Annotated in this window: 42 protein-coding genes, 6 tRNA genes and 1 riboswitch (1 of these 49 running past the window's edge); of the genes, 23 read left to right on the plus strand and 25 right to left on the minus strand. The window is 71.6% G+C overall.

Features of this window, described 5'->3' with window-relative positions; all coding sequences use genetic code 11:
• Window positions 1–357 precede the first annotated feature (357 nt).
• A complete protein-coding gene (locus AOQ37_RS13080; protein WP_062644538.1) occupies window positions 358–924 on the minus strand; it encodes a MarR family winged helix-turn-helix transcriptional regulator in 567 nt (188 codons plus the stop codon).
• A gap of 189 nt (window positions 925–1,113) precedes the next feature.
• On the opposite strand from AOQ37_RS13080, the gene AOQ37_RS13085 reads away from it, so the two are divergent.
• On the plus strand, window positions 1,114–2,373 hold the full coding sequence (locus AOQ37_RS13085; RefSeq protein ID WP_199824999.1) for an MFS transporter: 1,260 nt from the start codon (window positions 1,114–1,116) through the stop codon (window positions 2,371–2,373).
• A gap of 106 nt (window positions 2,374–2,479) precedes the next feature.
• Here AOQ37_RS13085 and AOQ37_RS13090 read toward each other — a convergent pair whose 3' ends face one another.
• A complete protein-coding gene (locus tag AOQ37_RS13090; RefSeq protein WP_062644542.1) occupies window positions 2,480–4,132 on the minus strand; it encodes an ATP-binding SpoIIE family protein phosphatase in 1,653 nt (550 codons plus the stop codon).
• A gap of 260 nt (window positions 4,133–4,392) precedes the next feature.
• Window positions 4,393–5,769 carry an NAD(P)/FAD-dependent oxidoreductase gene (locus AOQ37_RS13095; protein WP_078890155.1) on the minus strand — a complete coding sequence of 459 codons (1,377 nt, stop codon included), beginning with the start codon at window positions 5,767–5,769 and terminating at the stop codon, window positions 4,393–4,395.
• A 383-nt stretch (window positions 5,770–6,152) separates the two neighbouring features.
• Between AOQ37_RS13095 and AOQ37_RS13100 the strand changes: the two genes are divergently transcribed.
• A complete protein-coding gene (locus AOQ37_RS13100) occupies window positions 6,153–6,917 on the plus strand; it encodes a TetR/AcrR family transcriptional regulator (protein WP_062644543.1) in 765 nt (254 codons plus the stop codon).
• Between the two features lie 417 nt (window positions 6,918–7,334).
• The gene (locus AOQ37_RS13105) at window positions 7,335–9,338 is read left to right on the plus strand and encodes a sigma-70 family RNA polymerase sigma factor (RefSeq protein ID WP_062644545.1); all 2,004 of its coding nucleotides are present in this window, start codon (window positions 7,335–7,337) and stop codon (window positions 9,336–9,338) included.
• Here the strand turns inward: AOQ37_RS13105 and AOQ37_RS13110 are convergent.
• Window positions 9,325–12,789 carry an AfsR/SARP family transcriptional regulator gene (locus tag AOQ37_RS13110; protein WP_062645106.1) on the minus strand — a complete coding sequence of 1,155 codons (3,465 nt, stop codon included), beginning with the start codon at window positions 12,787–12,789 and terminating at the stop codon, window positions 9,325–9,327. The two genes, AOQ37_RS13105 and AOQ37_RS13110, sit on opposite strands and share 14 nt — an antisense overlap.
• 251 nt (window positions 12,790–13,040) lie before the next feature.
• Window positions 13,041–15,158: an asparagine synthase-related protein gene (locus AOQ37_RS13115; RefSeq protein WP_062644547.1), complete on the minus strand. Its 2,118-nt coding sequence runs from the start codon at window positions 15,156–15,158 to the stop codon at window positions 13,041–13,043.
• A gap of 706 nt (window positions 15,159–15,864) precedes the next feature.
• Here AOQ37_RS13115 and AOQ37_RS13120 point away from each other — a divergent pair.
• The 4 genes from AOQ37_RS13120 to AOQ37_RS13135 all read left to right on the plus strand — a co-directional run bounded on the left by AOQ37_RS13120 (window position 15,865) and on the right by AOQ37_RS13135 (window position 21,251).
• A complete protein-coding gene (locus tag AOQ37_RS13120; RefSeq protein WP_062644549.1) occupies window positions 15,865–17,289 on the plus strand; it encodes an NsdA family TPR-like regulatory protein in 1,425 nt (474 codons plus the stop codon).
• Between the two features lie 161 nt (window positions 17,290–17,450).
• Window positions 17,451–18,668, plus strand: coding sequence for an L-2-hydroxyglutarate dehydrogenase (gene lhgD / locus AOQ37_RS13125; RefSeq protein ID WP_062644550.1), 1,218 nt, complete (start codon window positions 17,451–17,453; stop codon window positions 18,666–18,668).
• Between the two features lie 95 nt (window positions 18,669–18,763).
• Window positions 18,764–19,606, plus strand: a complete 843-nt coding sequence (gene trmB / locus AOQ37_RS13130; protein WP_199825000.1) for a tRNA (guanosine(46)-N7)-methyltransferase TrmB — start codon at window positions 18,764–18,766, stop codon at window positions 19,604–19,606.
• Between the two features lie 64 nt (window positions 19,607–19,670).
• Window positions 19,671–21,251 (plus strand): PrsW family intramembrane metalloprotease, encoded by a 1,581-nt coding sequence (locus tag AOQ37_RS13135; protein WP_234436893.1) that lies wholly within the window; start codon window positions 19,671–19,673, stop codon window positions 21,249–21,251.
• A 149-nt stretch (window positions 21,252–21,400) separates the two neighbouring features.
• Here the strand turns inward: AOQ37_RS13135 and AOQ37_RS13140 are convergent, their stop codons facing one another.
• The 4 genes from AOQ37_RS13140 to AOQ37_RS13155 all read right to left on the minus strand — a co-directional run bounded on the left by AOQ37_RS13140 (window position 21,401) and on the right by AOQ37_RS13155 (window position 25,366).
• Window positions 21,401–22,345 (minus strand): aldo/keto reductase, encoded by a 945-nt coding sequence (locus AOQ37_RS13140; RefSeq protein ID WP_062644556.1) that lies wholly within the window; start codon window positions 22,343–22,345, stop codon window positions 21,401–21,403.
• Between the two features lie 227 nt (window positions 22,346–22,572).
• The gene (locus tag AOQ37_RS13145; protein ID WP_062644558.1) at window positions 22,573–23,595 is read right to left on the minus strand and encodes a M23 family metallopeptidase; all 1,023 of its coding nucleotides are present in this window, start codon (window positions 23,593–23,595) and stop codon (window positions 22,573–22,575) included.
• Window positions 23,596–23,604: 9 nt separating this feature from the next.
• A riboswitch (cyclic di-AMP (ydaO/yuaA leader) is annotated at window positions 23,605–23,770 on the minus strand.
• 323 nt (window positions 23,771–24,093) lie between these two features.
• A tRNA-Met gene (locus tag AOQ37_RS13150) sits at window positions 24,094–24,167 on the minus strand.
• 71 nt (window positions 24,168–24,238) lie between these two features.
• Window positions 24,239–25,366 carry a dihydrofolate reductase family protein gene (locus tag AOQ37_RS13155; protein WP_062644560.1) on the minus strand — a complete coding sequence of 376 codons (1,128 nt, stop codon included), beginning with the start codon at window positions 25,364–25,366 and terminating at the stop codon, window positions 24,239–24,241.
• A 68-nt stretch (window positions 25,367–25,434) separates the two neighbouring features.
• On the opposite strand from AOQ37_RS13155, the gene AOQ37_RS13160 reads away from it, so the two are divergent.
• Window positions 25,435–25,959 (plus strand): MarR family winged helix-turn-helix transcriptional regulator, encoded by a 525-nt coding sequence (locus AOQ37_RS13160; RefSeq protein ID WP_062644562.1) that lies wholly within the window; start codon window positions 25,435–25,437, stop codon window positions 25,957–25,959.
• 189 nt (window positions 25,960–26,148) lie between these two features.
• On the plus strand, window positions 26,149–26,790 hold the full coding sequence (locus tag AOQ37_RS13165; RefSeq protein WP_062644564.1) for a GTP cyclohydrolase II: 642 nt from the start codon (window positions 26,149–26,151) through the stop codon (window positions 26,788–26,790).
• On the opposite strand, the gene AOQ37_RS13170 is transcribed toward AOQ37_RS13165, so the two are convergent.
• The 3 genes from AOQ37_RS13170 to AOQ37_RS13180 are packed head-to-tail and all read right to left on the minus strand — an operon-like array spanning window position 26,768 to window position 28,879.
• The gene (locus AOQ37_RS13170) at window positions 26,768–27,523 is read right to left on the minus strand and encodes an NUDIX domain-containing protein (protein WP_078890156.1); all 756 of its coding nucleotides are present in this window, start codon (window positions 27,521–27,523) and stop codon (window positions 26,768–26,770) included. The genes AOQ37_RS13165 and AOQ37_RS13170 overlap by 23 nt on opposite strands.
• A complete protein-coding gene (locus AOQ37_RS13175) occupies window positions 27,520–28,002 on the minus strand; it encodes a DUF4406 domain-containing protein (protein WP_306305213.1) in 483 nt (160 codons plus the stop codon). The genes AOQ37_RS13170 and AOQ37_RS13175 overlap by 4 nt, the downstream gene beginning before the upstream one ends.
• 43 nt (window positions 28,003–28,045) lie before the next feature.
• Window positions 28,046–28,879, minus strand: coding sequence for a DeoR/GlpR family DNA-binding transcription regulator (locus AOQ37_RS13180; RefSeq protein WP_078890157.1), 834 nt, complete (start codon window positions 28,877–28,879; stop codon window positions 28,046–28,048).
• A gap of 165 nt (window positions 28,880–29,044) precedes the next feature.
• On the opposite strand from AOQ37_RS13180, the gene AOQ37_RS13185 reads away from it, so the two are divergent.
• Window positions 29,045–29,404, plus strand: a complete 360-nt coding sequence (locus AOQ37_RS13185) for a hypothetical protein (protein WP_062644565.1) — start codon at window positions 29,045–29,047, stop codon at window positions 29,402–29,404.
• Here the strand turns inward: AOQ37_RS13185 and AOQ37_RS41255 are convergent.
• Window positions 29,385–29,768, minus strand: a complete 384-nt coding sequence (locus AOQ37_RS41255; RefSeq protein WP_062644567.1) for a Rossmann-fold NAD(P)-binding domain-containing protein — start codon at window positions 29,766–29,768, stop codon at window positions 29,385–29,387. The two genes, AOQ37_RS13185 and AOQ37_RS41255, sit on opposite strands and share 20 nt — an antisense overlap.
• Window positions 29,769–29,855: 87 nt before the next feature.
• Here AOQ37_RS41255 and AOQ37_RS13195 point away from each other — a divergent pair, with 87 nt between their 5' ends.
• The 4 genes from AOQ37_RS13195 (at window position 29,856) to AOQ37_RS13210 (ending at window position 35,806) form a co-directional block, all read left to right on the plus strand.
• Complete coding sequence (locus tag AOQ37_RS13195) at window positions 29,856–30,374, plus strand: Pycsar system effector family protein (protein ID WP_062644569.1); 519 nt, start codon at window positions 29,856–29,858, stop codon at window positions 30,372–30,374.
• 40 nt (window positions 30,375–30,414) lie between these two features.
• Entirely contained in the window at window positions 30,415–31,074 is a 660-nt protein-coding gene (locus AOQ37_RS13200; RefSeq protein WP_062644571.1) for a Crp/Fnr family transcriptional regulator, read from the plus strand.
• A gap of 115 nt (window positions 31,075–31,189) precedes the next feature.
• Complete coding sequence (locus AOQ37_RS13205; RefSeq protein ID WP_062644573.1) at window positions 31,190–32,029, plus strand: nucleotidyl cyclase domain-containing protein; 840 nt, start codon at window positions 31,190–31,192, stop codon at window positions 32,027–32,029.
• 207 nt (window positions 32,030–32,236) lie between these two features.
• Window positions 32,237–35,806, plus strand: a complete 3,570-nt coding sequence (locus AOQ37_RS13210; protein ID WP_062644575.1) for a hypothetical protein — start codon at window positions 32,237–32,239, stop codon at window positions 35,804–35,806.
• Between the two features lie 474 nt (window positions 35,807–36,280).
• Here the strand turns inward: AOQ37_RS13210 and AOQ37_RS13215 are convergent.
• The 5 genes from AOQ37_RS13215 to AOQ37_RS13235 form a co-directional block, all read right to left on the minus strand.
• Window positions 36,281–36,353, minus strand: a tRNA-Lys gene (locus AOQ37_RS13215).
• A 112-nt stretch (window positions 36,354–36,465) separates the two neighbouring features.
• Complete coding sequence (locus tag AOQ37_RS13220; RefSeq protein WP_062644577.1) at window positions 36,466–38,019, minus strand: amino acid permease; 1,554 nt, start codon at window positions 38,017–38,019, stop codon at window positions 36,466–36,468.
• Window positions 38,020–38,179: 160 nt separating this feature from the next.
• Window positions 38,180–40,465: a DEAD/DEAH box helicase gene (locus tag AOQ37_RS13225; protein ID WP_062644579.1), complete on the minus strand. Its 2,286-nt coding sequence runs from the start codon at window positions 40,463–40,465 to the stop codon at window positions 38,180–38,182.
• Window positions 40,466–40,717: 252 nt separating this feature from the next.
• The gene (locus AOQ37_RS13230) at window positions 40,718–41,257 is read right to left on the minus strand and encodes a hypothetical protein (RefSeq protein WP_062644581.1); all 540 of its coding nucleotides are present in this window, start codon (window positions 41,255–41,257) and stop codon (window positions 40,718–40,720) included.
• Window positions 41,258–41,386: 129 nt separating this feature from the next.
• On the minus strand, window positions 41,387–41,737 hold the full coding sequence (locus AOQ37_RS13235) for a metallopeptidase family protein (RefSeq protein WP_062644583.1): 351 nt from the start codon (window positions 41,735–41,737) through the stop codon (window positions 41,387–41,389).
• Window positions 41,738–41,821: 84 nt separating this feature from the next.
• On the opposite strand from AOQ37_RS13235, the gene AOQ37_RS13240 reads away from it, so the two are divergent.
• From AOQ37_RS13240 to AOQ37_RS41260, 7 genes are all read left to right on the plus strand, one after another.
• Window positions 41,822–43,432: a metallophosphoesterase family protein gene (locus AOQ37_RS13240; protein WP_062644585.1), complete on the plus strand. Its 1,611-nt coding sequence runs from the start codon at window positions 41,822–41,824 to the stop codon at window positions 43,430–43,432.
• Between the two features lie 80 nt (window positions 43,433–43,512).
• Window positions 43,513–43,585: transfer RNA gene (locus AOQ37_RS13245), tRNA-Glu, on the plus strand.
• A 38-nt stretch (window positions 43,586–43,623) separates the two neighbouring features.
• Window positions 43,624–43,698: transfer RNA gene (locus AOQ37_RS13250), tRNA-Asp, on the plus strand.
• A 24-nt stretch (window positions 43,699–43,722) separates the two neighbouring features.
• A tRNA-Phe gene (locus AOQ37_RS13255) sits at window positions 43,723–43,796 on the plus strand.
• A gap of 116 nt (window positions 43,797–43,912) precedes the next feature.
• Window positions 43,913–47,881, plus strand: a complete 3,969-nt coding sequence (gene hrpA, locus AOQ37_RS13260; RefSeq protein WP_062644587.1) for an ATP-dependent RNA helicase HrpA — start codon at window positions 43,913–43,915, stop codon at window positions 47,879–47,881.
• 94 nt (window positions 47,882–47,975) lie between these two features.
• Window positions 47,976–48,050: transfer RNA gene (locus AOQ37_RS13265), tRNA-Asp, on the plus strand.
• Window positions 48,051–48,189: 139 nt separating this feature from the next.
• The gene (locus tag AOQ37_RS41260; protein ID WP_062644589.1) at window positions 48,190–48,381 is read left to right on the plus strand and encodes a DUF6274 family protein; all 192 of its coding nucleotides are present in this window, start codon (window positions 48,190–48,192) and stop codon (window positions 48,379–48,381) included.
• A gap of 478 nt (window positions 48,382–48,859) precedes the next feature.
• Here the strand turns inward: AOQ37_RS41260 and bldC are convergent, their stop codons facing one another.
• The gene (gene bldC, locus AOQ37_RS13275; RefSeq protein ID WP_003949541.1) at window positions 48,860–49,066 is read right to left on the minus strand and encodes a developmental transcriptional regulator BldC; all 207 of its coding nucleotides are present in this window, start codon (window positions 49,064–49,066) and stop codon (window positions 48,860–48,862) included.
• A 624-nt stretch (window positions 49,067–49,690) separates the two neighbouring features.
• Window positions 49,691–50,533 (minus strand): DUF8083 family protein, encoded by an 843-nt coding sequence (locus tag AOQ37_RS13280; protein WP_062644591.1) that lies wholly within the window; start codon window positions 50,531–50,533, stop codon window positions 49,691–49,693.
• Window positions 50,534–50,721: 188 nt separating this feature from the next.
• Between AOQ37_RS13280 and AOQ37_RS13285 the strand changes: the two genes are divergently transcribed.
• Entirely contained in the window at window positions 50,722–51,822 is a 1,101-nt protein-coding gene (locus tag AOQ37_RS13285; protein WP_062644593.1) for a Leu/Phe/Val dehydrogenase, read from the plus strand.
• 310 nt (window positions 51,823–52,132) lie between these two features.
• Complete coding sequence (locus AOQ37_RS13290) at window positions 52,133–52,393, plus strand: DUF3073 domain-containing protein (protein WP_020131270.1); 261 nt, start codon at window positions 52,133–52,135, stop codon at window positions 52,391–52,393.
• A 99-nt stretch (window positions 52,394–52,492) separates the two neighbouring features.
• Here the strand turns inward: AOQ37_RS13290 and purM are convergent, their stop codons facing one another.
• From purM to purL, 5 genes are all read right to left on the minus strand, one after another.
• Window positions 52,493–53,596, minus strand: a complete 1,104-nt coding sequence (gene purM, locus AOQ37_RS13295; protein WP_062644595.1) for a phosphoribosylformylglycinamidine cyclo-ligase — start codon at window positions 53,594–53,596, stop codon at window positions 52,493–52,495.
• Between the two features lie 42 nt (window positions 53,597–53,638).
• Complete coding sequence (gene purF, locus AOQ37_RS13300) at window positions 53,639–55,165, minus strand: amidophosphoribosyltransferase (protein WP_062644596.1); 1,527 nt, start codon at window positions 55,163–55,165, stop codon at window positions 53,639–53,641.
• Between the two features lie 254 nt (window positions 55,166–55,419).
• Window positions 55,420–55,902, minus strand: a complete 483-nt coding sequence (locus AOQ37_RS13305; RefSeq protein ID WP_062644598.1) for an META domain-containing protein — start codon at window positions 55,900–55,902, stop codon at window positions 55,420–55,422.
• Between the two features lie 73 nt (window positions 55,903–55,975).
• Window positions 55,976–56,773, minus strand: a complete 798-nt coding sequence (locus tag AOQ37_RS13310; RefSeq protein ID WP_062644600.1) for a maleylpyruvate isomerase family mycothiol-dependent enzyme — start codon at window positions 56,771–56,773, stop codon at window positions 55,976–55,978.
• Window positions 56,774–57,003: 230 nt separating this feature from the next.
• Window positions 57,004–57,671: the end of a phosphoribosylformylglycinamidine synthase subunit PurL gene (gene purL, locus AOQ37_RS13315; RefSeq protein ID WP_062644602.1), read on the minus strand. The gene runs 1,591 nt beyond the window's last position; the window shows 668 of its 2,259 coding nt (coding positions 1,592–2,259); its start codon lies off the right edge, out of view — the gene reads right to left on this strand; the stop codon is at window positions 57,004–57,006.

Below are 57,671 nucleotides of genomic sequence, written 5' to 3' on the forward strand. Positions count from 1 at the left end.
TCGCTTTCGCGTTTCCCTTTCCGGCGTTTCCGACTCTATCAGATCCTTTCGGGCCTGATTCCCAGTCAGCGGGGGTTTGTCTTCCCGGCCGTTGGGCCGTTCCGACGTCCCAAACCTTAGCGGATCCGCTCGGCAGTTCCTAATCGGGCTGCCGACCCCAAATCGAATTGAATTCGGGCACGCCGAATTCGATCCCGTTGGGAGATCGTGCTGGTGGTTTGTGGTGCCGCTACTGCGGCGGAGGTGCTGTCGAAGAACCGTTACGGCTCCCCGGCAACCCGAAGAACTTTACGGACCCTGGAGGGGTGTGTCAACCACCCCTGTCAAGATCTTTTAGACCGTCCAGAGGTGGACGGCTCAGTCGAGGTCGGTGAGCCGGCCGCCGGCGTCCGGCTGAGCGTGCTCCACCCGGCGCAGGAGCCTGGTCAGCACCTCGCCCAGGACCGTGCGCTCGTCCGGGGAGAGGTCCTGGAGGAGGTCCTCCTCGAAGACCGTCGCCATGCGCATCGCCTCCAGCCACTTCTCGCGACCCTCGGGCGTCAGCTCGACGATCACGCGTACGCGATTGGACTCGTCCCGCTCCCGGGTCACCAGTCCCTCGGCGAACATGCGGTCGATGCGGTGGGTCATGGCGGCCGGCGTGAGGCCGAGGCGCTTGGCCAGGTCGCTGGGTCCCAGGCGATAGGGAGCCCCGGAGAGGACCAGGGCCTTGAGGACCTCCCACTCGGCGCTGCTGATGCCGAGGTCCGCGGTCTGACGGCCGTAGGCGACGTTCATCCGGCGGTTGAGGCGGGAGAGCGCCGAGACGATCTTCTCGACCTGGGGGTCGAGGTCCTGGAACTCGCGCTGATAGGCCGCGATCTGCTCTTCGAGGGTCGGCTCGCCGCCGCTGCCGGTGCCGACCGTGCCGGGGGTGTCGCCCATGAGCGCCAGTATCGCACGAGGTCGTTCGCGTTGAAGTTCTTGGAGGTGTACAGTTTAGCTTCTAACTTTAGCTTCGAAGTCTTCGGCACTAAGTACTGAGGCAGCGGAAGTACCGATGCTGCTCCGGCTCCACCTGCCGACGACGACCATCTGAGAGAGGTGAACGTGACCAGGGCGAGGGGCGCAGCGATGCGCCGGATCCACGTGGGCAACGCACTCAGCGCGTTCGGGCTCGGCTTCACCGTCCCCTACCTGTACGTCTATGTGGCGCAGGTGCGGGGACTGGGGGCCATGACGGCGGGGCTGGTCCTCGCCGTCTTCGCCGTGGCCGCGCTGATCGTGCTGCCGTTCGCCGGCCGGGCGATCGTGCGGCGCGGTCCACTGCCGGTCCTGCTCGCCGCCCTGGTCACCGCCGCACTGGGCGCGCTGAGCCTGGGACTCGCGGGCAACGCCACCGCCGTGCTGGCCGCCGCGGCCGGGCTCGGTGCCGGGCAGGCCGTGATGCAGCCGGCGCTGGCGACGATGATCGTGGACTGCTCGAGCACGGAGACCCGGTCGCGGGCGTTCGCGACACAGTTCTTCCTCCAGAACCTCGGGCTCGGCGTGGGTGGGCTGATCGGCGGGCATCTCGTCGACACCTCGCGCGTGTCCTCGTTCACGCTGCTGTTCGCCATCGAGGCGGCGATGTTCCTGCTGCTGGCCGTGGTGATGGCGACCGTGCGACTGCCGCACGCGCCGCGGGTCGGGGACGCCCCGCAGTCCGCCGGGGGCAGCTGGAAGTCGTTGCTCGGCAACCGGGCCATGGTGCAGCTGTGCGTGCTGGGCTTCGTGCTGTTCTTCGCCTGCTACGGACAGTTCGAGTCGGGCCTGAGCGCGTACGGGGTCGAGGCCGCCGGGATCTCGACGTCCGCGCTCGGGACCGCGCTCGCCGCCAACACGGCGATGATCGTGGTCGCGCAGTTCGCCGTGCTGAAGTTCGTCGAGCGGCAGAAGCGGTCCCGGGTGATCGCGGCCGTGGGGCTGCTCTGGGCCGTCGCGTGGGTCGTCGCCGGGTACGCCGGGCTCGGCCACGGCAGCCGGGAGATGGCGACGGCCGCGTTCGTGTCGACGTACGCGCTGTTCGGATTGGGTGAGGCGATGTTGTCGCCGACGATCGCGCCGCTGGTGGCCGATCTGGCGCCGGCCGGCCTGGCGGGGCAGTACAACTCGGCGTTCGCCCTGGTGAAGCAGCTCGCGCTGGCCGTCGGGCCGGCGGTGGGCGGGCCGATGGGGGCGTCGTTGCACGCGCCGTACATCGTGACGTTCCTGCTGTTCTCGCTGGGGATCACCTACCTGGCGCTGCGGCTGGGGCGGCAGCTGACCGCCGTCCAGGATCAGCCGTGGCTGGCCCGGAAGCGGGTGGTCGCCCGGGGTGGCGCGGTGCCGGAGCCGGTGGCCGCCGAGGCGTGAGGCGGGTGGAGGCGGTCGTCGTCCGAAAGGGCGGCGGCCGCCTTCGCCGTTCCCGAGGGCGGGCGGCCATGGCCCGGCCGAGGCGCGCTTCCCGGTCCTGGGGCTGTCAGTGCGCGGGCTTGGGCAGGACGAACTCGCACCACACCGCTTTGCCGCCGCCCGGCGTGCGGCGGCTGCCCCAGTGGGAGGCGATCGTGGCGACGATGGCGATGCCTCGGCCCGACTCGTCGCCCGGTTCGGCGCGGCGGCGGCGCGGGAGGTGGTCGTCGCCGTCGGTGACCTCGATGATCAGACGGCGGTCGGTGCGGCGCAGGCGCAGGCGCATGGGCGGGGTGCCGTGCTGGAGGGAGTTGGCGACGAGTTCGCTGGCGGCGAGGACGCCGAGGTCGTGCAGGTCGGGCGGGAAGCGCCAGCTGGTCAGGACGCCGGAGGCGAAGGCACGCGCGCGTGGGGCGGCCTCGACGCCGCCGAGGAGCTCCAGGGCGGCGTTGCGGAACAGTTCGCCGTCGGGGCCGGTGCGGGCCGGGTGCTGGAGGACCAGGACGGCGACGTCGTCGTCGTGGTCGGCGGTGACGCCGGCCGAGCGGACGAGGCGGTCGCAGACGACCTGGGGGGTGCCGGTGGCGCCGGACAGGGCGCGTTCCAGGGAGGCGATGCCTTCGTCGAGGTCTTCGTCCCGGCGCTCGACGAGGCCGTCCGTGTAGAGGACGGCGGTCGAGCCGGGGCCGAGGGGGATCGAGCCGGAGGCGTGCATCCAGCCGCCGGTGCCCAGGGGCGGGCCGGTGGGTTCGTCGGCGCGCAGGACGGTGCCTTGGTCGTCGCGGACCAGGATGGGCAGGTGGCCGGCGGAGGCGTACACCAGCCGGCCCTCGTTCGGGTCGTGGATGGCGTACACGCAGGTGGCGATCTGGTTGGCGTCGATCTCCGTGGCGAGGCCGTCGAGGAGCTGGAGGATCTCGTGCGGGGGCAGGTCGAGGCGGGCGTACGCGCGGACGGCGGTGCGGAGCTGGCCCATGACGGCCGCCGCGCGGACGCCTCGGCCCATGACGTCGCCGATGACGAGGGCGGTGCGGCCGCCGCCGAGGGTGATGACGTCGTACCAGTCGCCGCCGACGGCGGCCTCGGTGCCGCCGGGCTGGTAGGTGGCGGCGATGCGCAGGTCGTCGGGTTCTTCGAGCTCCTGGGGCAGCAGGGAGCGCTGGAGGGTGACGGCGGTCTCGCGCTGGCGGCGTTCACTGGTTCTGAGGCGTTCGGCGGCCTCGGCGTGGTCGGTGACGTCGGTGGCGAAGATCAGGACGGTGCCCTTGCCGTTGTCCTCGGCGGCCGGGGTGCAGGTGAAGGTGTAGGAGCGGCCGTCGGGTGCCTTGCGGGACTTCAGGGTGCGGGGCTTGCCGCTGCGCAGGGCCTGGTCGAGCAGGGGCAGGAGGCCGAGGTCGCGGAGTTCGGGGAGGGCCTTGGCGGCGGGTTCCCCGCAGGCGCGGGCGCCGAAGGCCGCCGCGTAGGCGTCGTTGACGTAGGCGAGGCGGTGGTCGGGGCCGTGGACGAGGGCGACGAGGGCCGGTACTCGGTCGAGGACCTCACGGACCGGGAGTTCGTCGACGGCGGGCACCGGGGACGGCTCGTCGGTGAGCCGTTCGGCGCGGGCCGCGGGTACGGAGCCTTCACTCCGCCGGTCCGGGGTGGGGACCGGGTGCTCGGCTCGCGCGGCGGCGCGGCGCTGCGTTCCGGGGAGCCGGGCGCTCCAGCGCGTGAAGTTCACGAATCCTTGCCTCGTGTAGTCGTCGGCGGCCCGGCTCCGGGCCCGGCCTGGGCTGCGGGGACCGCGCGGCGGTGGCCGCACATTGTTACAGCACCCGGGGTGTGGAGCACGTGGAACGGCCTCGTGGGTCGGGGGGCGGGTGGTGACCCGCCGGGAAGGGTTCGGGAGGGACTGGAGCAGGGAGCAGTCTGGCAGTGCGGCCGCCGTCCGGGCCGACATTCGTCAGACGTGGGGGCGGTCGGTGGAGTTCCTGGAACCGGTCACGACGACCCCTTCGGGTCGCCGGAAGACTCGTCAGAAGGCTTTCCACCGGCAGCGAGTTCGAACTCCGCGCGGGGATGTTCGAGGGATCCCAGGGAAACGATCTCGCGTTTGAAGAGCCCGGAGAGGGTCCATTCGGCGAGCACGCGTGCCTTGCGGTTGAAGGTGGGCACGCGGCTGAGGTGGTACGCCCGGTGCATGAACCAGGCCGGGTAGCCCTGGAGCTTGCGCCCGTAGACGTACGCGACGCCCTGGTGGAGGCCCAGCGAGGCGACCGAGCCGACGTAGGTGTGGGAGTACGGCCGGAGGGGTTCGCCGCGCAGTGAGCGCACGATGTTGTCGCCGAGGACCTTGGCCTGGCGTACGGCGTGCTGGGCGTTCGGGGCGGTCTCCTTGCCGGGCTCGCCGGCCGTCACGTCGGGGACGGCCGCGGCGTCTCCGGCCGCCCACGCGTGCGTGACGCCGTCGATCGTCAGCTCGGGGGTGCATTTCAGCCGACCTCGCGCGTTCAGCGGGAGATCGGTGGCGGCGAGGAGCGGGTGGGGTTTCACCCCGGCGGTCCACACGACCGTACGGGTCGGGAAGCGGGCGCCGTCGCTGAGGACGGCGATGCGGTCGGCGCAGGACTCCAGGCGGGTCTCCAGCCGTACGTCGATGTTGCGGCGGCGCAGTTCGCTGACCGTGTAGCGGCCCATGTCGGCGCCGACCTCCGGCAGGATCCGGTCGGAGGCCTCGACCAGGATCCACCTCATGTCCTGGGGCTTGACGTTGTGGTAGTAGCGCGTGGTGTAGCGGGCCATGTCCTCCAGCTCGCCGAGTGCCTCCACGCCCGCGTAGCCGCCGCCGACGAAGACGAAGGTGAGGGCCGCGTCGCGGATCGCGGGGTCGCGGGTGGAGGAGGCGATGTCCATCTGTTCGATGACGTGGTTGCGCAGCCCGATGGCCTCCTCGACGGTCTTGAAGCCGATGGCGTGGTCGGCCAGGCCGGGGATGGGCAGCGTGCGGGAGACGGAACCGGGCGCGAGGACGAGTTCGTCGTACGTCAGCTGCCGGGGGCCGGTGCCCTCCTCGTCGGTGGCGAGGGTGGTGAGGGTGGCGCTGCGCTCGGCGTGGTCGACGGCGGTGACCTCGCCGACCACGACCCGGCAGTGCGGCAGGACGCGGCGCAGGGGCACGACGACGTGCCGGGGGGAGATGGAGCCCGCGGCGGCCTCGGGGAGGAAGGGCTGGTAGGTCATGTACGGGTCGGGGGTGACGACCGTGATCTCGGCCTCGCCCCTGCCGAGTTCCTGTTTGAGCTTCTGCTGGAGCCGCAGGGCCGTGTACATCCCGACGTAGCCGCCGCCGACAACGAGAATGCGCGCACGTTCCTTCACCGTCCCATGACGCACCGGCCGCCGGAGTTTGTCCACAGCCCCGACAATTTGTGTGACCGCGAGTCGCGTGTGCGCAGGGTTGGCCGAAACATCGGAGTGCGGGGCAGGAGTGCAGGTCAGCGGCTGTGCGCCGGGGTGCGGGAAGGGGTGCAATCGGGACGTATACGGCCCGTACTCCGATCGGGGGGCGCTCCGTGCGGAACCTGCCCCTTCTGAATTGACTCCCTCTCAACTATGTTCGTGTGTCGACGGGGTGTCAGGGGGAAGTGCTCTGCGGGTCTGCGACGGGCGGACCCGGGAAGCCGTCCCCTGTGTTCCACGCCCCCGACTTTCTATGGCGGGGAGAGTCTCCGGGGGGAGACGTCATTACCGGGGGAACATTCATGCACACTCACAACTCGCATTGGTCGTCCACGTCGGCTCTTTCACCAGGCGGCGCGGTCGGGGCGGCGGTGAGCGACGGACGCGGCGAGAGCCCGCGGACGGCACCGCTGCGTGTGGACGCACAGCGCAATCTCGAGCACGTACTGCGGGCGGCACGCGAGGTCTTCGGCGAGCTGGGTTACGGCGCGCCGATGGAGGACGTGGCGCGGCGCGCGCGGGTCGGGGTCGGCACGGTCTACCGGCGCTTCCCGAGCAAGGACGTCCTGGTGCGGCGGATCGCCGAGGAGGAGACGTCCCGGCTGACCGAGCAGGCGCGGGCGGCGCTCGGCCAGGAGGACGAGCCGTGGTCGGCGCTGTCGCGCTTCCTGCGGACGTCGGTGGCGTCGGGCGCGGGGCGGCTGCTGCCGCCGCAGGTGCTGCGGGTCGGCGTCGCGGAGGACGGCGGCGAGGGTGTGCCGGCCGACGAGGCGCGGGTGCCGCAGCAGCGGACCCAGTCCGGCGGCGAACTGCGGCTCGTCGCGGGAGACGGCACGACGGCGGCTGTCGACGACTCCGGGGCCGCGGCGCTGCTCGAGGTGGTGGGGCTGCTGGTGGATCGGGCGCGGGAGGCGGGCGAACTGCGCACCGACGTGTCGGTGTCGGACGTGCTGCTGGTCATCGCGACGGCGGCGCCCTCGCTGCCGGATCCGGCTCAGCAGGCGGCGGCTTCGGCGCGGCTGCTGGACATCCTGCTGGAGGGTCTGCGGTCGCGTCCCTCTGCGTGAGGACCGGACCGGCGGGTCGGCGGACCGGCCGTGCCGGTCGTCGGCCCGGCGGGTCAGCGGCCCGGCGGTGTCGGTCGGCCGTCGCGGGCGGATGGCCGTCGCGGGCGGGTGGCCGTCGCGGGCGGGTGGCGGCTTGCGGATGGGTGGCTCGAAAGGGTGACGGTGGGGCGGGGGTCCGCGTGGCCCTCCCCCTCGTCCGACATGCCGGATATGCACGACATTCCGGCCGCGCGGCCCAACTGCTGCCCTCGGCACGACAGTTGAACCTTCCCCGTACGGGTGAAAGCTAGTACTGGATTGCGTCAGGTCCCCACGGACGAGTGGACGGTGCGTCCGGCGGGGTTCTGAACAAAAGCCAATATGGCACCCTGACCCGGTGGTCAGGACTGGTTCGGCCGGCGGTGGGGGCTTTCCGCGATGAGTGTTGACGGTGGGGACGAGTCGTTCGGTCCGTCCGGTGGCGGTGACACGGAGGCCGACTACCCGGCCTCTCCTCAGGTGCCGAGTCAGGGTGGACGTACGGGCGGACCCCTCGGCGGTCCGGCAGTCGGCCGCCCCGGCGACCCCGCGGCCCGCACACCGGACCGTCCACCGGCCCGCCCGCTTCCCGGCGACCCGTCCGAGGGCGGCGTTCCGGCCCAGCGCGAGCGACGCGCCGAGGGCGTCCTGCCGCCGCGCAACCCGCCGGCCGCCGACTCCGACCTGATCGGCCGGATGCGTGCGGGCGACGACACGGCGTACGAGGAGCTGTACCGGCGTCACGCCGACGCCGTACGCCGTTACGCCCGCACCTGCTGCCGCGACACGCACACCGCGGACGACCTCACCGCCGAGGTCTTCGCCCGCATGCTCCAGGCGGTGCGCGGCGGTTCGGGACCCGAGTACGCCGTCCGCGCCTACCTCCTCACCTGCGTCCGGCGGGTGGCGGCCGGCTGGACGCAGTCGGCGAAGCGGGAACAACTCGTCGACGACTTCGCGGTGTTCGCCGCGCAGTCCGCCCGCTCCTCGGAGGTGGCCGACGACGCCACCTCGGAACTGGGCGCCGACGTACGCGCGATGCACGTGGCCGAGCAGTCCATGGCCATGCAGGCCTTCCGGTCGCTGCCGGAGCGCTGGCAGGCGGTGCTGTGGCACACCGAGGTCGAGGACGAGTCCCCGAGCGAGGTCGCCATGCTGTTCGGCCTCGACGCCAACGGCACCCGTGTGCTCGCCAGCCGCGCCCGTGAGGGCCTCAAGCAGGCCTACCTCCAGGCCCATGTCAGCGCCACCCTCACCAGTGACGAGGAGTGCGCCGGCTACGCCGACCAGCTCGGCACCTACGCCCGCCGCAGGCTGCGCACCCGCGCCGAACGGGGGCTGCGCAAGCACCTGGAGGAGTGCGCCAGGTGCCGGCTGGCCGCCCTCCAGATCGAGGAGGTCGCCGGCAGCATCCCCGCAGTCGTGCCGGTCGCGGTCATCGGCTGGTTCGGCGCCGCCGGGTACGCCAAGGCGGTGGCGCTCATCGCCGGCGGCGCGGGGGCGGGGGCGGCAGGCGCCGCGGGGGCGGCCGCCGCGGCGAGCGGTTCCTCGAGCGGTGCGGGCGCCGGTGGCGGAGCGCTGGCCTCGGAGGGGCTGGGCGCCCCGGTGAAGGCCGGGATCGCGGCCGGTGTGGTCGCGGTGGCGGCCACCGCGGTGGCCCTCGCGCTCGTCGGCCACGGCGGTCCCGCGAAGGAGCCCGAGGCCCGGCCCCCGGCGTCGGTGCCGGCACCGGTCGCGCGGCCCGAGGAGCCGACCGCCGCGCCGACCCCGACGCGGGAGCAGGAGCCGGAGCCCCCGGCGATCGTCCCGGCGGCCGCCCCGACACCGGCCGGCACCCCCGAGGCGACGCCCGCTGCGTCGCCGACCCCCACACCCAGCCCGACGCCTCCTCCCGAGTCCGCTCCGACGCCCGCTCCGGCCCCGACGCCCACGCCCACACCCACTCCGGCGCCCACGCCGCCGCCCGCGCCCGCCGTCTATCCGCTCAACGGGCTGCCCTTCGACGTCAGCGGTGACGGAACCGGACCCGAGATCCGGCTCGGCGGCAGCAGCTGGGTCTGGCAGCGGTACGGGCTGTCCATCGCGGACCAGCGCTACGAGCGCGGGGTGACCGTGCACGGCGACTCCTCCGTCACCGTCGACCTCAACCGGTCGTGCACCGCCTACGACGCGCTCGTCGGAGTGGACGACCTGACACTGAAACTCGGCAAGGTCTCCTTCGCGGTCTACGCCGACGGGCGCCGGGTCTGGGCCTCCGGGGTGATCAAGGGGGGCGATCCGGCCGTGCCCGTCCATGTGGATCTCGCCGGCCGCACCACCGTGCGTCTGGTGGCCGAGCCGCACAACGGCCTCGACTCGGTGGCGCTCGCCGACTGGGTGGACTCCGGGTTCACCTGCTCGTAGCCGCCCGCACGGGTGCGGCGGGCGGCCCGGCCGGGTGGGCGCGCACACCTTCCACGAGCTCGTGCAGGGCGTCGGACACCGTCAGGGGGGTGCCCAGGGCACGCTCGGCCGCGTACCGCTCGGCGCCCAGGGCGTCGCGGGCCGCGGCCGAGGTCAGCTCGGCCCGGGTGCCCTGCGGCGCGGGACGCGGGAGGGGGCCACGCAGGACGTCGGCCGCCGCGAGGAGCCGGGTCGCGCGCGGGTGGTCGCCGAGCCGGCCGAGCAGATCCGCCGCGTCGTCCAGGATCGACGAGGTGACCGCCTCGGCGCACTGGTCGGCCACCGCCTGGCGCAGCGTGTCGGCGAGCATCGGCAGACCGTGCTCCGGGCCGGACTCGGCGGCGGTGAGTTCCGCGTCGAGCATGTTCAGCCCCGCCGTGAACTGCGGTGGCGGGGTGCCCGCCGCGGCCGCCGCCTTGACCTCCTCGCAGAGCACACGCGCGCGGACCACGTCGTCCTCGTTCAGCGCGATGTGGGCGCGCAGCAGGAGGACGAACGCCCGGACGTCCGGCACCCCGTACCGGTCGGCGGCGTCGTCGGCCTCGTCCAGCGTGGCCAGCGCGCCCTCGACGTCACCCGAGCGGTAGGCGATCTCCGCGAGCCGGGCGACGAGGAACGGCGACTCGGCGTACGCGCCGACCTCGTAGGCCAGGCGCAGCGCCTCGCGGTACTCCCGCTCCGCCTCCGCGAAACGGCCGCGTGCCATCTCCGCCTCGCCGGCCGCGCCGCACACCTGGGCCCGCATCCAGCGGTCGCCGACGCGCAGACTGAGCACCCGCAGCTCCGCCAGGTCGTCGTCCACTCCGCGCAGTCCGCCGGGCGAGTCGACGACCATGTGGGTGCGGAACATCAGGGCGCAGCCCAGCTCCCAGTCGCCGCCGTGGACACGGCAGTTGGCGACGGCCCGGTCCAGGACCTCCCGGACGTCCACCATGTCCCGCACCTGGAAGGCCGTCAGCGGCCAGAGCAGGCCGGGCATCCGGGCCGCCCGCGGGCCGCCCGGCTCGTAGTCGGCGCGCATCCGGGCCAGGTACTCCTGGTGGCGCGGGTCCGCCGCCCGTTCCTTCGGCTCGGCCTCCGACAGCAGGAACATGTTCAGCATCCGCAGGTTCATCCGCTGGGCGTGCCGGGGGTGGGCGGCCTCCGTGGCGGCGGGCGTGGCGAGCAGGGCGTCGACGGGATCGAGGGCGGCCATCCGGGCGGTGAGGTCGTCGGGGAGGTCGTCGGAGCGATCCTCGGAGAGGGTGAACGGCGCTCCGGGCGCGGGTTCCCCGAGGGTGTCCAGCACGGCGCCGAGGCGCAGCGTGCGGTCGCTCCATTCGGCGCCCTCGTGGCGGTAGTTGCGCAGCCACCAGAACCAGCCCATGGTGAGGCAGAGGGCGGTGGCCTCCTCCTCGTCGCCCGCGGTGAGCGCGCGCTGGAGGGCCACGCGGATATTGTCCAGTTCGCTCTCCAGCCGGTCGATCCAGGGGAGTTGACCGGCGGAGCGCAGCAGCGGGTCGGCCCGCTCGACGAGTGCGCGCACCCACGCGCGGTGGCGCCTTCGGGCCGCCGCCCGGGACCGGGGGAGTTCGGCGGCGCGTTCGGAGGCGTACTCGTGGATCGTCTCCAGCATGCGGTAGCGCATGCCGCCCCCGTCGCCCCGCTCGTACGGCGCGGCCACGACCAGGGACTTGTCGACGAGCGCGCCGACGAGGTCCGCGACCGGGCCGGTGCACACGGCTTCCGCCGCCTCCAGGTCCCAGCCGCCCGCGAACACGGACAGCTCGCGCAGCAGGGTGCGCTCCGCCTCGTCGAGCAGATCCCACGACCAGTCGACGACGGCACGCAGGGTCTGCTGGCGGGGCAGGACGGTGCGGCTGCCCGAGGTGAGGAGGCGGAAACGGTCGTCGAGGCGGTCGGCGATCTGGCGCGGGGTCAGCAACCGGAGCCGGGCGGCGGCCAGTTCGATGGCGAGCGGCAGTCCGTCCAGCCGCCGGCAGATCTCCGCGATCGCCTCCTCGTCCCGCAGGGCGGCCGCCGCGTCGGGGCGGACGGCGGTCGCGCGCTCGGTGAAGAGGCGGCGCGCCTGGTCGGGGAGGAGGGGCTCGACCGGGCGGACCGACTCACCGGGGACGCCCAGGGGTTCACGGCTGGTGGCGAGGATCGTGAGCCCGGGGCAGCGGGTGAGGAGGGTCTCGGCGAGGGCGGCGGCCGCGCCGATGACGTGTTCGCAGTTGTCAAGGATCAGGAGCTGGCTGCGCGGGGCGCAGTACTCGACGAGCAGGGCGACCGGGTCGTCCTGCGGGGCCGCCAGTTCGGTGGCCATCAGCACGGTCTCGCGCAGACCGAGGGCACTGACCACCGCGCCCGGCACCGCCTCCGGCCGGTCGAGCGGCGCCAGCTCGGCCAGCCACGCCTGGGGCAGCCCGGCGGCGGCTTCCTCGGCGAGACGGGTCTTCCCGGAGCCGCCCGGTCCGGTGAGCGTGACGAGGCGGGCCCTGTGCAATTCGGAACGGATGGCGGCGAGCTCGGGTTCCCGGCCCACGAAAGAGGTAAGTCGCGGACGGAGGTTGCCGGTGCGTTCGGGGAGGGGGAGTCGGAGCGGGGCGCGGGGCGTCGTCGTCGGCGCGTCCCGTGCGGGGCCGCCGTGGGTGGAAGGGGCGCCGGGGCCGGAAGGGACGCCGGGGTCCGAAGGGGCTTCAGGGGCCGGTCCCGGGTGGTCGAGGAGTTCGGCGTACAGGGCGCGCAGGTGCGGCCCCGGGTCCGTGCCGAGGCCGTCGGCGAGGGTGCGGCGGGCAGTCTCGTACGCGGCGAGGGCTTCGGCCGCGCGGCCGGTGTCGCGCAGGGCGCGGATGAGCAGGGCGTGCAGCGGCTCGTCGTACGGGTGCGCCGCGGTCAGTTCCGTCAGACGCGGTACGGCTTCGCGGGCGCGGCCGAGCAGGAGGTCCGCCTCGGCGCGGGCGCGGGCGGCCTCCAGCCGGAGGGCCTCGGGGCGGGTGGCCGCCGTGCGGTCGGGGAGGTCGGCGAGGGCGGGACCGCGCCACAGGGCGAGGGCGTCGTCCAGGGTGCGGGCGGCGGTGGGCGCGTCACCGCGCCGCAGCGCTGCGTCGCCCTGGCGGACGAGTCGTTCGAAGACGAAGAGGTCGACGTCGTCCTCGGTCGCGGCGAGGCGGTACCCGCCCGGGGCGGAGATGACGCTGTCCCTGCCGACGGCGCGGCGCAGGCGGCCGATCAGGGCCTGGAGGGCTGCGGGGGCGTCCTGCGGCGGGGCCTCGGCCCACACCTCCTCGATGAGGGTCTCCGGGTCGGTGAGCCGGCCGGGGCGGAGGGCAAGGGCCGCGAGGAGGGCGCGCAGCCGCGGGCCGGGGACGGATACGAGGGTGCCCTGGTCGTCCGCTGTCTGGGTGACGCCCAGAATTCTGTACCGCACCCGCTCATTGTCACCGGGGGTGAGGCGCGGGGCACGGGGTTTGTGGGCGGTGGGCGTCTCGGCGGTGAACGTCTCGACCGTGCGCCTCTCGACCGTGCGCCTCTCGACCGTGGGCGTCCCGGCCGTGAGCGTCCCGGCCGTGAGCGTCCCGGCCGTGAGCGTCCCGCCTGCCGCGCCCTCCCTGGCGCGCCCTCCCGAGGAGATCGCCCCCGCTCCCCCGGGAGAACGGCTCACCCTCCCGGGAGAACCGCTCACCCTCCGGAGGAGACCGCCCGTCTCTGGGGCGCGATGCCCGCCGGTACCGCACGCGCGCGTGCCGGTGTGCCGGTCCAGCAGGTGCCCCTGCGGGAGAGCAGGCGGCGGAGCCAGAGCTCCAGGGAGACCAGGTCGGCCAGACCGTCCAGGGGCAGGGGTTCACCCGCCGCCGCGGCGCGCAGTGCCTTGCGGACCACGCGCGCCTCGATCAGGCCCGCCTCCGCGAGCAGGGGCGCCTCGAAGAGGGTGAGCAGGGGGTCCATGGCCATGCGCAGGCCCGCCCTGGCCGCCGCGGTGGCGGACGCCTGGGAGGGGGCGCCCCAGCCGGGCGGGAGGTCGGTGACACCGGCGCCCTTCAGGACGGTGCGCAGGATCGCGGCACGCGCCCCCGGTTGCACGCGCAGGGTCTCGGGGAGCGCGCGGCACGCGCGCACGACCTGGTTGTCCAGGAACGGCGCGTGCAGTCGCTGGGAGCGGATCTCGGCGGCCTGTTCCAGGACGCGCAGGTCCATCGCGTGCCGGGCGAGGGCCGCGCGGGCCCGGTAGTCGCCCGGACGCTGGCCGGGGCCCACGCCGGTGCGGTGCGCCGCCCCTTGGAGGCGAACCGATACTTCAGCCAGTGCCTCCCCGGTCAGCCAGCGCGCGGCGGGCCCCGCGCCACCCCAGGTGAGGGCCGCGAGGGACGCGCCGACGGCGCCTGCGGAGTCGTCGACGCCGAAGCTGCGGTGCAGCAGGCGTTCGGCCAGTCCCTCCACGCCCGCGCGGTAGGGCGTACGGGCCAGCCGACGGGCCGCGCCGTACACGCGCGCGGGGACGAGCACCGAGCCGTCGGCCTTCGTCAGCGCCGCCACGGGCCGCACCAGGTGGCGGCGTTTGCGGTCCATCAGCAGGTCCGCGAGGCGGGCCGGGTGGGCGTCCAGCACCTGCCGGGCGCCGTAGCCCGTGAAGTGGTCCGCGCTGCCCGCGGCGAGGCGCGCCCGGTGCCGGGCGGCCGTGACCAGGCTCGGGCCGGGTTCGTCGGTCAGCGGGCCGTCCAGGTCGGCGTAGGGCAGCGCCTCCTCGCCGCCGGCCACCACGATGTGATGCAGGCGGGGGTTGGCCGCGAGGGTGCCGGCCCGTTCCAGCTCGGCCTCGCGCCCGCCGACGGCCAGGTCGTTGAAGGTGACGGCCAGCAGCCGCTCCCCCGCCCCCGTGCCGTGCCCCAGCAGTGTGCCCGGCATGCCGGGCAGGCCCGCCGCGAGGAGCGCCAGCGTGCCGGAGGCCGGGCCGCCGGAAAGGTCGGCGCCGATGCCCGGGACGGGCATCCCGCGCGCGGCACGCCGTTCCGCGGGTCCCATGCCGGGCACGGGTCCGGGATCGATGTCGGGGACGTGCCGGGGCGCGGCCAGTCGTGCGCGTACCGCCTCGATGAGCGCGTCGCGCACCGCGCCGACCGCGCTGTCCGGGTCGGCGGGGGCCGCCGCCACGGCGAGCGAGGCGACCGGCTCGTAGCCGGCGACCTCACGGGCCCCGGCGCGAAGGATCAGCGCGTGCCCCGGCGGAATGCGGTGCACGCCGTCGTACGGGGTGGAGTCGTGCAGGGCGGCCGGTACGTCGGGGGCGGCCAGGAGCGCCGCCAGGTGCCCGAAGTCGAGGTTGGCCTCGATGAGGTCGGCCAGCGGCAGCGCGGCCGTCGCGTACGCCGTGCCGCCGGCCCAGGGCGTGTGGAACACCGGGCGCGCGCCCGCCAGATCGCCGCAGACGGTGATGCGCCGGCCGACCTGGACGATCGCCGTGTAGCTGCCCGGCCAGGCCGTCAGATGCCGAAGTGCCCCTCCGCGCGCGGCGAACAGTCCGACGCGCAGCTGTTCGTCGGTCGCGCCGCAGGTGCCGAGGACCGCGACCCTGGTCTGGGCGTCGGCCTTGACCACGCGCACCTCGTCGGGGCGCCAGTCGCCGACGGCCCACAGCGGATCGGGGTCGCCCCACAGGAGTTGGGAGCCGACCGGGTGCAGGGTCTCGCCGTCGTGGCCGACCCGCCCTCCGTACGCCGCGTCGTCCTGACGGCTGTCGTACGTGACGGCTCCGCCCAGCGCGCCCGCGGCGGTGCTGCTCCATCCCACCAACCACCGCATGGACGCCTCCACAGGCTGTGGACAACCGAGTGCACCGGACGAACGGTTCACATGCTGCCACGAAGAACGCGCCGTAGAAGGAGGCGGCGCCGCTCGCGATCCGGGGACTGTGCCCGTGTCAACGCGTCGGCGGTGCCCGGGGAGTCGATGCGTACCCCCGGGTCTGCGACGTGAATGCGCCCCCGGTACGCTCCCCCAAGACGCCCTGCGCGCCCTCGATTTGCGTGGTGGGAGGCGTTGTCCCCCGCAGAACAGAGGGTCGATTTTCGGCCAAATCCCCGTTGCGCGCCGCGCGTCGAGATCGTCCCGCGCAGGCTTCGCACACGCTCCGTACACACGCGCGTGCCCCATCGAGGCCCGCGCCGGCCCGGGAGACGGACGCCGTCTCCCGGACCGTTCCGCCGCCCGCGGGGATGAAGGCGGCGGTGTCCCCCAGCCCACTGGATCCAGTACAGCGGGCCGACCCACGCACGGCCCATGGAACCGCTCCCGTGGTGGCCGGAGAAGAGCGCACGGCCGGGCGCACGGCCACACAGCGGGAGCACGACGCGACGGTCCGTACCTGCGGACCGACTTTCGTACGGACCACAATCCCGCCAACCGGAAGAATGCCCCTTAACGCTTGGGATGCGGCGAACTACGCTGGGTTTACGAATGCCGCATGGTTATGCCAGCGCGGCAGCCGTCTGTGTCGAGGGGTGGCGCAATGTCCAGGGAGCAACGCGGGCCGAACGAAAAACTCGGCGCCGTTCTCGCCCTCGCGGGAATCAGCAACGCAGGACTCGCGCGACGCGTCAACGATCTTGGCGCTCAACGCGGGTTGACTCTTCGCTACGACAAGACGTCCGTGGCGCGCTGGGTGTCGAAGGGCATGGTGCCGCAGGGCGCCGCGCCCCACCTCATCGCGGCCGCCATCGGCCAGAAGCTCGGCCGTCCGGTGCCGCTCCACGAGATCGGCCTGGCGGACGCCGATCCGGCGCCGGAGGTGGGCCTCGCCTTCCCCAGGGACGTCAACCAGGCCGTGCGCTCGGCCACGGAGCTCTACCGACTCGACCTCGCCGGCCGCCGGGCCGGTACCGGGGGCATCTGGCAGTCGCTGGCCGGCTCGTTCGCGGTAAGCGCGTACGCGACACCCGCCTCACGGTGGCTGATAACCCCGGCCGACAGTTCGGTGGCACGTGACGTACACCTCGTGGAGGAGTCCGGCGCGCCGCTCAAAGTCGGCCACAGCGATGTGCAGAAGCTGCGGGAGGCCGCCGAGGACGCCAGGCGCTGGGACTCCAAGTACGGCGGCGGCGACTGGCGTTCGTCCATGGTGCCGGAGTGCCTGCGGGTGGAGGCGGCTCCGCTGCTGCTCGGCTCGTACTCCGACGAGGTCGGCCGGGCCCTGTTCGGGGCGAGCGCCGAACTGACCCGGCTGGCGGGGTGGATGGCCTTCGACACCGGTCAGCAGGAGGCCGCCCAGCGCTACTACATCCAGGCGCTGCGGCTGGCCCGCGCGGCGGCCGACGTCCCGCTCGGGGGCTACGTCCTGGCCTCCATGTCCCTCCAGGCCACGTACCGCGGTTTCGGCGACGAGGGCGTCGATCTCGCGCAGGCGGCCCTGGAGCGCAACCGGGGGCTGGCCACGGCCCGCACGATGAGCTTCTTCCGGCTCGTCGAGGCACGCGCACACGCCCGCGCGGGGGACGCGCAGGCCGCAGGGGCGGCGCTGAAGGCCGCCGAGGGCTGGCTGGAGCGGTCCCGTGAGGGCGACCACGACCCGTCGTGGCTCGGCTTCTACTCCTACGACCGTTTCGCCGCCGACGCCGCCGAGTGCTACCGCGACCTGAAGGCGCCGCGTCAGGTGCGCAGGTTCACCGAGCAGGCGCTGTCGAAGCCGACGGAGGAGTTCGTCCGGTCGCACGGGCTGCGGCTCGTCGTCTCGGCGGTCGCCGAACTGGAGTCGGGCAACCTCGACGCGGCCTGCGCGCAGGGAGTGCGGGCCGTGGAGGTGGCCGGGCGGATCTCCTCGGCCCGCACCACGGAGTACGTCAAGGATCTCCTGCACCGGCTGGAGCCCTACGGCGACGAACCCCGGGTGGTGGAACTGCGCGAGCGGGCCCGGCCCCTGCTGATGACCCCGGCGTAGGGCGGGGCGGCACGGCGGAGGGGCGCTGGGCGGTCCCAGCGGCCGGTTCCAGCAGTCGGTACCAGCGGCCGGTCCAACGGTCGGTCCCAGCGGGGCAGGCCTGCCGCCTGCCCGGGTTTGAAGGCACTGTCAGTGGCGCAGTGCACTATCGAAGCCGGGAGGTGGTGCACGTGTCGAAGATCGCTTACGACTGTGATGTGCTCGTGGTCGGCGGCGGCATCGTCGGGCTGTCCACGGCGTACGCGATCACGCGCGCCGCGCCGGGTACGCGGGTGACGGTGCTGGAGAAGGAGCCCGGGGTGGCCCGGCACCAGACGGGGCGCAACAGCGGGGTCGTCCACAGCGGGATCTACTACCGGCCGGGGTCGCTGAAGGCGCGGTACGCGGTACGGGGCGCCGCGGAGATGACGAAGTTCTGCGCCGAGTACGGCATCGCGCACTCCGTCACCGGCAAGCTGATCGTCGCCACGGACCGGGCGGAGCTGCCCCGGCTGCACGCGCTGGTGCAGCGCGGCCGGGAGAACGGGATCCCGGTCCGGGAACTGGGTGCCGCCCAGATCGCGGAGTACGAGCCCGAGGTCCGAGGACTCGCCGCGATACGCGTACGCACGACGGGGATCTGCGACTACACGGCCGTCGCCCGGCAGCTGGGCCAGGCCTCCGGGGCCGAGATCCGGTACGGCGCGCGGGCCGTGCGGATCGACCGGCGGCCGGAGCGCGGGGTGGCCGTGCTCACCGCGCGCGGAGACGTCGTACGGGGGCGGGTGCTGGTGAACTGCGCCGGGCTGTACTCCGACGAGGTCGCCCGGCTGACGGGGGACGAGCCCGAGGTGCGGATCGTGCCGTTCCGGGGCGAGTACTACGAACTGGCACGGCCGGAGCTGGTGCGCGGGCTGGTGTATCCGGTGCCCGACCCGGCGTTCCCGTTCCTCGGCGTCCATCTGACCAGGGGGATCGACGGGGGCGTGCACGTCGGCCCCAACGCGGTGCCGGCGCTGGCCCGGGAGGGGTACGGCTGGGGTGTCGTACGGCCGCGCGAGGCGATGGCGACGGCGGCCTGGCCCGGGGTGTGGCGGATGGGCCGGCGGCACTGGCGGTACGGGATCGGGGAGCTGCGGCGGTCGGTGTCCAAGGGCGCCTTCGTGGACGCGGTGCGCCGGCTGCTCCCGGCGGTGGAGGAGGACGACCTGGTGCGGGCGACGGCCGGGGTGCGGGCGCAGGCGGTGCTGCGGGACGGCTCCCTCGTGGACGACTTCCTGATCCGGGAGGGGTCACGGGCGGTCCATGTGCTGAACGCGCCCTCACCGGCGGCCACCGCCTCCCTGCCGATCGGGCGGGAGGTGGCCCGCCGGGCCCTGGGAGCGCTGACCGAGACATGAGCGGTCCGCTGCCGCGCTCCGGTCCGCCGGCGGCCGGGCGCCGGGCTCCCGGACGCGGCCGGCACCTGGAACCGACCCGTAAAATCGACCTCACTGTGTCTGATTCCGTGAGCACCCCCGAAGTCCCCCAGCCCTTTCCCGGTGGCGAGCACCACCCGGGCGAGTCCGTTCGGCACACCCGGGCCAAGGGGGAGCCCCGGTTCCCCGACGGGCCCAAGGCCGATCCCGCCGGGTCGCACTTCGAGCGGCGGATCCGGAGCTTCCAGCCCCGGCGCAGCCGGGTGACGGCCGGGCAGGCGGACGCGTTGCAGCGGCTGTGGGCCAAGTGGGGGCTCGACATCGACGGGCACCCTGTCGACCTCGCCGAGCTGTTCGGCGACGACCGTCCCGTCGTGCTGGAGATCGGCTTCGGCATGGGCGAGGCGACCGCGCAGATGGCGGCCGCCGACCCGGACACCGGCATCCTCGCGGTGGACGTGCACACCCCCGGCCAGGGGAACCTGCTCAACCTCGCGGACCGCACCGGGCTGACCAACGTCCGGGTGGCCAACGGCGACGCGATCATCCTGCTGCGCGAGATGCTGCCGGCGGACTCGCTCGACGGGCTGCGCGTCTACTTCCCCGACCCCTGGCCGAAGAAGCGGCACCACAAGCGGCGTCTCATCCAGCCCGAGTTCCTCGACCTGGCCGCGACGCGGCTGAGACCGGGCGCGACCGTGCACTGCGCCACGGACTGGGAGCCGTACGCCGAGCAGATGCTCAAGGTGCTGACCGCGCACCCCGACTTCGAGAACACCGTGGCGGACGGCGGGTTCGCGCCCCGGCCCGAGTTCCGGCCGCTGACCCGTTTCGAGGGACAGGGGCTGGACAAGGGTCACGTCGTGAACGATCTGCTCTTCCGTCGCGTACAGCATCGCGTCCGGCCCGGGGACCGCTGACCGTCCTCGGCTCACCGCCCTCCCCACCACAGTCCTCTCCCTCGTTAGGGTCGATGCCGTGGCCATGAGTCCTCCGTTTCCGCCCTGTCCGCCGCATCCCGGCGGCGCACCCGAGGACGGTGTGCTCCGGCACGCTCACTGGTGGCAGGGCAAGAGGGTGCGGTACGGGGCGCTGATCACCCTGCTCGCCCTGTCCGGCCTGGTCATCCTGGCGCTGGTGCGCGAACAGACCGGTACGGAGGGGTTCCTGGTCGGGCTGGGGCTGGCGGTGCTGCCCGTGCCGCTGCTGGTGGCCGCCTTCCGATGGCTGGACCGGGTCGAGCCGGGGCCCTGGCGGAACCTGGTCTTCGCCTTCGCCTGGGGGGCCTGCGCTGCGGCGCTGATAGCCATCATCGCCAACAGCTTCGCGACCAGATGGATAGCCACCGCGACCGCCGACCCGTCCGGCGCGGACACCCTCGGGGCGACCGTCATAGCGCCGGTCGTCGAGGAGTCCGCGAAGGCCGCCGCCGTCCTGCTGGTGTTCCTCTTCCGCAGGCGGGACTTCACCGGGATCGTCGACGGCGTGGTCATAGCCGGGGTCACCGCCACCGGCTTCGCCTTCACCGAGAACATCCTCTACCTCGGCACCGCCTTCGGCACCGACCAGCTCACGGGGGACACCGGCATCGCCTCCGTCACCGCCGCGACCTTCTTCGTGCGCGTGATCATGTCGCCGTTCGCGCACCCCCTGTTCACCGTCCTGACCGGCATCGGCTTCGGCGTCGCCGCGCTCTCCGGGGAGCGCCGGCACCTGCGGCGCGTGCTGCTCCCGCTGGGCGGACTGCTCCTCGCGATGGGCATGCACGCCCTGTGGAACGGCTCCTCCTCGTTCGGCGAGTTCGGCTTCTTCGCGGTGTACGCGGCGTTCATGGTGCCCGCGTTCGGGCTGCTGACCTGGCTGGTGGTGTGGACACGGCAACGCGAGCTGCGCACCGTCCGTGAGGAGCTGCCCGCCTACGCGGCCGCCGGCTGGCTCACCCCCGCCGAGCCGTTCGCGCTCGGCTCCATGCGGGCCCGGCGGCTGGCCCGGGAGTACGCCGGGCGCCACCTGGGCAAACCGGCGGCGCGGGAGGTGGCGCGGTACGAGGCCTACGCGACGTCTCTCGCGTTCCTGCGGCACCGCGGCGGACGGGGGCGGGCCGGTGCCGACTTCCTCCCGCGCGAGCGGGAGTTGCTCAACGAACTGTGGAGGCGGAAGGACATCGCCCGGCCCGCGCTGGACCACGCGGCGCGGCTGGCGGCCCCGCCGGTACGGGTGATCGGGCCGCCCTGGCCGGTGTACGGGGTGTACGGGTACGGGGCCGGTCCCGGCCCGTATGCGGCCCCGGCCCACGGGCAGATCCCAGGGCCTGGGCCCGGGCAGATGCCGGGGCCGGGTCAGGGGCAGCCCCATGCCCCCGGGTTTCCGCACCCGGCGGGCCCGGCGTACGGGAACCCGGCGTACGGCTCCCCCGCAGGTCCGGCGTACGGCTCCCCCGCAGGTCCGGCGTACGGCTCCCCCACGGGTCCGGCGTACGGGTACGGCTACGGGTACCCCGCACCGCACGCCGCCGACCCCGGCCCGTACCCCACCCAGTACCCCGCGCAACACCCGCACCAGTAGCCCGGACGGACCGGCCCGGACGTACCGCAGGACGGGAACCGACCCCAAGCAGGTCGGAGCAGGCCGGGCCGCACCGGACGGGGACCGACCCCAAGCAGGTCAGATCAGAGCAGGCCGGAGCAGGTCAGATCAGAACGGGCCGGGCCGGATCAGGCCGAGGCCCGGGTCAGCCGGGAGATCTCCTCCGCCGTCAGCTCCAGCCGCGCCACCTCCAGCAGCGCCGGCAACTGCTCGACCGTCCGCGCGGAGGCGATCGGCGCGGCCACCGTCGGCTGCGCGGCGAGCCACGCCAGGGCGACCGTCGGGATCTGCGCGTCATGGGCCTGGGCGATCTCGTCCAGGGCGGCGAGGACGTTCCGGCCCCGCTCGGTGTCGAGGTGCTTGGCGGCACCGGCGGCCCGCGCGCTCGCGACGGTCGTACCGGGCCGGTACTTGCCGGTGAGGAAGCCGGCGGCCAGCGCGTAGTACGGGACCGCGGCGAGGCCGAAGCGGGCGGCGACGTCCTGGAGGGCGCCCTCGTAGGTGCCGCGGGAGACCAGGTTGTAGTGGGGCTGGAGGGCGACGTACCGGGCCAGGCCCTCGCGGTCGGAGAACTCCAGGGACTCCTGGAGGCGCTCGGGCGAGATGTTGGAGGCGGCGATGTTGCGCACCTTGCCCGCCCTCACCAGTTCGTCGAGCGCGCCGACGATCTCCTCGACGGGCACCTCGGGCTTGTCGAAGTGCGTGTAGTAGAGGTCGATGTGGTCGGTGCCCAGACGGCGGAGCGAGGCGTCGGCGGCGGCCTTGATGTTGTCGGCGGACAGACCGCGGAACCCGGGGTGCTGGCTCACCTTGGTGGCGATCACGAGGTCGTCGCGGTTGCCCCGGGCCTTCACCCACCTGCCGATGATCGTCTCGGACTCACCGCCGCTGTTGCCCTCGGCCCACGCCGAGTAGGAGTCGGCGGTGTCGACGAAGTTGCCGCCCGCGGCCGTGTAGGCGTCGAGTACGGCGAAGGAGGCCGTCTCGTCGGCGGTCCAGCCGAACACGTTGCCGCCGAGGGCGAGCGGGAAGACCTCGAGGTCGGAGGAGCCGAGGTTGCGAAGAGGAGTCATGTTCCGTCTCAACGGGCACGGACGGCCGGCCCATTCCGGGCGGGCACGAAGAACATGTGAACAGCACCGATCACCAGCACAGCCCCGACGCGGAGGGCGTCAGGGCTGCGGGGTGGACCGACGTGCCAGAACGAACCCGCCGGGACGGACGGACGTGCCAGGACGGCACGTGCAAGGACGAGCCTGTCAGGACGGACGTGCCGGGACGGACGTGCCGGGAGGACGACTCAGGGGTTGAGGCCCTTGTCGCGGAGCCAGGCGCCCGGGTCGATGCCGTCGGCGCTGCCGCCCGGGTGGACCTCGAGGTGGAGGTGGGCACCGGTGACGTTCCCGGTCGCGCCCACCCGGCCGATCACATCGCCGGTGGCGACCTTCTGGCCGACACTGACGCTGATCGACGACTGGTGGCAGAACCACACCTCGGTGCCGTCGTCCAGGGTCAGGATGGTGCGGTAGCCGTAGGAGCCGGCCCAGCCCGCCTCGGTGATGGTGCCGCTGTGGACGGCCTTGATGAGCGTGCCCGTCGGCGCGGCGAAGTCGAGACCCGTGTGGTAGCCGGAGGACCAGAGCGAACCGGCCTGACCGAAGGTCGAGGTGATGGTGTACGAGGAGGTCGGCAGCGTGTACTGCTTCGCCAGCTCGGCCAGGCGCGCTGCCTCGGCCTTCGCGGCGGCCTCCTCCGCGGCCTTCTTCTTCGCGGCGGCGGCCTTGGCCTCCGCCTCCTTCTCGGCCTGGGCGGCGGCGTCGGCCTCGGCCTTGGCCGCGGCGGCGAGGGCCTTGACCTCGACCTGGGACTGCTGCGACTCGGCCTGCGCCATGATCCGGCTGCGCAGTGCCTCGCCGGCGTCGGCGGCGCTCTCCTCGGTGTCCAGGGCGGCCTCGGAGCCGAAGCTGGCGAGGGCGGGCGCGGCTTCCGGGGCGGGCTCGTCGTCGGAGATGAGCGAACCCACGTTGGGCAGGTCCGGCATCGAGATGGAGACCGGGGCCTTGCCGGTGTTGGCGCTGGCCATGCCGCCCGCGCTGACGGCGGCTATGACACCGACCCCGAGAACGGTGGAGCTGCGGGCGAATCCGCCGCCGCGCTGCTTGGCGACGCGGTGCTTGCCGCGTACCGGGCGAGTGGACTCCGCGGTGGGGTTCCACTCCTCCCAAGGACCCTCGTCGGTGCGGTAGCCGCCGTAGCCGAAGGTCTCGGTGGACCGCTGGCTGGGCGCGTACGGGGCCTCGGGGGCAGGCGGGTTGGACGCCACGCGGGCGCACTCCTTTCCTTCCGTCGCCTACCGGGTTAGCTGACGGGTTCGGAGCGGGAAGGTCTCCTACGCGCGTATACCGGTCGTGACTCTGCGAGTTCACGACGGCTTCCTTGCGATTCACCCCATGGTGGTGGTTCCCCGGTTCCCTTGCGGGATTCGGCACGTGCCGCACGGAGCCGACTCTGGTGCCGGCTGGGACGACCGCGCTGCGTTATCGAACGTTAATAGACCCGGGGGTGGGTTTCCAAGCTGTTCCCCTTGATCAACAACATTTCCGGCCTGGACTTTTGGGCTACCGGCGGTGAAAAACGGGCGAGTTGACCGCGGCTCGCCATGCCCAGGAAACACTTCATCAGTCACAGGACTTTTGATGGTGACTCAGTCGTTATGCGCAGGGCTGCCGTCCGGTCACCAGGAGTGACACGGGAAAAAGGAATGACCGACGGAAACACCGAAGGCCGGAACCCTTTCGGATTCCGGCCTTCGGACCATCAGTAGCGGGGACAGGATTTGAACCTGCGACCTCTGGGTTATGAGCCCAGCGAGCTACCGAGCTGCTCCACCCCGCGGCGATGAACACAACTGTACGCCATCAGCGGGGCGGAAAGCACATCGGCTGATCCGCGGGACCCCTGCGACCTCAGAGGAGGTGGTGGTTCGGCTCCTTCGCGCGCTCCTCGTACTCCGGGAGGAGGAGGACGTCCACCCCCCGGGCCGCGAGCAGACCCGTTCCGTCCGCCTCGGTGACGAAGGTGTCCGGCTCGCGCCAGGCCGTGACCACCCGGCCCACCCCCGCGTCGAGGATGAGGCGGGCGCAGGGCGCCGGGCGGGAGGAGCGGCGGGCGCACGGCTCGAGGCTGCTGTAGACGGTGGCCGTGGGCAGCCGGGGATCGGCGGGGTCGAGCTTCGCGAGGGCGGCCTCCTCGGCGTGCACGACCGGGTCGCCCGCCTCACGGGAGTGACCGCGGGCCAGCTCCGTGCCGTCGGCGGCGACGATCACGGCACCGACGCTGAAGGCGGTGTCCGAGGGCGGACAGTCGGCCGCGAGGGCGCAGGCGAGGGCCAGCCAGTGCCGGTCGGCGGCGGTGGGCAGCGGTCCGGCGCCGGGGGCGGTGGGCTCGTAGCGGTTCAGGACGACGTCCTCGATGCGCCGGGACTCCACCAGGCGCAGGCGTCCGCCCTGGTAGCCGCCGGGCCCGAAGAGGCGGGGCGCGGCCGGGTCGCCCACGAAGAGCGGTGCGAGGACGAGCTGGAGCTCGTCGGCGAGGCCCTGCCGGAGCAGCTGGGTGTGGACGGTGCCGCCGCCCTCGACCATGAGCCGTCGCACACCCCGCACGTCGTGGAGGTGTTCGAGGAGGCGGCGCCAGTCCAGTTCGGGGCCGAGCGCGACGGCGTCCGCGGCGATGCCCAGCGCGCGGACACGGTCGGCGCCCTTGTCCGTCGTGTACACGACCTTCTCGCCGCCCGTGTGCCAGAAGTTCGCCGCCGGGTCCAGGTCGCCGGAGCCGCTCACGGTGACCTTGAGCGGGTACGCCGGCTGCCCGGCGGCCTCGCGGGCGGCGCGGCGCTCGGGCGAGTTCACCAGGAGCCGGGGGTTGTCGGCGCGGATCGTGCCCGCGCCGATGAGGATGGCGTCGACGGAGGCCCGGACCTCGTCGACCCGGTCGAAGTCGGCGCGGCTGGAGAGGAGCAGGCGCTCGGGCGTGGTGTCGTCCAGGTAGCCGTCGAGGGAGACGGCGGCGGACAGCAGGACGTACGGGTACGGCATCGGCGCGGCTCTCCCTGGGATGACGGGCAGGGCTTGGTTCAAGTTTGAAACAAACTTACACTGGGGGTATGACGACTCGCTGGCTCACCCCCGAGGAGCAACGCGCCTGGCGCGCGTACGTTGCCGGCTACCTCCTCCTCGAGGACGCGATCGACCGGCAGCTCCAGCAGGAGGCCGGCATGCCCCACCTGTACTACTCCATCCTCGCCAACCTCTCCGACATCCCGGAGCGGCGGCTGCGGATGACCGACCTCGCGGAACGGCTGAAGATCACCCGCAGCCGGCTGACCTACGCGGTGTCCCGGCTGGAGAAGGACGGGCTGGTGCGGCGCGAGGACTGCCGCTGGGACAAGCGCGGCAGCGTGGCGGTCCTCACGGACGAGGGCATGACGGTGCTGGAGAACGTGGCGCCCGGGCATGTCGAGACGGTCCGCGCGGGCCTGTTCGACCGGCTCACCCCTGAACAGGTGGGACAGCTGGAGGAGATCTTCACGCAGATCGCACGCGGATTCCAGGAGAAGGACGGCGGCGAGACGGCCCCCGAGGACCTCCCGTGGCGCCGACGCTCCTCACCCTGCTCCGGAACCCCCTGACCGCGGAGTCGGCGGTCCCGTGAGCGCGACCTCCCGCACGTGAGCCCGGCCTCGTGGGGGGCACCACAAACCAGTTGCTTCAAATTTAAAGCATGGGGTAGGGTCTCGCTTCGCTGGATCTGCTTCAAATCTGAAGCACAGGGCGGCCCGGTGCCGCCCTGTCACCGTCCTCCGGACCCGGGAGACCGCATGCCCGACACCCCCGCCGCCACCCCGCGCGCCCGCGTCCGGGTACCGCTGCGCTTCCCCGACGGCTACTCCGTCGACGCCGAACTGGTCACCTTCCACGGACTCACCGACGGCCAGGAGCACATCGCCGTCGTCCTCGGCGAGCCCGCGCCCGGTGCCACCCCCCTGGTCCGGCTGCACTCCGAGTGCCTGACCGGTGACGTCTTCGGCTCCGCCCGCTGCGACTGCGGGCCGCAGCTGCGCGAGGCGGTCGAGCGCATAGCCGTCACGGGCGGTGTCCTGCTCTACCTCCGCCAGGAGGGCCGCGGCATCGGCCTCTACAACAAGCTCGACGCGTACGCCCTCCAGGACCAGGGCCTGGACACCTACGAGGCGAACGCCGCGCTCGGGCTGCCCGAGGACGACCGGGACTACACGGCCGCCGCCCAGATGCTGCGCGCGCTGGGGATCACGAGCCTGGACCTGCTGTCCAACAACCCCGACAAGGCCGGCCAGTTGCGCGACCTGGGCATCGATGTCCGGGACCGTGTCCCGACGGGCGTCTTCACGACCCCGCACAATGTGCGCTACCTGCGCGCCAAGGTCCTCCAGACCCAGCACACGCTGCCGCTGGCCGACCTCACCGGGCTCCACGCGGGCTGACCGCCGACGGTCCGAACGGGCCGTCCAGCGCCGCCCATTGGAGCAGCATGATGGTCTTGGCGTCCGCGATCGCGCCGGTGCGGACGAGATCGAGGGCCTCGGTGAAGGGGAGTTCGACGACGGCGATGTCCTCGCCCTCGGCCGCCACGCCCGCCGTGTCGGTTCCGGGGGCGGAGGCGTCGTAGGGGGCGGCGAAGAAACCGAGCCGCTCGGTGACCGACCCGGGGCTCATGAAGGCGTCGAAGACATGCTCGACGTCGTGCACCGCCCGGCCGGTCTCCTCGGCCGCCTCGCGGCGGATCGCCTCGCGCGGGTCGTCGCCGTCCAGGAGTCCGGCGGCGGCCTCCAGCAGCATGCCGTCCGGATGCCCGTTGACGTACGCGGGCAGCCGGAACTGCCGGGTGAGCAGGACCGTACGGCGGTCGGGGTCGTAGAGGAGGATCGTGGCCCCGTCGCCCCGGTCGTACGTCTCGCGCTGCTCGCGGCTCCAGTGGCCGTCGCTGTGCCGGTAGTCGAAGGTGGTGCGGCGCAGCACGGACCAGTCGCAGGCGAGGACCTCGACGTCGAGGACACGGACCCGGTCGTTGCCGGTGAGGTCGCGACCGTGGCGGTCGAGTCCGGTACGGCCGCGGGGGTCCGGGACGTCGATCCCGGGGGTGCCGGGTGCGGGCCGGGCCGGCCCGCCACGGGAGCCGTTCGCGGGGGTGGGCGAGGTGTCTACGTGCTCGGTCATCGGTGCCCTTCGAGGTGGGTGACAGCGGGGCCGGCGGCGCGGGCGTCGGGGGTGCGAGGGTCGGCGGCGTCGGCGGCGTCGGCGGCGCGGACGTCGGGGGTGCGGGGGGCGGCGGCGCGGGCGCCGGGGACGTCGGCGAGGGCGGCGTAGACCGGCTTGCCCTGGGCGCGGGCCTGCTCGGTCATCCGGTCCGCGCCCTGCGAAGGACCGCCGATGCGCAGCACGGCGTCGCAGCGTGCCAGCAGGCGCTCGGCGACGGGGTGGAAGAGCTCGTCGAAGAGCGGATCACCGGGGGCGGCGCCGCCCGCCGCCTCCAGCAGGGGCAGTGCGAGCGCCTCCCCGGTGACGGGCAGGTGCCCGGCACGGAACAGCACGAGGGCGACCTCGTTCATGGCCCGCACATTCTCCGCGAGCTTCGCGGGGTCGTCGCCGGTGCCCGCACGGTACGGGCCGGCGACCAGGATCATCAGCGGATGCATCAGCGGTCTCCTCAGTGGTTCCACGGGGTCTGCCGGGGCGCGTTCAGGCCAGCCGGGTCTCGACGCCGGCCTCACGCAGGGCGTCCAGGGTCTGCGGGCCACCGGGATGGGTGGCCGGGTCAGCCGCGGCGGCGTCGGTCACGAAGGCGTCCACGGCGTCGAGCGGGGCGACCTGGCTGAAGGCGCGCACGCCCAGCTTGGTCGCGTCGGCGACGGCGACCGTGCGGGCCGCCTGGCCGAGCCCCACCTGCTTGACGGCCGCGTCGTCGAGGGAGAACTCCGACCAGCCGTGCTCGGCGTGCACCCCGCCGATCGACATCACGAACACGTCGAACGCCAGGGACTCGAGGGTGCGCAGCGCCAGCGGTCCGACGAGGGACCGCTCACCCGGGCGGGACCTGCCGCCGACGACCAGCAGATCGATGCCGGGCCGGTCGGCCAGCCGCACCGCCGCCTGGAGACTGAGCACGGCGACCGTCAACGGGCCCCGCGCGGCGAGGTGTTCCGCCACGTGCACGGTCGTGGTCCCGGCGTCCAGCAGCACCCGGGAGCCCGGCTCGACGAGCCCGGCGACGGCCGCGCCGAGCCGGTCCTTCGTCGCCGCCTGCCAGGCCTGCCGGGCCTCGAAGCCACCGCCCTCCGCACGCGGCCGGCCGGCGACGGCCCCGCCGTGCACCCGCCGCACCAGCCCCTGCCGCTCCAGCACGTCCAGATCCCGGCGCACGGTCATCTCCGACACCCCGAGCCGCTGGGCGAGCTCGGCCACGGAGACCCGCCCCTGCGCCTGCCCCTGGCCCTGCCCCGGTTCACGCTCCTGGTCCTGGCCGTGCCCCTGCACGAGGCGGAGGGTCAGGTCGAGACGGTCTGCGACATCCATGACAGCATTTCTACCATACGGATGTTCAAGTGAACATGAAGATGTTCAAGTCCCGACCGAACGGGCCATATCTGCTCTGGCGAGAACAGAATTACCTACACCCGCAGCCGAGCTATGACCCTCGGGCCGCCCATCGTCACGAGTCGAGGCATAGAATGCGATCTCATGCCGAAGCCTGACGAGCTGATCGTTGACATCGCCGCCCTTGTGGAGTCCGGGCAGAGCAATCTCATGCCCCTGACCGTGGTCACCGGTGGTGCTGTCATCACCGGTCGACTGGCCACCGAAGCCATGTGGAGGCAGCGGGTGTCGGAGGTGCTGACGAACTCCGCCCAGCTGGGCGAGTTCTCCGCCGTCTTCGACAGTCCCGCGAAGAAGGACGGGCCACCGACACATCTGCACTTCCACGTCGCCCGGATCCTCCAAGGGACGGTGGGGATCCCGGAGACCGGCGGGATGTACCGCGTCGCGATCGAGGACGTCAGCGCCTGGACCATCGGGGACTTCAGCTACTCCGACCATTGACGCCCGGAACGGAAACGGCGCCCGGACCGACCGAAGTCGGCCCGGGCGCCGCGGCGTCGCGCTGGGTGAGCGGCAGCACGATGTCGCACTCGGCGAGGAGCCGCTCGCGCGAGCGCAGGCCCGCCACGAGTGGTCGCAGCGCGTCGTCGGCGACGCCGAACCGTTCGCCGTAGCCGTGTTCGAGGAAAATCCGCTCGCGTACGTCCGGGGCGATCCGGTCGAGGTGGCGCGGGTGCAGCCGGAGGCGGAACTCGTCCTCCTTGCGGGAGGAGTACTCCGAGTCGTTCGAGCCATCCCGATCTGCGGCAGAGGTGACGAGGCCAGCGCCACGCGTTGGGACGGTGGCGTGTGACGGGCCTGGCACGCGCGACGCCCAGCAGTGGTCCCTCTCATGGGCGTCGTTCCGGCACCGTTTAGGGCACGGTCGGCGGCTCGGAGATGAGGAGGGCGCATGCCCGACACCGGTGAGAACTCCCGCGCGGACGAACAGGTGAACTGCACTCGGCTCGAGGGCGAAGCGGCCGGGATGTTCACGGAGTTACAGCGCGCCGACACCAAGGCGACGGCCTTGTGCGGCCTGATCGGTGGCCTGCTGGCGGTCGACGCAATGGCGCTGTCCGCAGTCTCCGAATCCCCGCGGATGCCCGTGGCCGCCTTGGTGGGGGCCGCTGTCCTTCTAGGCGTGGCGCTCATGATGACGATGGTGGCCATCCGTCCCGCTCTACCACCGGGCGGCAGGCTTCGGGCGTTCGTGTGTTCCGTGGCGCACTCCGGTCCGCCGGAGACCGCCGAGCGGAATCCTGCGGCGCTGGAAGCAGACCGGCATCTGCTGCTGCAGGCAGAGCGGCTCGCGTTGTTCACGACGCTGGCCCAACGAAAGTTCCGGATCCTCAGGTGGGCCGTGGACGTCACCGCGGCTGCGCTCACGATGGCAGGAACAGGACTGTTGATCCTGTACATCACCATTTGAGACCATGAGTGAGTGACGGTCATCACAAAAGGGGGCGAGGATGTACCGGTCGCATGTCTCGGTCATCGGTCAGGGCCTGTGGTCACAGTTATGCGATCTGGCTCCGGTCCACGTGCGGCCGGCGAGGAGCGTGCTGCTGCGGCAGGGTGATCCCGGTACGCATGTCGTCCTGCTTGCTGCCGGCTCAGCCCTGGTGACGCTGACGGGATTCCAGGGGGAACAGTCACTGCTGGCGGTGCGCGGCGCGGGTGAGATCTTCGGCGAACTGGCGGTCTTGGACGACCACCCGCGTACCGCGTCGGTGACGGCCGCCGAGGTCTGCCGGGTGCATATCGTTCCCGCGCCGGTCTTCCTGACCTTCGTCGACCGTCACGGGCTGCTGGGACCCTTGCTGCGTCACGCCATCGCGCGAGTCCGCGAAGCGGAGACGGCCCTCTTGGAGATGGCCACCGCGCCGGTGCCGGTGCGACTGGCTTCGGCGCTGGGCCGTTTGCTCCCGACAGCCTCGGCTACGGATACCGAATACGTCGTGCCGCTGACACAGGCGGAGCTGTCCCGGATGATCGGCGCGTCCCGCAACGCCGTCGGGTCGGCTCTTCGGCCATGGCGCTTGCGGGGGTGGCTCGACACAGAGGCCACCGGCGGGCTCCTCGTACGGGACATCGCAGCGATCCGGTCCCACGCGTACGCCCAGCAGTGACGCATGACACCTGGGGGGTGCCCACCAGTGGGTATCCCCACCATCCGAGGCCGACGAGCATCGCGGTCACGCACATCCCCACACCTTGTTCTCGTGCCGGAAAGGCGACTGAGCCATGCCTTCTCTTCTCCCGCAGGACGCCGCCGACGTGCCGCCGGAGCAGGTGCTCCTGGTCGTCGACATGAAGGGGTACAGCCAGATCCCCGAAGCACAGATGGCGTCCACCCGGGAAGACCTCGACGCCATCCTCTCCACCGTGTTCGAACAGAGCGGTATCGGGCGCGCCTCGACGTTGGAGAACACGGTGAAGGACCGCGGCGACGGAGCCATCTTCGTGCTCCCCGCGCGGCATGCGGCCCGTCTGGTCGATCCCTTCCTCGACAACCTCCGCCGGGCGCTGGACCGTCACGAGCGAAACCGACTGAGCGGTCTGCCAGAACTTCGGCTGCGCGCGAGCGTGCATGTCGGCCCGCTGGAGCCACCAGCACACCGCGGTGACGCGGCCAACGACGCCTGCCGGCTCGTCGACAGCGAACCGGCGTACCAGGCCATGAAGGCGGCCACCGATCACGGTCTTCCGCTGGCCGCCGTGGTCTCGGACCCGGTGTTCCGCCGGGCCGTCCGTGCGGGCCGCACCCCGGTACTCCAACCGCGCCACTTCCTGCGGGCCACTGCCCGGGTCGAGGGCAAGCCGGAATTCGAGGAGGGGTGCTGGATCTTCGTGCCGGGACTGGTCCCGGCAGTGATCAGCCCTTATCTCACCGACCACACCACGGCTGAGCCCGGGCCACGAGACCGCACACCACAGCGCACCGCGACAAATGCCGGGCCCGACGAACCCGCGACCACGGTGCGTCTGAGGGGCAGGGCCAGCGGAAAAGCCCGGCTCATCCAGGTCGGCCACGACTACACCGTCGGTCCGGAACATCCATGGACCGAAGAGCCGTCGGAGTGAGCAGGAGGAAATGGCTCTGCGGCTCCTGCGAGGCACGCCCGCCCGTCCCGCACGGGCAGCATCCCCGGGTAGCATTTGTCCATTATCGGGTATTGGGGAACCTGGGGCTGCCATGAATCCAGTGGTGACGTCGACCGGAACCGCGCTGTGCACGCGACGGAAATCGATGCGCGGCCAGGCGCGGTGCGACATCCGTGTGGACCGTCCTTGACAGAGTTCGATCGCCCTCTTCACAGCCTTGTCGCGTACGCCTATGAAGCTGCGACCGTCTACCAGGCCGCGCACGACCTGAACGTCCAACAGGTCGGTCCCCCCTGGCGGGTCAACACGTTGCGGCTGAAGAACCGTATGTCTGTCTCGCCCGCCGCGAAGGGCCGTCAGCAGCCGAGCAAGCTCCTGCGCACACGCGACGAGGTGGTGGACTTCTCCGGGCGGGCCGACGAGGAAGAGGAGTTCACGGTCTGGCGCGACTCCGACGAGGCCGTGCTCATACGGCTCCTGCATGCGCCCGGCGGCGAGGGCAAAACCCGCTTCGCCCGGCATCTCGGCCGGACTTGGGGCAGAAAGGGCTGGGTCGCACTGGACGCTCAGCACACGAAGACCCCGGGGCAGGATACGGGTGGCATGCCCAGGGTCACCGAGGGCGCCAAAGGCGTGCTGATCATCGTCGACTACGCGGAGCGGTGGCCCGAGGACGATCTGGTGGGATTCGTCCGCGAGTCCCGGAGGCTCTGGAAGCTGCCGCTTCGCATTCTGCTGCTCTCACGTCCGGCCGGCGTCTGGTGGGAGCAGGTCGAGTACCTTCTCGACAAGGAACTCGAGTTGGACGCGGAAGCGATTCGGCTGGCTCCGCTGGGCACGCGGGCGGAGGAACGGGAGCGCGCGTTCTTCGCGGCTCGTGACGCGTTCGCCGAACGGCTCAAGGTCTCCGATCCAGAAGCGATCGGTCCACCCGAGAGGCTCCTCTCCGACGACGCCTACTCCATGATCCTCACGATCCACATGGCCGCGCTCGCGGCGGTCGACGCATCCCACCGGGGGACTTCGGCTCCCGTGGATCCGGCACGGCTGTCCTCCTACCTCCTGAGGCGGGAGCGGGACCACTGGCGGAACCTTGAACGCGGCAAGCGGATCCAGACCGATGCCTCGACACTGGAATGCGCGGTCTACGCGGCCTCACTGTGCGGTCCCATGCGGCAGCGGGAAGCCGATGGGGTCGCAGTCGTCATGGGCATCGCAAGCAATCGCGAGCGAGCCCGCGGCGTAATCCAGGACCACGCCTTCTGCTATCCGCCTCCGCCCGCGCTCAGAAAGACGGACAGCGTCCTGGAGGCCCTGCAACCCGACCGGTTGGCCGAGGACTTCGTCGCCCTGAGCTTGCCGGGCCATGACGGGGAGTTCACGCCGCAGCCCTGGGCCGCCGAGGCCACGAACAAGTTGCTGAACTCGACCTGGAAGGAGATCGACCGAAGCGTTCGCGGGGCGCTCACCACCCTGATAGAGATGGCGACCCGGTGGCGACATATTTCGGTGGACTATCTCTCGCCGTTGCTCACGTCCCGCCCCAGGATCGTGCTGGAGTGCGGGAACGCCTCCTTGGCCACGCTGGCCGACAACCCGCACATCGGGATCGAAACACTGCGGGCCGTGGCCGCCGTGCTGCGCGGCCGCGAAATACCAGGACTCGGTACAGGTGCGGCCGCGATCCTCAGCCAGGTCATCAAGGCCCAGCAGCAGGAAGTGGACGACCCTGCGGAGAAGGCGGCCCTTTGCCACGAACTCACCGCCGTCTACCAGTTCGCCGGTCTGTTCGACCAGGCTGCCGGCGCCGCTCGCGACGAGGTCGCGCTCCTGCGTCCTCTCGCCGAGGCGGAGCCGGAGGACTACCGCTCCGCATTGGCCGACGCGCTGTTCAGCCTGTGCGCCGCTCTGACCGAGCAGGGCAATCACGAGGAGGCTGCGGCATTCGGGACGGAGGCGCTGAACGTCAGGAGAGGATCGCTGCCGCTCCACGGCGGCATCTCGCCCGACAGCGACCCGGACGACCGCAACAGGACCGGGCCGAGACCGGTCGCGGGCCCCTTCGGAACGGCGCTCGCCTCCTCTTTGGTGCACCACGCGGAATGGCTCTTCTACGAAAAGGGCGACCCTCGGGCCCTCGCGATCTGCGGCGAGGCGGTGAGCCTGTTACGGCGGGTGACCGAACGGAGCCCGAACCGCCGTGCCTGCCTGGCCCGCGCGCTTCAAACCCAGACCGGCATCCACCTGCGTACGGCGGACCTGGGGGCGGCCCTGCGAACGGCGGCGCAGAGCGTCTCGGCATCCCGCGATCTCTTCGCCGAGCGGAACTCCGTCCACCGCGCGGAACGCCTCGTGCGTGCCCTCGCTCTCATGAGCACGGTGCAGGTGAAAGCCGGGCAGACACGCGCCGCCATCGGCTCGGCGAACGAAGCTGTGTCGCTCGCACGGCGGGTAGTGGCCTCGGACGAGAAGCGGACTGCTCTGCTGGCGCACGCGCTCTCCATCCTGGGGGAGTGCATGGCGTACCAAGCTCCTACCCAAGCTGTGGCCGTATCGTCCGAGGCACTCCGTATGAACCGGAGCCTTGCCAGGAAGGACCCTCGGCATCGCGCAGCGTTGGCGGTCTCCCTGGCGAAGCACGCGACTGTCCTCCTCAAGTGCGGGAAGGCGGACTCCGCTCGCCCCCTGACCCTGGAGAGCGTGTCCCTGACAGAGGCCGACGCGAACGCGGACGCCACGGCTCCGGTGGACGCGAGCGTGTTGGCACTCACCCTCGGGGCTCTGGCCGACGCCCTCAAAATCTCCGGGGACCACGGCGAGGCGCTCACGGCGGCGCGGAAGGCGGCGAAAGCGACCGAGGAACTCGCACAACGCCTCCCGTGGTACGCGTCAGACCTCGCGGAACACCAAGGCAGGGTGGCCGACATCCTCCTCTCGAAGGGTGAGCTGAGGGGTTCCGAGGAGATGGCCCGGCTCGCGCTGCGAACCTATGCGCACTTCCGGCAGACCTACGGTCCCCTGCCCTGGCTGGACGTCCGCCTGACGATCTCGTGTGCGCGCTCCCTGGTCTTATCAGGCAACCTGAAAGCGTCTGCGAGGAGTATCAGAAGGATCGAGGCGACGCTGCGCGAGGTCGGGGCGACAGACGGAGAGGACACGGCGCCCTTTCTCACCCTCGTGGCCCTGCATCAATGGGCGGCGAACCATCGGGAGGAAGCGGCAGCGAGTGCCCGCGATGCCGTCATCCTCTTCCGGGCCCGGATCATCGAGAGGCCCGGGGTGAAACTGGAATTGGTCACGGCCTTGGAACTGCACGGGACGATGGCCGTGGAACAGGGGCGGATGGAGGTCGGCTTGCTGGACCTCCAGGAAGCGAACACCCTGCTGAAGGAGCTTCGGAGGGACAGCCCGGGCAATTCCTTCCTGGTTCCCTTTCAGGTCCGTTGCCTGACCAGTCTCGGATTGGCTTACCACCTGCTGGAGCGTGACGAGGAGGCACGGTCGGCCACAAAGGAGGCCGTCTCCCTCGTCCCGGAGGGTTACTTGCCGGCGATGGCCCTTGAGACCGCGGTGGACGCTCACATCACCTTCGCGCGCATTCGTCTGGAAAGCGGGGAACGTCTGCCGGACGCCGTCCAAGTGGCCCGAACGGCCTTCAAACTGTGCGCAGCCGCAGGTTCGGCCGGCCTCCTGGACCAGGCGGCGGAACTCAGGTACCTGTTGAGTGAGTTGACGGGCAGCGCGACTGGCGCCTAGCGAGTCGCCGGCACCCCGCCAGCGGCGAGGCGCACGGAAGGAGTGGATCCACCAGGAGGTCAGCTCCCCCGGCCAGCTCATTGCCGCGGTCGGCGACGACGGCGGCGGTGACGGCCTCGTCGGGCTCGTCCCGGATGGGCTGTCGCCCAGGCGCAGCGCGGCGGGGCTGAGGTCGGCCTCGCCAAGACGCGCGGCGGTGACCGGCCGGTCCCCTCGACGTTCTCGTGCTCCGCCGGGTGCCGTCCGCCCTGGCGCTGACACCTTGAATCAGCAGGCGAGGCATTCCCTCAGCCTGGTGGGCCGCGCTGGCGGAACCCGCACCTTCCGTCTCCCCCGCGACAGCATCGTCGTGGTTCTGCTCCAAGAAAGCGCGAGGCGGCGTTCCCCCCGAAAACGATGCAGCGCCTGACCCGGCCGAAGCCGACTCAGGCGCTGCATCGCAGGTCAGAGAGGTTAGCCCTCCCTCACCGCCGGTAGGCCCTGTGGGACTCGAACCCACAACCAATGGATTAAAAGTCCACTGCTCTGCCAATTGAGCTAAGGGCCCAGGCGATGTTGCCTCCCCGAGCATAGCCGGACGTGGCCGTGTCTCCGATCGGGTATCGGAGACACGGGCGCGCCGGGCGATGCGAAGCGCTCGGGATCGGGCCCTGGATCGGTCACAACTCCGGCAGTTCGGCCGGTGTCCCCGCCCGGGCCGCCTCGCGGGCGATGGTCCGCTCGTGGGTGGGATCGAGGAACCAGTGGCGGGCGGAGACCTGCCACCACGCCCCCGCGAACCCCAGCACGACGAGGACGGCGACCGGGGCGTAGTTGAAGGTCTCCCAGGTGACCGGGGAGACCTGGGGGAGCATGAACAGGACGGTGATGACGGCCACCCACGCCACCGACACCACGCCGATCGCCTTCGACCAGCGGCCCAGGTGCCACGGCCCCCGCGCGAAGGCGTCGCCCTTGCGGACGCGCAGCAGGGTCGGGATGACGTACGCGATGTAGAGGCCGATGACGGCGATCGAGGTGACGGCCGCGTACGCGGTCACGTTGATCAGGTACGGCAGGCCCAGCACCAGCGCGCCGCCGGCCGCCAGCCAGACCGCCGCGACGGGCGTGCGGGTGCGCGGGCTGACCGTGTGCCAGAGGTGCGAGTACGGCAGCGCGCCGTCCCGCGAGAAGGCGTAGATCATGCGGCTGTTGGCGGTCACCGACGCCATCCCGCAGAACAGCTGGGCGCCGATCACCACGAGCAGCAGCAGCTTGCCGGCGGTCGCGCCGAGCGCGTCGAGCAGGATCTGGGCGGGCGGCGCGCCGGTCGGGGAGGCGAGCGCGGCGTCGTAGGACTGGATGGCGTAGGTGAAGCCGAGCAGGAGCACGAAGCCCGCGATCCACGAGGTCCAGATGGACCGCACGATGCCCTTGGGGCCGGCCGTCGAGGCGTCGTGCGTCTCCTCGGTCATGTGGGCGGAGGCGTCGTACCCGGTGAAGGTGTACTGGGCCATCAGCAGGCCGAGCAGGACGACGTAGAAGCCGCTGCCCCAGCCGGTGTTGTTGACGAACTCGCCGAACACGAAGGACGTCGACTGATGCCTGTCGGGGACGAAGGCCAGCGCCCCGACGATGACGCCCACGCCCAGCACGTGCCACCACACGCTCACGCTGTTGAGCAGGGCGACGATCCGCACCCCGAAGGTGTTCAGCAGGCCGTGCAGGACCAGGATCCCGGCGAAGAGCAGGACCGTCCGGCCGGGTGTCACCTCGAAGTCGAACTGGAGGTTCAGATAGGCGCCGAGGAAGGACGCGGCCCCGAAGTCGATGCCGGCCGTCACGGCCACCTGGCCCAGCACGTTGAACCAGCCCGTGAACCAGGCCCAGGCCGCCGCCGATCGCGAGGGCGCCAGCCGGTGCGCCCAGAAGTACAGGCCCGCCGAGGTCGGGTACGCCGAGCAGATCTCGGCCATGGACAGGCCGACGAAGAGGGTCATCAGCCCGACGACCACCCAGCCCCAGGTGATCACCGCCGGCCCGCCCGTGTTCATGCCGAACAGGTACAGCGTCAGACAGCCCGACAGGACCGAGATGATGGTGAAGGAGACCGCGTAGTTGGAGAACGCCGACATGCGGCGGGCGAGGACCTGGGTGTAACCGAGTTCGGCCAGCAGCTCTTCGTCCGAGAGTTTCCCGGGAGCCGACTGACCCGCTGTGCCGTCATCTGTCATGCCCCCAGCAATTCCCCTGCCGGGAGCATGACACACGTCACAATGTGGCTAGAAAATGCCGTTGCGGCGGATCGTGCGAGGTTGCCGCAGACGCGAGAACGCCGTGGCCCCCCACCGGTGTTCGGTGGGGGGCCACGGCGTTCACTCAGCTGAGCCGACGTCAGCCGTTACGCTTCCAGCGCGGCTTGTCGTCGCGGCGGCCGGTCGTGCCCGAGCCGGTGCCACGGTGGTCGTCACGGCGGCCGAACGGGCGGTCGTGGCCGCCGGAGCGGAAGCCCGGACGGTCGTCGCGGCGGTCACGGTTGAACGGACGGTCGCTGCCCCGGTGGGTGGACGGACGCTCGTCACGACGGTCGCGGTTGAAGCCGCCCGACTGACGGTCGTCGCGGTTGAAGCCGCCCGAGGGACGGTCGTCACGGCGGAAACCGCCGGAGGGACGCTCGTCACGACGGTCACGGTTGAAACCGCCCGAGGGACGGTCGTCACGGCGGAAGCCACCGGAGGGACGCTCGTCACGACGGTCGTCGCGGCGGAAACCGCCCGCGGGGCGGTCGTCACGACGCTCGAAGGAACGGCCACCGCGGTCGTCACGGCGGTCGCGGTTGAAGCCACCCGACTGACGGTCGTCACGACGCTCGAAGGAACGGCCGCCCCGGTCGTCACGGCGGTCGTCACGGCGGAAACCGCCGCGGTCGCCGTCACGACGGTCACGGCTGAAGCCGCCCGAGGGACGGTCGTCACGGTTGAAGCCGCCACGGTCGTTGTCGCGACGCTCGAAGGAACGGCCACCACGGTCGTCGCGACGGTCGTCACGGCGCTCGTAGTTGCCCCGCTCGTCACGACGCTGACGCGGCTGCTCGTACGCGGGCTGCTCGGCGGCCGCGGCCTCGGCCGGAGCCTCCGCCACGGCGTTCTGCTCGACGACGGCCTCGGCGGCCGCGACGACGGCCGCCTCCGGGTCCTCGCCACGCTCACGCGCCACGCGGGCCACCAGACGGTCGGCCTCCTCGCGCAGCTCGGTCGCACGCCGCTGCGCGCGCTCCAGCTCCTTGGTGAGCTCGGAGACCTCACGCTCGGCCTGCTGCGCGGCGTTGCCCGCGGACTCGGCCTGGACCTCCGTCATCGAGCGGGCACCGGTGATCTCGGCGACCTCCGGCTCGAAGGCGGCGCCGCCCTGGATGATGTGACGCCCGGCGTCGACGCCCGCGTCCTCCATCAGACGGAAGATCTGACGGCGCTGGTGCGGCAGCGAGAGGGAGACGACCGTGCCGGTACGGCCGGCCCGCGCGGTGCGGCCGGCGCGGTGCAGGTAGTCCTTGTGGTCACCGGCCGGGTCCACGTTGAGCACCAGGTCGATGCCGTCGACGTGGATACCGCGGGCGGCGACGTCGGTCGCGACGAGCGCGTTGACGTAACCGTCCTTGAAGTCGGCCAGCGTGCGGGTCCGCGCGCCCTGGGTCATGCCGCCGTGCAGCGCGTCCGCCTTCACACCGGAGTCGCGCAGCTGCTCGGCGATACGGTCGGCGCCGAGCTGGGTGCGGACGAAGATGATGGTGCGGCCCTTGCGGGAGGCGATCGCGGCGGTGACCGGCGCCTTGTCCTTGGGCTTCACGATCAGGATGTGGTGCGACATGGTCGTGACGTTGCCCTGGGCGCTGTCGACCTCGTGCGTGACGGGGTTGCTCAGGTAGCGCTTGACCAGCGTGGAGATCTCGTTCTCCATCGTGGCGGAGAACAGCATCCGCTGGCCGCCGCCGGGGATCTGGTCGAGCAGCTCGGTGACCTCGGGCAGGAAGCCCAGGTCCGACATCTGGTCGGCCTCGTCGAGGACGGCGATCTGCACGTTCTCGAGGGAGCAGGCGCCGCGGTTGATGATGTCGCGCAGCCGGCCCGGGGTGGCGACGAGGACGTCGACGCCGCGCTCGAGGGCGTAGATCTGGTTGCTCATCGACGTACCGCCGCAGACGACCTTCATCTTCAGGCCGAGGACGTCGCCGTAGGGCTGGAGCGCGTCCGCGACCTGCATCGCCAGCTCACGCGTCGGCGTGAGGATGACGGCGCGCGGCTTGCGCTTCTCGGTGTGCCCGCCGGCCAGCGTGGCCAGGGTGGGCAGACCGAAGGAGAGGGTCTTGCCGGAGCCGGTGCGGCCGCGGCCGAGGATGTCCTTGCCGGCCAGGGCGTCCGGGATGGTCGCGGCCTGGATCGGGAAGGGGCTGGTCACGCCGTTCTGCGCGAGCTTGCGCACGACGCCCTCGGGGAGGCCGAGGTCGGCGAAGGTGAGTTCGGGGGTCTCGGGCGCCTCGGGGGTCTCGTCGGCCGCCTGGACTGCTGCTGCCTCGAGGGCCTCAGCGGTCTCGACGGTCTCGGTGACCTCGATCGCCTCGAGGGTGATCGGCTCGTCGTTGTTCTCGGGCACGACGGAGTGATCAGTACTGGAAATGGACATGCGAATGCGAAACCTTCCGGAGTCTCAAGTCGGCACGCGCCCGTCAACTCCGTGTTCGCATTGCACTACGACCGCCTCTATGCGGTCAGCCACGGCAAGGGAGAGTACGCGCCACACGGCGCGCTCTGCGGTGGCGCCGGGCAAATGGGATCAAACGATCTACCACTATAAGCACCCTGGCCACCGAAGGCAAACCGGGCCTCATCACCGCAGCTCAGCGGCCATCCCGGCGGCCGTCCCGGCACCGCTCGCCTAGGCGGGCGTGCCCGCCTCCGGCGCCGGCTCCCGGTCCACCAGCTGCGCCGCCGCCCCGCCCTCGCCCTCGTGCGCCGAGGACGACGGTTCGGCGACCGTCGGCTCCGGCGTGGGCGACGGCGGCTCCGGCGTGGGCGCGGGCGGCTCCGGGTCCGGCGAGCGCGTGGGCGCGGGCGGCTGCGCCCCGGTCGGCGTCGGCACCCCGGGCTGCTCGCTCGTCCCCGGCCGCACCGCCCCCGCCGAGGCCGGCGCGCTCCGGCCCGCCGACGGCGCGGCCGGGGCGGACGCCGAGGCGCCCGCCTCGCCCTTGCCGCCCTTCCCGTGCCCGTGCTTGCCGTCGCCGCCCGCGGCGTCCCACCCGAAGCCGCCCCCCGCGCCCGCCGAGACCCCGCCCGGGGCCTCACCGCCCCGGTGCCCCGCCGAGTGCGACGGCTCGGCCCGGCCGTCCTCGTCGTGCCCCACGCTCATGCAGCCGGCGGCGGCGGCGACGGCCAGGGCCGTCGCGGCCAGACGAACGGGTACGTACAAGGGGCGCACGGGGCCACCTCCGGGGCAGGCGTAAGGAGTCGAAGTGTCCAACTCCCGGCGCCCGCAAGAAGACACGCGCCGACGCGCGCCCCTGTGCCGTACGGCTCAGCCGTAGCCGAGGGCGTGCAGCCGCGCGTCTCAGCCGTAGCCGAGGGCGTGCAGCCGCGCGTCGTCGATGCCGAAGTGGTGGGCGATCTCGTGCACCACCGTGACCTCCGTCTCCTCGACGACCTCCTCCCGCGTCGCGCACATCCGCAGCGTAGGCCCCCGGTAGATCGTGATCCGGTCCGGCAGCACACCGGCGTACCACTCGCCGCGGTCGGTCAGCGGGGTCCCCTCGTACAGCCCGAGCAGCTCGGGATCGTCCGCCGTCGGCTCGTCCTCGACGAACACCGCGACGTTGTCCATCAGCCGCGTCAACTCCGGCGGAATCCGGTCCAGCGCCTCGGCGACCAGTTCCTCGAACTCCTCGCGCGTCATCTCCAGCACAGGCCCATTGTCCGGTACGAGGCGGTCGGGGGGAGGTCACGAACCGTCCGCATACCAGCGCCCGGACCGGGGCATAGGGCACCAATGGTCCGCGCCCGTCTCCCCACCGCAGTCCTGAAGCGCCGCAAGCCCGCCCGGAGCGGTGACCCGGTCCCCGAACTCGCCGCCCGACCCAACCCCTGGATCCGCGCTCTCGGCCTGACCGCCGTGGTCCTCATCGGCGCCTGGCTCGGCCTGCTGATCGTCGGGGACGTCCGCGTGTCGGTCGGTCCCATGAACACGACGATGACGCTGCGCCCGTCGGTCACCGGCGGCACGAAGATCAACATCTCTCCGCTCGGCGCGCTCAGCCTGGACAGCCACATCGCCCCGGTCCGCCTCGACGTGAACGTGGACCAGCTCGACCCCGAGCGCTCCCAGGCCCTCGTCGACCACCCCGAACGTCTCTCCGGCCTCCAGGACGAGGTCGCGCGTGACATCGAGCACGGCACCCTCGACCTCGCGCTCCGCTCCTGCGTCGCCGTGGTCTCCGGCGCCACGGCGCTCGGCCTCGCCGTCTACCGCCGCCCCCGCCGCGCCCTCGCCGCCGGCGGTCTCGCCCTGACCCTGCTGGGCGCGTCGGGCGCGACCGCGTACGCCACCTGGAACCCCGACTCGGTGCTGGAGCCCCGGTTCTCCGGCCTGCTGTCCTCCGCGCCCTCGCTCGTCGGCAACGCGCGCAGCATCGTCACCGAGTTCGACGTCTACCAGCGGGAGCTCGCCCGCCTGGTCACCAACGTGACCAAGCTCTACGACGTCACCTCCACGCTCCCCGCCTTCCAGCCCGACCCGACGACGGTCCGCGTCCTGCACGTGTCCGACATCCACCTGAACCCGGCGAGCTGGAAGATCATCGCCTCGCTCGTGGAGCAGTACAAGGTCGATGTGATCGTCGACTCCGGCGACACGATGGACCACGGGTCGGCGGCCGAGAACGGCTTCCTGGACCCCATCGCCACCCTGGGCGCGCCGTACGTCTGGGTCAGGGGCAACCACGACTCGCTCGTCACCCAGCGCTACCTGGAGGGCATGAAGAACGTGCACGTCCTCGACGACGGCCGCGCGGTCACGCTCGCCGGGCTGCGCTTCGCGGGCATCGGCGACCCCCAGTTCACCCCCGACCGCTCCTCCGCGCCGGGCGCCGAGGAGTCCCAGGAGGCGGCGGGCGCCCGGCTGGCCCAGGCCCTGCGCATCCAACGGGACGCCGGTACCCCGGCGGACGTGGCCATCGCCCACGAGCCCTCCGCCGCCCGGGGCACGGACGGCGAGGTGCCCCTGGTGCTGGCCGGCCATCTCCACCACGAGGACACCGAGGTCATGAAGAAGGGCACCCGGCTGCGGGTCGAGGGCTCGACCGGCGGCAGCGGCCTGCGTGCCGTGGAAGGCAAGTACCCGGACCCCATCGAGGCGTCGATCCTCTACTTCGACCGCGACACCCGCCGCCTCCAGGCCTGGGACGAGATCAAGCTCGGCGGCCTGGGTCTGACGACGGCCGAGGTCAGCCGCCACCTCCCGAAGGAGAACCTGCCCGGAGCCGTCCCGTCCCCGAGCCCTTCCCCGACGCCCTCCCCCAGCCCGCCGCTGAGCCCCTCCGTCAACCCGTCCGCCAACCCGTCCGTCAGCCGCTCCGGAAGCCCCTCCGGGGCGGCCCCGTAAACCGTTTTGGCGATACCCCCCGCCATCCCATATGCTCATGACGTCCCCGACGCGCTGAGAAGCGCCCAGGCGGGCCGATAGCCCTCATCGTCTAGCGGCCTAGGACGCCGCCCTTTCAAGGCGGTAGCACGGGTTCGAATCCCGTTGGGGGCACGCAACACCGTGTGCGACACTGTCGTACACAACAGCTTGGTCCTGTGGAGCAGTTTGGAGTGCTCGCCACCCTGTCAAGGTGGAGGCCGCGGGTTCAAATCCCGTCAGGACCGCTGAGGTTTCACGTGAAACCTCGTGGCTGGGTAGCTCAGTTGGTACGAGCGATCGCCTGAAAAGCGATAGGTCGCCGGTTCGACCCCGGCCCCAGCCACAAGAACGAAAACCCCCTCCGGGTGACCGGAGGGGGTTTTCGTCGCTGTGCGCGGGACGCGGCGGCGCCAAAAGCACTCGCCCGTTCTTTCGCCAAGATGAGATCCTGGATCGCGTATGTCTACGCACCCCACTCCCAGCGCCTCCGTTCCGGGCACCCCCGCCCTCGGCGACCTCGCCCCCCGCCTGACCGAGCTGTCCCTGCGCGACGCGCACCGGCTCGGGCGCAGGCTCGAAGGCGCGCGCAAGATCCGCAAGCCGGAGGCCCGTGCCGCCGTCCTCGCCGAGATCGAGGCGGAGGTCGCCCAGGTCGAGGAGCGGATGGTCCGGCGGCGCGGCCGGGTGCCCGCCGTCTCGTACCCCGAGCAGCTCCCGGTCAGCCAGAAGAAGGACGAGATCGCGGCCGCCATCCGTGATCACCAGGTCGTCATCGTCGCCGGTGAGACAGGTTCCGGCAAGACCACCCAGATCCCCAAGATCTGTCTCGAGCTGGGGCGTGGCGTCCGCGGCATGATCGGGCACACCCAGCCCCGCCGGATCGCCGCCCGCACGGTGGCCGAGCGGGTCGCGGAGGAACTCGGCACGCCCCTGGGCGAGGCCGTCGGCTGGAAGGTGCGGTTCACCGACCAGGTGAACCCGGACGCCACCTTCGTGAAGCTGATGACGGACGGCATCCTCCTCGCGGAGATCCAGACCGACCGTGAGCTGCGCGCGTACGACACGATCATCATCGACGAGGCCCACGAGCGGTCCCTCAACATCGACTTCCTGCTGGGCTACCTCGCCCAGCTGCTGCCCCGCCGCCCGGACCTCAAGGTCGTCATCACCTCGGCGACCATCGACCCGGAGCGGTTCTCCCGGCACTTCGGCGAGGCCCCGATCGTCGAGGTCAGCGGGCGGACGTATCCGGTGGAGGTCCGTTACCGGCCGCTCCTCGAAGAGGACTCCGAGGACTCCGACCGCGACCAGATCACCGCGATCACCGACGCCGTCGAGGAGCTGATGGGCGAGGGGAAGGGCGACATCCTCGTCTTCCTCTCCGGTGAACGGGAGATCCGCGACACCGCCGACGCGCTGGACAAGAAGAAGTACCGCTTCACGGAGGTCCTGCCCCTGTACGCCCGGCTCTCGCACGCCGAGCAGCACCGGGTCTTCCAACAGCACACCGGCCGCAGGATCGTTCTGGCGACGAACGTGGCCGAGACCTCCCTGACCGTCCCCGGCATCAAGTACGTCATCGACCCCGGCTTCGCCCGGATCAGCCGCTACAGCCACCGCACCAAGGTCCAGCGGCTGCCCATCGAGCCGATCTCGCAGGCCAGCGCCAACCAGCGCAAGGGCCGTTGCGGCCGGACCAGCGACGGCATCTGCATCCGGCTCTACGACGAGGACGACTTCCTCGCCCGGCCGGAGTTCACCGACGCGGAGATCCTCCGTACGAACCTGGCGAGCGTCATCCTCCAGATGACCGCGGCGGGCCTCGGCGACATCGAGAAGTTCCCCTTCATCGATCCGCCGGACCACCGCAACATCCGCGACGGCGTCCAGCTGCTCCAGGAGCTGAACGCGCTGGACCCGTCCGAGAAGGACCCTCGCCGGCGGCTCACCCAGACCGGCCGCAAGCTGGCCCAGCTGCCCGTCGACCCCCGCCTCGCCCGCATGGTCCTGGAGGCCGACAAGAACGGCTGTGTGCGCGAGGTCATGGTGATAGCCGCCGCGCTGTCCATCCAGGACCCGCGTGAGCGCCCCGCCGACAAGCAGACCCAGGCCGACCAGCAGCACGCCCGCTTCAAGGACGAGACCAGCGACTTCCTCGCCTATCTCAACCTGTGGCGGTACGTCCGCGAGCAGCAGAAGGAACGGGGTTCCTCCTCCTTCCGGCGTATGTGCAAGCAGGAGTACCTGAACTTCCTGCGCATCCGTGAGTGGCAGGACATCTACACACAGCTCCGCACGGTCGCCAAGCAGATGGGCATCCATCTGAACGAGGAGGACGCGCCCGAGCAGAGCGTCCATGTCTCGCTCCTCGCCGGCCTGCTGTCGCACATCGGCATGAAGGACGTGAAGGACGGCAACAAGAACGAGTACCTGGGTGCGCGGAGCGCCAAGTTCGCGATCTTCCCCGGCTCGGCCCTGTTCAAGAAGCAGCCGCGTTTCGTGATGTCCGCCGAGCTGGTCGAGACGAGCCGCCTGTGGGCCCGGGTCAACGCGAGGATCGAGCCGGAGTGGGTCGAGCCGCTCGCCGGCCACCTGCTGAAGCGGACGTACAGCGAACCGCGCTGGGAGAAGGACCAGGCGGCCGTCATGGCCGACGAGAAGGTCACGCTCTACGGCGTCCCGATCATCGCACAGCGCAAGGTCAACTACGGCCGGATCGACCCGGAGACCTCCCGCGACCTGTTCATCCGCAACGCGCTGGTCGAGGGCGACTGGCGCACGCACCACAAGTTCTTCGCCGACAACCGCCGGCTCCTCAGCGAGGTCGAGGAGCTGGAGCACCGCGCCCGGCGCCGGGACATCGTGGTGGACGACGAGACGCTGTTCGACTTCTACGACCAGCGGGTGCCCGAACACGTCGTGTCCGGCGCGCACTTCGACTCCTGGTGGAAGCACAAGCGGCACGAGACGCCCGACTACCTGGACTTCGAGCGGGAGATGCTCATCCGGGAGTCGGCCGAGGCGGTCACCAAGGCCGACTATCCGGACTCCTGGCGGCAGGGTCAGCTGAAGTTCCGGGTCACCTACCAGTTCGAACCGGGCGCGGACGCGGACGGCGTGACCGTCCACATCCCGCTCCAGGTCCTCAACCAGGTCACGGACGAGGGCTTCGACTGGCAGATCCCGGGTCTGCGGGAGGAGGTCGTCACGGAGCTGATCCGTTCCCTCCCCAAGCCGATCCGCCGGCACTACGTACCGGCGCCGAACTTCGCGAAGCGCTTCCTGGACCGGGCGGTGCCCCTCCAGGAGCCGCTCACGGCGACCATGGCGCGTGAGCTGAAGCGCATGGTCGGCGTCCCGTTCGAGGCCGACGACTTCGACTGGTCGCGGCTCCCCGACCATCTGAGGATCACCTTCCGGATCGTCGACGAGCGGCGCCGCAACCTGGCCGAGGACAAGGACCTCGAAGCCCTGAAGCTCCGGCTGAAACCGAAGGCGAGACAGGCCATCTCACAGGCGGCCGCGGCCATCGCCGAACGGCAGGGCGGCGAGTCCCTGGAGCGTTCGGGCCTGACGGACTGGACGATCGGCTCGCTGGCCCGCGTCTTCGAGACCCGCCGCGCGGGCCAGCCGGTGAAGGCCTACCCGGCGCTCGTCGACGACGGGGACACCGTGTCCGTACGCCTCTTCGACACGGAGGCGGAGCAGGCGGAGGCGATGTGGAAGGGCACCCGCCGGCTGATCCTGCGTTCCATCCCGGTCAACCCGGCAAAGTTCGCATCCGAGAAGCTGACGAACGCCCAGAAGCTCGCGCTGTCCGCGAATCCGCACGGTTCGATCCAGGCGCTGTTCGACGACTGCGCGATGGCGGCGGCCGACCGGCTGATCGCCGACTTCGGCGGTCCGGCCTGGGACGAGGAGTCCTACCGCAAGCTCTACGACAAGGTGCGCGCCGAGATCGTCGACACGACGGTGCGGACGGTCGGACAGGTGCAGCAGGTCCTGGCCGCCTGGCAGGCCTGTGAGCGCCGTCTGAAGGGCGTACGCAGCCCCGTGCTGCTCGCGAACCTGGCGGACGTGCGCGAACAGCTGGACGCCCTGGTGAAGCCCGGCTTCGTGACCTGGGCGGGGCTGCGCCGGCTGCCCGACCTCATGCGCTACCTGGTGGCCGCCGACCGGCGTCTCCAGCAGATGCCGACCGGCGTCCAGCGGGACACCAGCCGCATGGAGAAGGTCCACGAGATGCAGGACGAGTACGCGTGGCTGCTGGAGCAGCTGCCGCAGGGCCGGCCGGTCCCCCGGCAGGTCCTGGACATCCGGTGGATGATCGAGGAGCTCCGGGTCAGCTATTTCGCCCACGCGCTGGGCACCGCGTACCCCGTCTCCGACAAGCGGATCGTGAAGGCGATCGACGCGATGGCGCCGTGACGGCTCCCGTACGGAGGGTGAGTTCGACCGGCGGGCTCACCCTCCTGTACAGTCCTTCTCGCAGCACAGCGCAACATCAAGTGCCGCAAAGCCTGGTCCTGTGGAGCAGTTTGGAGTGCTCGCCACCCTGTCAAGGTGGAGGCCGCGGGTTCAAATCCCGTCAGGACCGCAGTGAAAGAGTGAACAGAGAGCCCGGATCCCAGGATCCGGGCTCTCTGCGTTGTCCGCCGTTCTCTTGACGCCGTCACTTTCCGCCGGTACCCCAGAAGCCAGGGCCCGTTCCCGCGTGGCCCCGACGGAGGTGGGGCATGGCGGCATCGGTCAGGCACGAGACGCGGGCACTGCTTCGCGCGCACCTGTCGGCCGCGACCCCTTACCGGCATCTGACCCGTCACTGTCCGATCTGCCACCGCTTGCTGCGGCTGGCGATGGACGGCGCCCCACGGGGCTCCCAGGCCCCTGAGGAGGCCGTGGAGGGCGAGATCCCCCCGCCCGCGTGATCGGCGCCCCCGTGGGCGCCCGGAGCGTCCACGCGCGCGCCAACGGCCTTGCCCGCGTGGGGCGCTGGGGCGCGAACTCCCCTCTAGCGCACATGAGTCAGGGGCAACAAGACTCCTGTCATGTGACGGGTGTCACGGCATGAGTTTTGAAAACCCGGGTTCTTACTGCACTCCTACAACTGGTCAATTTTATATGTGCAATTGCACCACTCCGGAGGATGCCCCCCGGAACCCTCCCAGAGCCTCCTCAGACTCCGACAAGGACGCTCACAGAGCCACCTGATACAACCGGTGGAGCACCCCCGAGCGGTCGCAAGCACACAAAAAAGATCGCGCTGGACCCGGCGGAGTCCAGCGCGATCGACGACGTTCCGTGTGGGCGAGGGGCCTGTTGGGGCAGGACCCACGTCGCTTGTAGCTAGGTTTCGGGCGTCCGAACAGGTTGGGGGACCTGACGTGTTGCCCGGTTATTCACTTGTCAGGCCTCGCTGCGCTGCTGCGGGATACCCGCAAGCAGTGCGCGGACCTCGGCCTCGCGATAACGGCGATGTCCGCCGAGCGTACGAATCGATGTGAGCTTGCCGGCCTTCGCCCACCGCGTGACCGTCTTGGGGTCGACGCGGAACATGGTGGCGACCTCAGCCGGGGTCAGCAGCGGCTCAGCATCAGGGGTGCGAGCGGTCATGAGCGGCCTCCTCGGGAGAACCGAACCTTCTCGGTTCTTTCCTCTAAATTCTGCACCTTGACCCGCGTTGCCCGAAATGGCGGACGCGAGTCGAGTCGGTTATAGGACGAACGGCTTGTCCTCGGCACTACAACTACACCATCCGTCCAGCCGCGTCGGCCAAACCGATGGAATTGCCCCCCAGGTGTTCATCGGCGACGGAAGCCGATGGACCATGCCATAGCGGACAGTCACGCCACTGTGACGATCAGTCACAGGGCGATCAGGAGGCATCAGACCCCCCAAAGCGCTGCAATGCTGAGATTTCCCCCCACAGTGGAGCATAAGCAGGCGGACGGAGCCCTCCCCGGACTCCTTGTCCTATTTTGGCACGAGGAGGGGCAAGCGACGCAAGGGCCGTGTACGTGCGTTCCATCACCCTTGCGACATAAGCCCGGATCGGGACCTACGTCCCGTCAGTTCCGTGAAGTGCGGTTGACCGTACGCTGTTCCCCTGCTTCACGGCCGTGACGTACGTCACTACTGAAAGCGCTGTCGCGTCTGTCACACCGTCAGTTCACAGCGAGGGCACCGGGTCGGCGGCGCGAGGAACCCCCCGGCGGCATCAGGAGGCCGCGGCGGGCGTCAGTTCGCCGAGCGCCGCTCCCGGACCGACCGCCACCGCTCCACGAGCCGTCCGTACGCCGCGCCCGCCGCCGCGCCGTCCCCGATCCGCAGCGCCTCGATGCCCTCGGCCACGTCCTTCGCCGAGTGGTCGTCCTCCAGATCACCGGCCGGCAGCACATGCACCAGACCGCCGTAATCCAGTTCCACCAGCGAACGCGGGTGGAACTCCTCGAGCCAGCGCCCCACGTCCACGAGACCGTCGATGAGCGGCCCCTCGTCCATGGCGTCCTTCAGCGTCCGCAACGAGCGGGCCACCCGGCGCCGGGCCTGCACCATCGGTGTGCGGTAGCGCAGCACGGGGGCGACCTCCGCGGTCCCCTTCTCGTACTCCCGCTCCTCGTCGGAGACGAGCACGAACCAGTTGAGCGGCACCTGCCAGACGGCCGATCGGATCCACGGGCGGGCGTCGGGGTTGCGTTCCAGCCACCGCTCGTGGTCCTTGGCCGCCTCCAGGCGCACCACCTCGGGCAGCGCCGCGTCCAGGACCGTCCGGGGCAGCTCGTCGGAGGGTTCCGCGAGGGCCAGCCAGCCGCGCAGCCGGGTACGCCACGGGCAGACGCAGAGCACCCCGTCCACCTGGGCCAGGAAGGCGTCACCGCTCTCGTGCACGGGCACCGCGACCGGCGGGGTGGGCAGCAGGTCGGCCAGCGAGCGGCGCAGCTCCTCCTGGTAGGAGGGGAGCTCGGGACGCCCGGCGTAGCGCGCCCAGTGGCTGCGCTCGGGCTCGGGGAAGGCGGCCAGCGGCTCGTACACGCGCAGATAGACCGCGTACGGAACGACCACCGAGGACACCTTGGGCACGCCTGCTCCCTCCCCCTTCGGCCGACCGGGAAACCCTGCGAATCGTCCCACGGCGGTACTCCGGGAGAAGGTGATCCCCCACACTGTGGGATCGGCGGGCCACGCAGGCTCTACTCTCAGTCCACAGGCCCCGCCACCCTTACGGTGCCTGTGTCCCGATCGTCGCTCGATACCCGGGAGTCACCACAGTGACCGACGTTTCCGGCGCACCTGCTGATGTACTGCACACCCTGTTCCACTCGGACCAGGGCGGTCATGAGCAAGTCGTGCTCTGCCAGGACCGCGCCAGCGGCCTCAAGGCCGTCATCGCCCTCCACTCCACCGCTCTGGGCCCCGCCCTCGGCGGTACCCGCTTCTACCCGTACGCGACCGAGGCGGAGGCCGTCGGCGACGCGCTGAACCTCGCGCGCGGGATGTCGTACAAGAACGCCATGGCCGGTCTGGACCACGGCGGCGGCAAGGCCGTGATCATCGGTGATCCCGACACGATCAAGACCGAGGCGCTGCTGCTCGCGTACGGCCGTTTCGTGGCCTCGCTCGGCGGCCGGTACGTGACCGCCTGCGACGTCGGCACCTATGTCGCCGACATGGACGTCGTGGCGCGCGAGTGCCGCTGGACGACCGGGCGCTCGCCGGAGAACGGCGGGGCGGGCGACTCGTCCGTGCTGACCGCCTTCGGCGTCTACCAGGGCATGCGCGCCTCCGCGCAGCACCTGTGGGGCGATCCGTCGCTGCGGGGCCGCACGGTCGGCATCGCGGGCGTCGGCAAGGTCGGCCACCACCTGGTGGAGCACCTGCTGGCGGAGGGCGCCCGGGTCGTGATCACGGACGTGCGCCAGGAGGCCGTGCGGCGGATCGCCGAGAAGCACCCCTCGGTGGGCGTGGTCGCCGACACCCGGCACCTGATCGAGGTCGACGGGCTCGACATCTACGCGCCCTGCGCGCTCGGCGGTGCGCTGAGCGACGACTCCGTGCCGGTGCTGACGGCGAAGATCGTCTGTGGCGCGGCCAACAACCAGCTCGCCCACCCGGGCGTGGAGAAGGACCTCGCCGACCGCGGGATCCTCTACGCACCCGACTACGTGGTGAACGCCGGCGGGGTCATCCAGGTCGCCGACGAGCTGCACGGCTTCGACTTCGAGCGGTGCAAGGCGAAGGCCGCGAAGATCTTCGACACCACGCTCGCCATCTTCGCGCGTGCGAAGACGGACGGGATTCCGCCGGCCGCCGCGGCCGACCGGATCGCCGAGCAGCGGATGCACGAAGCCGCTCAGGCGCGCGGCTGGTGACCTTGGCGTAGGGCCCCGCGGAGGCCCGTCCGCGGGTTTCGGCGGTACCGCCGGGTGGAAAGTTGGAGAGAACTCTCACTCTTCCCGGCGGGTCGGCCGCCGATAAGTGGTTAAAATCGCCACTGACCAGCGAGGACGGGGCGACCGAAAGGTGCTGCGCACACGCGCGTGCTACGGGCGACGTACCGTACGGGCGTGGGCTCAGGTACCGTGGGAGCCCTACGACGGGCTCTCCATGGAGGGACCGTCCTGGATCATGAACGCGTGTCAACCTGGGGCCGTCGAGCCCCGTCGTTGAGGGGGTCGAGCCATGGGGCGCGGCCGGGCCAAGGCCAAGCAAGCGAAGGTCGCCCGCCAGCTGAAGTACAACAGCGGCGGGACAGATCTCTCACGCCTGGCCGAAGAGCTGGGCGCATCGCCATCGAATATTCCGCCGAATGGTGAGCCATTCGAGGACGATGACGATGACGATGAGCAGGACGACGACCCGTACGCACGGTACGCCGAGCTGTACGGGGACGACGACGAGGATGACGGCGAGGATTCCTCGCAACACCGTCGCGGCGCTTGACCTTGTACTGAGCACCCGCCCGGTCGGCGACTTCGGTCACCGACCGGGTCTTGTGCTGCCTACGCGGTCACGGGCCCGCCCGGAGGCAGGCCCGCCCGGTCATCGGCCGGCGTAGTCCCCGACGAGCTCCGCGCCCGTCGGGTGCTCGCCGCGTTCGGTGATCTCGCCGGCGACCCACGCCTCCACGCCGCGGTCGGCCAGCGTCGCCAGGGCCACGTCCGTGGACTCCTCGGGGACGATCGCCATCATGCCGACACCCATGTTCAGGGTCTTCTCCAGCTCCAGGCGCTCGACGGAGCCGGTCCGGCCGACCAGGTCGAAGATCGGGGCCGGGGTCCAGCTGGAGCGGTCCACGACGGCGTGCAGCCCGTCCGGGATCACCCGGGCCAGGTTGGCCGCGAGGCCGCCGCCGGTGATGTGCGAGAAGGCGTGGACGTCCGTGGTGCGGGTGAGCGCCAGACAGTCCAGCGAGTAGATCTTGGTGGGCTCCAGGAGCTCCTCGCCGAGGGTGCGGCCGAGCTCGTCGATCCGCGCCTCCAGGGACAGCCCGGCCTGCTTCAGCAGGACGTGCCGGACCAGGGAGTACCCGTTCGAGTGAAGGCCGGAGGCCGCCATGGCGATCACGGTGTCACCCGTGCGGATACGATCCGGGCCGAGCAGCCGGTCGGCCTCCACGACGCCCGTACCGGCGCCGGCCACGTCGAAGTCGTCCTCGCCCAGCAGACCCGGGTGTTCGGCCGTCTCGCCGCCGACCAGGGCGCAGCCGGCCAGCACACAGCCCTCGGCGATGCCCTTGACGATGGCGGCGACCCGCTCGGGGTGGACCTTGCCGACGCAGATGTAGTCGGTCATGAACAGCGGTTCGGCGCCGCACACCACGATGTCGTCCATGACCATGGCGACCAGGTCGTGGCCGATGGTGTCGTACACGCCGAGCTGACGCGCGACGTCGACCTTGGTGCCGACACCGTCCGTGGCGGAGGCGAGGAGCGGACGCTCGAAGCGCTTGAGGGCGGAGGCGTCGAAGAGGCCGGCGAAGCCGCCGAGGCCGCCGAGGACCTCGGGGCGCTGCGTCTTCTTCACCCACTCCTTCATCAGCTCCACGGCGCGGTCGCCCGCCTCGATGTCGACTCCGGCGGCCGCGTAGGACGCACCGGCGGAACCGCCCGGCGCCGGAGGGGACTGATCAGACACAGAAGACATTGCCTGGGATCTTTCGGGTTGGTGAAACGGGGCTCTGCGGCGCTACGGGCGACGGATGGCGTCAGCCGCCGCCGTGGCTGCGGGTCCCGCGGCCAGCTCGGTCTCCAGGAGCTGCTTACCGAGCAGCTCGGGGTCCGGGAGCTCCATCGGGTACTCGCCGTCGAAGCAGGCGCGGCAGAGGTTCGGCTTGGCGATGGTGGTCGCCTCGATCATGCCGTCGATGGAGATGTAGGAGAGGGAGTCGGCGCCCAGGGAGGTGCCGATCTCGTCGATGGTCATGCCGTTGGCGATCAGCTCCGCGCGCGTGGCGAAGTCGATGCCGAAGAAGCAGGGCCACTTCACGGGCGGCGAGGAGATCCGGATGTGGACCTCGGCCGCGCCCGCCTCGCGGAGCATGCGGACCAGGGCCCGCTGGGTGTTGCCGCGCACGATCGAGTCGTCGACGACGACCAGCCGCTTGCCCTTGATGACTTCCTTCAGCGGGTTCAGCTTGAGCCGGATACCGAGCTGGCGGATGGTCTGCGAGGGCTGGATGAACGTCCGGCCGACGTACGCGTTCTTCACGAGACCCGCGCCGAAGGGGATGCCGGAGGCCTCCGCGTAGCCGATGGCCGCCGGGGTGCCGGATTCCGGGGTCGCTATCACCAGGTCGGCGTCGACCGGCGCTTCCTTGGCCAGCTTGCGGCCCATCTCCACGCGGGAGAGGTACACGTTCCGGCCGGCGATGTCGGTGTCCGGGCGGGCGAGGTAGACGTACTCGAAGACACAGCCCTTGGGCTTCGCTTCCGCGAACCGGGAGGTCCGCAGTCCGTTCTCGTCGATGGCGATGAACTCGCCGGGCTCGATCTCACGGACGTAGGCGGCGCCGCAGATGTCCAGGGCGGCGGACTCGGAGGCCACCACCCAGCCGCGCTCCAGACGGCCGAGGACCAGCGGGCGGATGCCCTGCGGGTCACGGCCGGCGTAAAGGGTGTGCTCGTCCATGAAGACGAGCGAGAAGGCGCCCTTGACCTGGGGAAGGACCTGGTGGGCCGCCTCCTCGATGGTCAGCGGCTTGCCGTCCTCGTCGACCTGGGCCGCGAGCAGCGCGGTGAGCAGGTCGGTGTCGTTGGTCGCCGCGACGCGCGGGCTGCGGCCCTCCTGCTTGGGCAGGTCGGCGACCATCTCGGCGAGCTGGGCGGTGTTGACGAGGTTGCCGTTGTGACCGAGCGCGATCGAGCCGTGCGCGGTGGCACGGAACGTCGGCTGGGCGTTCTCCCACACGGAGGCGCCGGTGGTCGAGTAGCGGGCGTGTCCGACCGCGATATGACCCTGGAGCGAACCGAGCGAGGTCTCGTCGAAGACCTGGGACACGAGGCCCATGTCCTTGAAGACGAGGATCTGGGAGCCGTTGCTGACCGCGATCCCCGCGGATTCCTGACCCCGATGCTGGAGGGCGTAGAGCCCGAAGTAAGTGAGCTTGGCGACCTCTTCACCGGGAGCCCAGACCCCGAAGACGCCGCAAGCGTCCTGGGGGCCTTTCTCGCCGGGGAGCAGATCATGACTGAGTCGACCGTCACCACGTGGCACGCCACCGAGTGTAGGCGAGATCGACCACTGGTCCGAATTGGGGATACTCACCGGTAACTCGATCTTGCGTCGGCCGCCCTCCCCATGATCGACTCATTTTCGCAGGTCAATGGCCGGATATGGTGATCCATCCGCCGGTCGGGCGGGCCCCCGGGGGGACCGCCCCGGGGCCCGTTCCGCGGGGGCGAGTGAGGTGTCGCACACCGTCGGGGCCGACGGGCACGCTCCGGTCGGGCCGGGGAGCCGCCCGCGGGTCATTTCCTGCTCAGCAGGACCCGATCGCCGTCGGCCGTGGCGAGCGTCAGCGTGCTGCCGTCGACCTCGGTGCTGAGGGCGCCCTCGGCGAGGGTGCCGGCCAGTGTGCGCTCGAAGCTCATCGGCTGAGCCGCGCAGGCCATCCTGGTCGACCTGGCATCGCTGAAGCGGACGCTGTCGCCCTCGACGGCCGCCTTGGCGGTGAAGTTGTTGCAGCCGTAACTGCCCGCCGCCTTGCCGTCCCGGATCTCGACGTGCGCGCCGGTCGGGGCCCGGTGGGTGGTGCCGTCCACCGTGACGCTGTCGACGGTCCAGCGGACCCCGGTGACGGGCTGCTCGGCGCTCACCGCCCCGCTGCCGGGCTGCTCGCCGTCCGCCTTCTCGCTGCCGCAGGCCGCGGCGAGCGGGATCAGCAGGACGGCCGCCGTCAGCGTCAGGCGCCGCCGGTACGGGTGCGTGGGGCTGTGCCTCTGCCGGTACATGCCGCTTCGACGGGACGGGTGGGGCGATCGGTTCCACCCGGGGTCGGATTCAGGACAGCTTTCGGGCCGGGTTTCAGGACATGAGAGGCAGCAGCGCGGCGAGGTCGGCCCGCTCGCCGCTCGCCGCGACCTTCGCCCCGTCCACGGCGTCCGACCAGCTCACCCGGCCGGTCGCCAGCCGGATCCAGGTCAGCGGGTCGGTCTCGACGACGTTGGGCGGGGTGCCCCGGGTGTGCCGGGGGCCCTCGACGCACTGCACGACGGCGTACGGCGGGATCCGCACCTCCGTCGCGCCGCCGGGAGCCCGGGCGGCCAGGGCGTCGGCGAGCAGCCGGGTGGCGGCGGCGAGCGCCTGACGGTCGTACGGGATGTCCGGGCCGGGAAGGGCGGCGTTCAGGTCGTCGGTGTGGACGACGAGTTCGACGGTCCGGGTGACCAGGTAGTCGGCGAGGGTCATCGCGCCGGTGCGGGCCGCGAGGAGCCGGTCGCCGGGGGCGCCGGCGAGATCCTCGGCGAAGCGCTCCTCGGTGCGGGCGAACAGGGCGTCCAGGTCGGGATGCGCGGCGGCGAGTTCCCGGGTGCCGTCACAGATGTCGGCGGCCCGCCGCGCGGTGGCGAACGGCCACTCCAGGAGGGTCAGTTCCGCCTTCGGCGGCTCGTCCCGGTCGAGGTTGCGGCTGACGGTCGCCACCGCCATGGTCACGTGCGCGGCCAGGTCCCGTACGGTCCAGCCCGCCAGCCGCGTGGGCAGCGCGAGCTCCTCGGGGCCGAGACCGGCGACGGCCCGCCGCACGTTCCCGAACTGCGCGGTGACGGCGGCGCGGATCTTGGCGGGGTCGTAGGCGCGGGGGCGTTTCCTGGCCGGGGGCATGGCGGTGAGCCTAGTGGGCGCCTCTGACACCGGGACCGGTCCGTCCGGCGGGTCCGGCCGCGCCCCCCGGGGTCACACCGAAGGCCCCGCCCGTGGAGACGGGCGGCGCCCCCCGGGGTCACACCGAAGGCCCCGCCCGTGGAGACGGGCGGCGCCCCCCGGGGTCACACCGAAGGCCCCGCCCGTGGAGACGGGCGGGGCCTTCGGCGTCGTACGGGTGCCGCGGGTGCCTACGCGAGCAGCGCCGGGATGGTCTCCTCGTGGGCCGTGCGCAGCTCCTCCAGGGACAGCTCGAACTCGCCCTGGAGCTCGACCGTGTCACCGTCGACGACACCGATGCGGGTGACGGGCAGGCCGCGCGCCCCGCACATGTCGTTGAAGCGGAGCTCCTCGGAGCGCGGGACGGCCACCACGGCACGGCCCGCCGACTCGGAGAAGAGGAACGTGAAGGCGTCCAGCCCGTCCGGTACGACCAGCCGCGCGCCCTTGCCGCCGAGCAGCGCCGACTCGACGACCGCCTGGATCAGACCGCCGTCGGACAGGTCGTGCGCGGCGTCGATCATGCCGTCGCGGGAGGCGGAGATCAGGATCTCGCCGAGCAGCCGCTCCCGCTCCAGGTCGACCTTCGGGGGCAGACCGCCGAGGTGGTCGTGGACGACCTGGGACCAGGCCGAGCCGCCGAACTCCTCACGCGTGTCGCCGAGGAGGTAGAGCAGCTGGCCCTCCTCCTGGAAGGCGACGGGCGTGCGGCGCGCGACGTCGTCGATCACACCGAGCACGGCCACCACCGGGGTCGGGTGGATGGCCACGTCGCCCGTCTGGTTGTAGAGCGAGACGTTGCCGCCGGTCACCGGGGTGCCCAGCTGCTGGCAGGCGTCCGCCAGACCGCGGATGGCCT

Origin of the sequence: Streptomyces maremycinicus (assembly GCF_001184025.1) — a bacterium.
Lineage (GTDB): Bacteria > Actinomycetota > Actinomycetes > Streptomycetales > Streptomycetaceae > Streptomyces > Streptomyces maremycinicus.

Excerpts from the sequence above, each read along its gene's own strand:
- AOQ37_RS13185 (WP_062644565.1), top strand. The coding sequence starts at position 29,045 with ATGCCGAAGCCTGACGAGCTGATCGTTGACATCGCCGCCCTTGTGGAG.
- AOQ37_RS13100 (WP_062644543.1), top strand. The coding sequence starts at position 6,153 with ATGCACACTCACAACTCGCATTGGTCGTCCACGTCGGCTCTTTCACCA.
- AOQ37_RS13310 (WP_062644600.1), bottom strand. The coding sequence starts at position 56,773 with ATGCCCCCGGCCAGGAAACGCCCCCGCGCCTACGACCCCGCCAAGATC.
- AOQ37_RS13135 (WP_234436893.1), top strand. The coding sequence starts at position 19,671 with ATGAGTCCTCCGTTTCCGCCCTGTCCGCCGCATCCCGGCGGCGCACCC.
- AOQ37_RS13240 (WP_062644585.1), top strand. The coding sequence starts at position 41,822 with ATGGTCCGCGCCCGTCTCCCCACCGCAGTCCTGAAGCGCCGCAAGCCC.
- AOQ37_RS13120 (WP_062644549.1), top strand. The coding sequence starts at position 15,865 with ATGTCCAGGGAGCAACGCGGGCCGAACGAAAAACTCGGCGCCGTTCTC.
- bldC (WP_003949541.1), bottom strand. The coding sequence starts at position 49,066 with ATGACCGCTCGCACCCCTGATGCTGAGCCGCTGCTGACCCCGGCTGAG.
- AOQ37_RS13305 (WP_062644598.1), bottom strand. The coding sequence starts at position 55,902 with ATGTACCGGCAGAGGCACAGCCCCACGCACCCGTACCGGCGGCGCCTG.
- AOQ37_RS13170 (WP_078890156.1), bottom strand. The coding sequence starts at position 27,523 with ATGACCGAGCACGTAGACACCTCGCCCACCCCCGCGAACGGCTCCCGT.
- AOQ37_RS13195 (WP_062644569.1), top strand. The coding sequence starts at position 29,856 with ATGCCCGACACCGGTGAGAACTCCCGCGCGGACGAACAGGTGAACTGC.
- AOQ37_RS13205 (WP_062644573.1), top strand. The coding sequence starts at position 31,190 with ATGCCTTCTCTTCTCCCGCAGGACGCCGCCGACGTGCCGCCGGAGCAG.
- AOQ37_RS13080 (WP_062644538.1), bottom strand. The coding sequence starts at position 924 with ATGGGCGACACCCCCGGCACGGTCGGCACCGGCAGCGGCGGCGAGCCG.
- AOQ37_RS13290 (WP_020131270.1), top strand. The coding sequence starts at position 52,133 with ATGGGGCGCGGCCGGGCCAAGGCCAAGCAAGCGAAGGTCGCCCGCCAG.
- AOQ37_RS13180 (WP_078890157.1), bottom strand. The coding sequence starts at position 28,879 with ATGGATGTCGCAGACCGTCTCGACCTGACCCTCCGCCTCGTGCAGGGG.
- AOQ37_RS13085 (WP_199824999.1), top strand. The coding sequence starts at position 1,114 with ATGCGCCGGATCCACGTGGGCAACGCACTCAGCGCGTTCGGGCTCGGC.
- AOQ37_RS13155 (WP_062644560.1), bottom strand. The coding sequence starts at position 25,366 with ATGCCGTACCCGTACGTCCTGCTGTCCGCCGCCGTCTCCCTCGACGGC.
- AOQ37_RS13165 (WP_062644564.1), top strand. The coding sequence starts at position 26,149 with ATGCCCGACACCCCCGCCGCCACCCCGCGCGCCCGCGTCCGGGTACCG.
- AOQ37_RS13200 (WP_062644571.1), top strand. The coding sequence starts at position 30,415 with ATGTACCGGTCGCATGTCTCGGTCATCGGTCAGGGCCTGTGGTCACAG.
- AOQ37_RS13115 (WP_062644547.1), bottom strand. The coding sequence starts at position 15,158 with ATGCGGTGGTTGGTGGGATGGAGCAGCACCGCCGCGGGCGCGCTGGGC.
- AOQ37_RS13105 (WP_062644545.1), top strand. The coding sequence starts at position 7,335 with ATGAGTGTTGACGGTGGGGACGAGTCGTTCGGTCCGTCCGGTGGCGGT.
- hrpA (WP_062644587.1), top strand. The coding sequence starts at position 43,913 with ATGTCTACGCACCCCACTCCCAGCGCCTCCGTTCCGGGCACCCCCGCC.
- purM (WP_062644595.1), bottom strand. The coding sequence starts at position 53,596 with ATGTCTTCTGTGTCTGATCAGTCCCCTCCGGCGCCGGGCGGTTCCGCC.
- AOQ37_RS13175 (WP_306305213.1), bottom strand. The coding sequence starts at position 28,002 with ATGCATCCGCTGATGATCCTGGTCGCCGGCCCGTACCGTGCGGGCACC.
- AOQ37_RS13160 (WP_062644562.1), top strand. The coding sequence starts at position 25,435 with ATGACGACTCGCTGGCTCACCCCCGAGGAGCAACGCGCCTGGCGCGCG.
- AOQ37_RS13225 (WP_062644579.1), bottom strand. The coding sequence starts at position 40,465 with ATGTCCATTTCCAGTACTGATCACTCCGTCGTGCCCGAGAACAACGAC.
- AOQ37_RS13140 (WP_062644556.1), bottom strand. The coding sequence starts at position 22,345 with ATGACTCCTCTTCGCAACCTCGGCTCCTCCGACCTCGAGGTCTTCCCG.
- AOQ37_RS41260 (WP_062644589.1), top strand. The coding sequence starts at position 48,190 with ATGGCGGCATCGGTCAGGCACGAGACGCGGGCACTGCTTCGCGCGCAC.
- AOQ37_RS13220 (WP_062644577.1), bottom strand. The coding sequence starts at position 38,019 with ATGACAGATGACGGCACAGCGGGTCAGTCGGCTCCCGGGAAACTCTCG.